This is a genomic window from Devosia crocina, assembly GCF_900116545.1.
In the GTDB taxonomy this organism is placed as follows: domain Bacteria; phylum Pseudomonadota; class Alphaproteobacteria; order Rhizobiales; family Devosiaceae; genus Devosia; species Devosia crocina.
In genome coordinates this window covers 740,391-798,061 of sequence record NZ_FPCK01000001.1, presented here as the reverse complement: position 1 = coordinate 798,061, position 57,671 = coordinate 740,391, and the positions used below count along the sequence as shown (strand labels likewise).

Genomic DNA, 57,671 nt, shown 5'->3' with positions numbered 1-57,671 from the left:
AGGATCCTGCCGAATGGCTGCTCCGCGAGGCCAGCCTTCCGGACAATGTGGATCCCGAAAATTCAAGGCTCGCCGATGCCGAAGAGCGCGCCCGCATGGCAAAGGTGTTCGAACGCGGCCTGACCAACCCCACCGGTTTCGTGCTGCCTATCCAGCGCTGGAACGCCAGAGCCGCGGATCGCCGCTGGATCACCGAGCACTGGCGCACTCGGCGGGGCAAGCTTTATCTTGTGCCCGGCGACAGCGCTGCCGGCTATCGCCTGCCACTCGGCAGCCTGCGCTATCTGCCCCCGACCGCTTACCCGCATGTGATCCCCGACGACCCTGCGGTGCCTCGCGCAACGCTGCCCGAACCCGCGGCCCTTCTGGCTGGCGCGCGCGCCCAGCCCACAACCGCCTTCACGTCCGCACCAGGTGGCCAGATCATCAACGAGCAGGTCGCTGACGAAATCGACGCTACAGTCCGCACCGCCCTGACCGTCGAGGTGCGCGAAGGCAGGCTTTGCGTGTTCCTGCCGCCGGTCTCGACACTGGAAGACTATCTCGAGCTGATTGCGGCCACCGAAGCTGCAGCCGGCCAGATCGGCAAGCCCGTTCACATAGAAGGCTACCCACCCCCGCACGATCCCCGCCTCAACGTCATCCGCGTTGCGCCGGACCCGGGCGTCATCGAGGTAAATATCCATCCCGCTTCGAGCTGGGACGATTGCGTTGCCACCACAACGGCAGTCTATGAAGAAGCCCGCCAGAGCCGCCTCGGCGCGGACAAGTTCATGATCGATGGCAAGCATGTCGGCACCGGCGGCGGCAATCACGTCGTTGTCGGTGGCGCCACACCCGATGACAGCCCTTTCCTGCGCCGTCCGGATCTATTGCGCTCGCTGATTCTTCATTGGCAGCGCCATCCATCGATGAGCTACCTCTTTTCCGGCCTCTTCATCGGCCCCACGAGCCAGGCCCCGCGGCTCGACGAGGCGCGCCACGACAGCCTTTACGAGCTTGAGATCGCCATGGCGCAGGTGCCGAACCCGGACGGGGGACCACCACCCCTGCCCTGGCTCGTCGATCGTCTGTTCCGGAATCTGTTGACCGATGTCACCGGCAACACACACCGTTCGGAAATCTGCATCGACAAGCTCTTTTCCCCCGATGGGCCCACCGGCCGCCTCGGTCTTGTCGAGTTCCGCGGCTTCGAAATGCCGCCCAATGCACGCATGAGCCTCGCCCAGCAATTGCTGATCCGCGCGCTTGTTGCCCACTACTGGGATAAGCCGCTTAACGGCGACCTTGTCCGCTGGGGCACGACGCTGCACGACCGGTTCATGTTGCCCCATTACGTCTGGCAGGATTTCCTGCAGATGCTGGAAAACCTGCGCCAGAGTGGCTTCGCGTTCGATCCTGGCTGGTTCCAGGCACAACTCGAATTCCGTTTTCCGTTTTGCGGCGAAGTGGAGGTCGACGGGGTCAAGCTCGAACTCCGCCAGGCTCTGGAGCCATGGCACGTTATGGGCGAACAGGGCGCCATCGGTGGCACGGTGCGTTATGTCGACAGCTCCGTCGAACGCCTGCAGGTCAAGCTGACCGCCGCCAATCCGTCCCGCTACGCTGTCCTTTGCAATCAGCGCCCCGTGCCGCTTACAGCAACGTCTGTTGCAGGAACTTCCGTCGCCGGCGTCCGCTTCAAGGCCTGGCAGCCTGCCTCGGGCATGCATCCGGTCATGCCGGTACACGCGCCACTTGTTTTCGATATCTACGACACATGGACAGCAAGGCCGGTGGGCGGCTGCACCTACCATGTCGCCCATCCAGGCGGGCGGAACTACGAAACCTTTCCGGTCAATGGCAATGAAGCCGAGGCGCGGCGCCTCGCCCGTTTCGTGCCGCATAACCATACCCCGGGTGGTTATGAGCTACGCCCCGAAAAGCCGTCGGACGAATTCCCGCTGACGCTTGACCTCCGCCGGCCGCCGCGCTTCACGTGAACTCATGACGAAGCGGAATCATGAAAGCCGCAGCCTGCCGCTAGATGGTGCGAGCATCATCTCGGAATATCGGCTGCTCGATGGCGTGCCAGACGAGATGATCGATCCCGCCGGAGCCCTGCGCCCCGGCTGGGACAGGCTGATGTCCGCCTTTGACGACTTGGGGTCGAGCGAACTTGCCGCCCGATTCGAGCGGGCAGATCAATACTTGCGCGATGCCGGGGTCTTCTACCGCAAATATGACGGTGCCGAAGGCAAGGAGCGCGCCTGGCCTCTCGCTCACATCCCTCTGCTGATCGCGGAAGACGAGTGGAACAGCATTTCGAGCGGCCTCAAGCAGCGTGCCGAGCTTCTCGAAATGATCGTGACCGATATCTACGGTGACAATCGTCTGGTGCAGGAAGGCCTCCTCCCTCCCGAGCTTGTGGCCCAGAACAACGAATTCTTGCGTCCACTGGTGGGAGTGCAGCCGGCTGGCGGCCATTTCCTTCACTTCTGCGCCTTCGAACTCGGGCGCGGCCCGGATGGGGCGTGGTGGGTGCTGGGTGATCGCGCCCAGGCGCCTTCGGGCGCCGGCTTCGCGCTCGAAAACCGCGTCGCCACCACGCGTGCCCTGTCCGACATCTATGCCGACATGAACATCCAGCGGCTCGCCGGCTTTTTCCGCGATTTCCGCGATCACCTGTTTGCTCACGCCAGGCGCGACGGGGGCCGAGTCGGCATTCTTACTCCTGGCCAGCTCAACGAGACCTATTTCGAGCATGCCTATATCGCCCGGTATCTTGGCCTGATGCTGCTTGAAGGCGAGGATCTGGTGGTCGAAGATGGCCAGGTCATGGTGCGCACGGTGGCCGGGCTCAAGCCAGTCAGCGTGCTCTGGCGGCGCATGGATGCAAGTTTCGTCGATCCGCTGGAATTGCGCTACGACAGCCGCATCGGCACGCCCGGCATGGTCGAGGCCGTGCGCTCGGGGTCGATCGCGATGATCAATGCTCTGGGTACCGGCATTCTCGAAACGCGCGCGCTTGCCGCCTTCCTGCCGCGGATCTGCAAGCACCTTCTCGGAACCGGCCTCGACCTGCCCGAGATCGCCACCTGGTGGTGCGGCCAGTCGGCCGAGCGCGATTATGTGCTCGACAATTTCGATACACTCATGATCGGTCCGGCTTTTGCCACCACCCTGCCCTTCGATGATCTGCGCGGCACGGTGCTGGGCGCCAGCATGACTCCGGCACAGAAAGCGCAGCTCAAGGCGCGGATCGAAAGCCATGGCAAGGACTATGTCGGTCAGGAGCCGGTGCGCCTGTCGACTGCTCCCGTCTATGTCGCTGGCCAGCTCGAACCCCGGCCCATCACCCTGCGCGTCTTTGCCTCGCGAACCGAAAACGGCTGGACCCTCATGCCCGGCGGCTTTGCCAGGGTCGGCTCCACGCCGGATACGACCGCGCTCGCCATGCAGCGCGGCGGACAGGCCGCCGATGTCTGGGTAGTTTCCTCGGCACCTGTCGAGCAGGTTTCCCTATTGCCTCAGGAAGGGGAGAGGCTGATCCGCAATGCTCCCGGCAGCTTGCCGAGCCGGGCAGCCGACAACCTCCTTTGGCTTGGCCGCTATGCTGAGCGCTGCGAAGCGACCTTGCGCATTCTGCGCGCTTACAATGCTCGCCTTGCCGAACTCTCCAAGCCCGATCTGCCGATCCTCACCCGCTGTTCCGAGTTTCTCGAAACCATCGATATCGATGCCACCGAGCCCATGCCGCAAGGTCTCTTGCGCTCGATCGACAGCGCCGTTCACAGTGCCAGCCAGATCCGCGACCGCTTCTCCCCGGATGGGTGGCTGGCGCTCAACGACATGCAGAAGACGGCTCAGCGCTTTGCCAGCCGCATTCGCATTGGTGACGATTCCACGCGCGCCATGACGGTGCTCCTGCGAAAGCTTGCCGGCTTCTCTGGCCTCGTGCACGAAAACATGTATCGGTTCGCCGGCTGGCGCTTTCTGGAGATGGGCCGCCGTATCGAGCGCGCCCTGCAGATCGCCCGCATCACTGGCTGGCTCACGCACGAGGATGCCCCGGATGGCTCTCTCGAAATGCTGCTCGAGATCGGCGACAGCGTCATGTCGCACCGACGCCGCTATTCGGTAACCGCAGGCACGCAGAGCGCGGTGGATCTGCTGATCCTAGATCCGCTCAATCCGCGATCGGCGCTTTTCCAGCTCTCTGAGTTGCGCACGCAGCTCGAAGCCCTGCCAGGTGGCGTGAGGGACGGTCAGCTATCCGCCGTTGCCAAGGCCGCGCTGCAACTTCAGACGCGCCTCAAGATCGCTGAACCCGAAGAGGTGACGCCGGATGTCCTTGATGATATCGCAGCCGAGACCGGGCTTCTCGCCAGCCTGATCGCAGCCCATTACTTCACCTGAGCGCTTCATGCTGTACGATATTCGCCTCACGCTCAGCTATGACTACGACGCGCCCGTGCATGGGGGCCGCCACCACATCAGGGTTGCCCCCTGCACTATTCCGGGGGTGCAAAGGGTGGTCGCCTCATCGCTATCCTTTTCTCCCGCACCGCACCGTGAGACTAGCTTTATCGATTTCTTCGGCAATGCGGTCAGCGACATCACTTTCGTGGAGCCGCATGCCAAGCTCGAAGTGCGCCTCGCGGCGCGGGTAGTGGTGGAAGAGACGGAGCGATCGGAGGCGCGCTCGGCCACACGGGAGCAGCTCGCCCTCGAAATAACGCGCTACTGGTCGGTCGAACCGGACAGCCCCCAGCATTTTCTTGCCGCCTCGCCACGCGTTCAGATCGTGCCGGAGATCACCGCTTATGGTGCAGATGCGACCAAAAGTTCCCTCTCGGTTTACGCGGCGGCCCTCGACCTCTGCCGCGCTATCCACCGCGATTTTGAATACGATCCGAGCGCTACCGATGTTGAAACCAAGCCTGCGGAGGCCTTCGCGCTGAGGCGGGGCGTATGCCAGGATTTTGCCCATGTGATGATCGCCGGGCTACGGGGTCTCGGCATTCCCGCGGGCTATGTCTCGGGATTTTTACGGACTCTGCCGCCAGCAGGTCAGCCGCGGCTCGAGGGTGCAGATGCCATGCATGCATGGGTGCGCGCCTGGTGCGGGGCACATTTGGGCTGGGTCGAGTTCGATCCCACCAATGCCATGGTCGCGGGGCCGGACCACATCGCCATCGGCCACGGACGCGACTATGCCGACATATCTCCGATCGTCGGCGTTCTGCGTACCTATGGTTCCCACGAAACCCGCCAATCGGTCGATGTGATCACCGTAGAGTGAGCCCCTAGCGCCCCTGGAACCAAATCCGGGGCACCTCCGTTCTCATGGCACTGCCCCTCGGGGCATTGACCATAGCCCTTTCAAGGGCGCTGGAGGCAAAAATGACTCAGGCTGAAATCAGGGCATTCGAGAACGCTGGCCGCACCACTGCAGTCTGGTCAGGCGAATCCTATGACGGCACGACCCATTATGCAGATGTGGCCAAGGCACTGATCCCCGCTTCCTTGATCCTTGCGATCGCGACGGGCCTGCTCATTGCACTGCTGTGACATGACCAATTGAAAGCGCGCGGCCAGGGTCGAAAGGTCGCGTAGCTGGGGTCTTAGGAGGGTTACATGACGCTTGGTACAATTCTTATCATCATTCTCATCCTGCTGCTGATCGGTGCATTGCCGAGCTGGGGTTATTCCCGCGGCTTCGGTTATGGCCCCTCCGGCATCCTGGGTGTGGTTCTGGTTATCGTGCTGATCCTTGTCCTTATGGGACGGATTTAGCCCGATCCGAGAAAGGCACACCGCGTCCCTGCGAAAGTGCCTGTCGCGAACCGACGGACGCCCCCCTTTCGGTTCGCCCTTTCGCCCCAATGCAGCTTGCTGCATTGGGGCTTTTGTTGATCGGGGCAAGGGAACTCAGCGGATCGTCGGGCGTTTTTGTCCTCAGCAAACCGGAGTATCACAATGGCGTCTACGACCGACATGGCACCCTCACGCTCGCGTAAATCCAGCACAAATCCTGGTCCAGAGGCCGAACTCGGCGCCAAAACGCGCGAGCAGGAGCTCGAGGCGCAGGTCGCCTTGCTTCAGGAAGACATCAAGGCCATCGGCGAAACCTTGCGCAAGCTGACTGGCGAAAAGGCTCATGAGGTGCGCGACATCGCCGAGGCTGAAGTTCGCCAACTCAAGCGCCGTGGCCAGCACATGATCGAAGAAGCGCAGGACCAGGCTGGTGAATATGAGCAGCAGCTCAAGGATACCATCCGCGAAAAGCCGCTGACCTCTGTCGCCACCGCACTTGGGGTCGGGTTCGTCCTCGCATTGTTGACGCGCTGATGCTCGGTCTGCTCATGCCGCTTGCCGGCTTGTTGGGCCTAGAGCTTGACGACCTGGGCAAGCGGGCCCGCGGATTGATCGCCGCCTATGTGATCATCGGCTTGTTCAGTGCGATCGGCATCGGTTTTTTGATCGCTGCTGGTTTCATCGCGCTCAGCAATGCCGTTGGCGCTCTGACGGCTGCAATGATCATGGCCGCTGCCTTTCTGGCAGTGGCACTGCTGGTTTACCTCGCCATGTCGATCGGCGAGAATGCGCGTCGTCGCCGCCTCGCCGAACGTAAGAAGTCGAGCGATGCCGGAGCTTTTCTCACCACCGCAGCCCTTACAGCGCTGCCGGTGCTGGCCAAAACCCCGACGCTTGTCAAACTTGGCATACCCGCTGCCGCCCTTGCAGCCCTTGCCTTGATGCGCGACCGGAGCCGCCCCGACGCCTAGATCTCTGCCGTCGGCGCGTCCAAGGTGGCTGGAACAATCACCTTTAGCGCCCGCGGCAGGATCTTCACCTCGACTTCCCGATCGAGCTTGATCAACTCTCCGTCGATCACGGCGTGAGAGTCGTGCTTGCGTTTGGGAAAGTGAAAGACAATGCGGTCGGTTTCGAGTTCGCTCACGCGAGGATTGGCCCGCCACTGGCCGGTCAGCACATCCACCACCAGGCTCAACAGTTCACCCGTCGTCACCGTATCGGCGAAATAGACGCCGAGCCTGCCCCCGTCGAGCGTCTCCGGTACCGGCACGGGCGTGTCGTCCAGCCGATTGTTCGATACGGCGATACCGGACACGACCAGCTGCTTCCGTTCGCCCGCCCCGTCATGAGTCACTTCGAACCGCGGTGGGTTCACGGCAGCAGCCGCAATCGCCCTCAAGCTTGCCAGCATCTTGCCCACACGGCTGCGATAAACCATGCCGTCGCGGATGCGCACGAGCCGCGGGTGGATCCCGACTCCGAACTGATGAACAAACGGCCTGCCATTGGCCATGGCCAGGTCCACTTGGCCAATTTCGCCCTCGGCAACGGCACGCAAGGCTTGGTGGATATCGAGCGGCACGCCCAAAGCCCGCGCGAAGAGATTCATGGTGCCAGCGGGAAGTATCCCGAGAACCTTGCCTGCCTCATACGCGATGCCTGCAGCTGAGGAGATCGTGCCGTCGCCACCAGCTGCAATGACAGCATCGTTGTCGGCGCTGTGCGCCGCATCCTTGATCGCAGCGAGAACGTCGCTGCCTCCCACGATCTGGCAGGTCAGTTCATGACCCTGGCTGGCGAAAACGTCCTCTGCTTCCCTGCAAAATGCCGCAAGATCCATCGTGCGCAGCGTCCCACTGTCACGGTTCAAAATCGCGGCGATGCGCATGGATCTACTCCAAAGCCGACCTTACCGTAGTCGGAGGACTTTTCGTGAGTTCAGGCAAGGCTACAACGACACTGACACCACCATCCGTTCCCCGCGAATAGAGGGGGGTTCCGCCGAACTGGCTGGAGAGCTGGCGGATGATGACGGTGCCGAGCCCCTCCCCTTGCACCTCGGACAATCCGACACCATCATCGCTCACCCTCAGGGTCGGTACGCCAGCCTCGTCGCGAAACAACTCCACCTGCACCCGCCCCGGGCGTCCTTCGGGATAGCCGTGCTTGAGCGCGTTGGTGACAAATTCTGCAACGAGGATACCCAAGGTGGTAGCGTCGCGCGCACTGACTTCGATGCTTTCGATTCGGCCTTCGATCTCGATGCGACCGGCTTCTGCCTGTGTCGTCGAGATATCTTCGAGCACGGCGCTCAAGAACTCGTCGGCGCTGGCGGTATCGAGATCATCCCCCAGCCGCAGACGGCGATGAGCCGAGGCAATGGCGTGAACGCGCATTCGCGCCGCTTCAAGCGCCGTACGCACCTCTTCCGAGCGCGTCCGCATCAGCTGCAATGCCAGCAGCGAGGAAACGGTGGCAAGCGAATTGCCGATCCGATGGCTGGAATCTTGCAACAGCGCCTCGACGCGCTGACGCTCGCGTTCGGCATGCGCCCGTGCTTCTTCGATCGCCCGGGTCCGCTCGGCGACCTCGGCCTCCAGTGCTTCGTTTTGATAGATCAGCCCCCGGTGCCGCTGGGTCATGGCGTTGACCTGCTTTTGCGTCCGCGCCATGAGTGCATAAGCAAGACACACTGCGGCCGCGAGGGCCGCGATGATCGTGCCAACCAGCCATATGCGCGACTGATTGATCGCCTGATTGCGCTGGGTCAGCTTCTCGTTTTCCTCGGCGATGAAGGTGTCGAGCGTCCGCCTCACCTCGCTCATCAGCCGCGCACCCATGCCCGTCTCTGTCAGGGTCTGCGCATCCTCTGTCCTGTTGGCCGTGACGAGATCTATGGTGTGCGCCATTTCCGACATCTTGCCGGCGATGTCGCTGGTGATGCTCTCCACCCGCGCCGCTTGCGCCGGATCATCCGCGGTCAAGCCAAGAAGCGAAGTGACTAGGCTATCCACCGACGCCGCGGCAGCATGGTAGGGCTCAAGAAACTGCGCATCGGCCGTGAGCATATAACCGCGCTGGCTGGCCTCTGCCTGGCTCAGGGCGTTGCCGAGTTCGCGCGCTGTGTCGCGCACGAAATAAGCCTGCGTGATATCACGTAGCTGGCCCGCCATGCCTTGTGTGAGATGAAGCGAAACGATAGCCGCAAGACAGACCAGAAACAGAGAAAACCATATCGCAATACGCCTCGCGGTTCTGCGCCCCAGTGCTGGCATGGGAAGGCCGGTCGCTCTCTGTGCCAATGCGTTGATCCACACCGCCTCTCATCTCTCCTCGTCGAAGCCGGACGGCAGCCTATGCTAGTCCCACCCGCTCCCATGCCGCAATGGCAGCATTGAGGCCAAACTCTATATCAGCGGGCGCTTGTGCTCCTTTGGTTGCTCCCATTCGGCAAGCTTCCGCAATCCGTCGGGATCCAGGATTACACAGCTCCGGTCGAGCCAATTGATCAATCCCTGCGAGGCCAGTTTACGCAGCGTCTTGTTGGTGTGGACGATAGAAAGGCCCAGCGTATCGGCCACATGCTGCTGGGTCAGCGGAATATGCAGCAGCTTGTCCCCGGCAAGCCCCACCCGTTCCGCCCGGCTATGGAGAAAAGCCAGGAGATAGGCGGCGCGCTCGAGTGCGGTGCGGCGTCCCAGGCTCAACAGATGCTCGTCGAGCATTCGCTCCTCGCGTGCCGAAAGCCATGTGATGTCGAAGGCAAGCCCGGGATAGCCCTTGAAAAGATCGTGGAGCCGGTTGCGTGGGAACACGCACAGAATCAAGGGGGTAAGCGCCTCAACCGAGTGTTCGATTTCTCCCTCGATCGATCCTTGCAACCCGATCAGGTCCCCCGGCAGCACATAGTTGAGAATCTGCCGCCGCCCGTCGAGCAATGTCTTGAAGCGAAATGCCCAGCCTGAAAGGAGGGTGTAAAGATGAGCGCTCTTCGTGCCCTCCGAGACCACGGTGGCCCCGGTTTCGGCCACCAGCTCGCCTCGCTTGAAGTCGGATACGAAACGCAGCTCTTCGGCCGAGAAATCCCGAAACGTGGGAAGCGCTCGGAGCGGACATTGCTCGCAGGGAACCCTGCGCCCCGAACTCGGAAGGACTAAACTCAAAGGCTACCCACTTCTGGAAAACTCATCATCTGCGAAAATCGGTCATGCATCGAGGGCATCGGACGCTATGACTTAGCATAGTTAAATGACACCGCGAGCACCATCCAGCGACAAGCTCAGGCTCAACAAAGAGGAGCCGGCATGCTGTCTGGACGAACGGTATTGGTCGTTGAGACACAGTACATTGTCGCACTCGACCTCGCACATAGTCTTGAAGCGCTCGGCGCGGGCAATGTGGTCATCGCACAAGATGCCCAAGAAGCTCAGGCCACGTCCGCCCAGTGGCTGGCTGCATCACTTTGCATCGTGGAACTCGAGCGCGAACGCGGCGATCAGATTGCACTCGTGGGAGACCTGATGCGCATGGGCCTTCCCGTTATCGGCCTCACGACGGATCGTGACCTGGAAACGAGCCTTGCCTGGCTCGCCCTCGCATCCATGGTCCATAAACCCGTGCAATCGGATCGACTGATCGAAGCAATTGCACGAGTAATGGTAGAGGCGAGCAGTCAGAACGAGTGATTGCTTGTCGTAACCTGAGTCGAAACGGCATCCGGGCCGTAATCGGATTCGCCGCTGACCTTGAGCATATCCTGAAGTCGCGAACGTGCCCGGCTGACACGGCTCTTCATCGTGCCCACAGCGCAGTCGCAGATTTCGGCGGCTTCCTCGTAAGAGAAACCTGACGCCCCAATCAGGATGATCGCTTCGCGCTGATCGTCGGGCAATTGCGACAGGGCCTTCTTGAAGTCTTCCATGTCCATTGACCCATACTGGCTGGGATGAACGGAAAGGCGCTCGGTAAAGGCACCATCGCTGTCCTGCACTTCGCGTCCGCGCTTGCGCATCTGGCTATAAAACTCATTGCGAAGAATGGTAAAGAGCCAGGCCTTGATATTGGTCCCCATCTCGAAGCTGGACTGTTTGGCCCAGGCCTTCATCACCGTGTCCTGAACCAGATCGTCGGCCTTGTCATGCTTGCCGGTCAAGGACACGGCAAAAGCACGAAGACTTGGCAATGTCGACAGCATCTCGCGCTTGAACGAGGTTGTCTCGGTCCCCATACGTTTATTCCCCACGCTGCTGTGACCGTTCGCTGTGCAGGCGCTCGGCATTGTCTAGCTTTTCAAGCAGATCAAGAAGCTGGTCGGGGACACCCTCTTCCTGTACGGCGCCATAAAGGGCGCGAAGGCGTGAACCGATGTCAGAGGTCGGGCCCAAGCCATCATCTGGCTGTGAGCGCATAGGTTGGTCGTTCAAATTGTTGTCCTTCATACCCGTCTCTGACGTCGCGTTTGGATTCTCACCCGTTTTCGGGACATAAATTCAAGTGGCCGAAAAAAGTTCCAGCAGCGCGGAACTTTTATACGCAGCATCCATTAAACCGTCTCGTGAACTCACGAACCAAGCGTCACTGGAGTTTTCATACATGTCACTGTCCACGCGGATTGCGCCGCATCTGCCCTACCTCCGGCGCTTTTCCCGAGCGGTCACCGGATCGCAGACGTCGGGCGACGCTTATGTCGCAGCTACCCTTGAAGCTCTGATCGCGGATATCTCGCTGTTTCCCGAGGCATCGAGCGACAGAATCGCGCTTTACAAGCTTTTCTCGGCTCTCTTCACGTCTTCTGCAGTGGACATTCCCGATCCGATCTCGACCTTCGCCTGGGAGCAGCGTGCGGCTAAGAATCTCGCCAATCTTGCACCCCGTCCGCGCCAGGCTTTCCTGCTCGTCTCGGTCGAAGGCTTTACCCACGCACAGGCGGCTGAAGTGCTCGACGTCAGTGAAGCTGAGTTCGCCAAGCTGCTCGACGAGGCTTCGCACGATATCTCGCGCCAGGTTGCGACCGAAATCATGATCATCGAGGACGAACCTCTGATCGCCATGGATATCGAGCAGATGGTGGAGAGCCTCGGCCATAAGGTCGTCAGCGTCGCGCGCACCCACAAGGAAGCGGTCAATCTTTTCAACCAGACCCAGCCGCGCATGATCCTTGCCGATATCCAGCTCGCCGATGGCAGCTCGGGCATCGATGCGGTCAACGATATCCTCAACACCCACTCTGTTCCCGTGATTTTCATCACTGCCTTTCCGGAACGACTGCTAACCGGCGAGCGCCCGGAGCCGACCTTCCTCGTCACCAAACCGTTCAATCCGGACATGGTGAAGGCACTGATCAGCCAGGCCCTTTTCTTTGATGACGGCTCGCGCGCAGCGGCCTGAACGCGGCTCTAGCAACATCTAAATCAAAAGCCGGCATCGCCGGCTTTTTTATTTGCCTCAAGGAACCGGAGAAGAAAGCAAGTCGTTGTTTTAGCAAGACAACGCATGGAGGCTATCATGCTTTACTACGCTCTCGTTTTTCTCGTCATCGCTCTTATCGCAGGCGTCCTTGGATTTGGTGGTATCGCCGGCGCATCGGCAGGTATTGCCCAGATCCTGTTCTTCCTGTTCTTGGCATTCCTGGTCATTTCCCTGGTCATCGGCCTCTTCCGCCGGACCTGACAAGACCATCTATAGTGATAAGAGGCGGCCATTAGGCCGCCTTTTTCATTTGGGGCCGGGCAACAACTCCGTTGTTCTGCCAGTGAGATTATAGGCGAGAAGACCGATCCACTCACGGACTGCCACCGTGCTGACATTGAGATTATGCACCGGATTGGCAAAATCGAAGCCAATGACCTGCGGTCCGGGAGAACGATAATCCGTCGGCCAGGGCGTCACTTCGATGCCCGCTTGCCGAAAGATCCCGACCGAACGAGGCATGTGAAAGGCCGAGGTGACGAGCAGGAGCCGGCCTGCCATATTGGGCTCCAAAAGGGTCTGCGTGTAGGCAACGTTCTCTTCGGTATTGCGGGAAGCATTCTCCAGCACCAGCCGATCCGCAGCAATGCCGTGATCGATAAAGAAGCGCTTCGCGGTCACGGCCTCGGGCTCGCCATCTTCAAACATGGAGCCGGCGCCGCCGCTAAGGAAAATCCGTGCCTCCGGATAGCGGTTCGCAAGCCAGAGGGTCGTCACCAGACGATCACCCGCGTCATTGAGTTCGGTGATCCCGCGTGCCGTGCTCGGGCGGGCCATGGTAGCGCCACCGAGCATGATAATAGCATCGACCGTTTCGGGCGCCGGCGTCGGCACGGCGAAGCGGTCCTCGAGCGGCTGGATGATAATGAAGCCGAGATTGGTGAAGGCCGTAAGTCCCTGGATCCCAACAGCGAGGATCAGCGCAGCAATGGACAGCCTCCGCCTCCGCACGATCGCCAGCAGCCCCGCCACGAGCATTAGGAGCATCACCAGACTCACCGGTTGCGCAAGGAGCCAGAAGAGCTTGGAGGCTGTGAAAAACATGCGTGTCCTTTCGGTGTAGGGCGGATTGGGTTGTGCATGGTTTGGCCACGCCCACAAGTGTGTTGAGCAACATTGGCTTTTCCACTTGCCATCGTTCCGACAAATGCTTTTCTAGGGAGCGGTCAAAATTGCCAGCCTCAAAAAAGGGCAATTGCCGGTCAGCAAGCGTCCCGAATGGGACACATGGAAAGCATGCAGCACGCCTCGCCCGCCCCCGCGGGATCATCCCCTGTTGTTGAGCTCCGCGGATTGCACAAATCCTTCGGCGCGCTCGAAGTGCTCAAGGGGATTTCCTTTGCTGCGCGCGAAGGGCAGGTCATATCGCTGATCGGTTCATCCGGATCAGGCAAATCCACCCTGTTGCGCTGCATCAACATGCTTGAAATCCCTGACCGGGGCGACGTGCTGATCGATGGCGAAGCAATCAAGCTGCGCGGAACGGGAGCTAGCCGTCAGATCGCCGACGAAGCGCAATTGCGCCGCATCCGGTCCGAACTCGGCATGGTCTTCCAGTCCTTCAATCTCTGGGCCCACATGACGGTGCTGCAAAACGTCATGGAAGTGCCGCTTGTTGTGCAGGGCCGCCAGCGCGACGAGGTCGAGATGGAAGCCCGCGCCATGCTCGACAAGGTCGGCATCGGCAGCAAGACCGATGCCTATCCGTCCCAACTGTCTGGCGGGCAACAGCAGCGCGCTGCCATTGCGCGCGCGCTCTGCATCAATCCGCGCGTCATGCTTTTCGACGAGCCCACATCGGCGCTCGACCCCGAACTCGAAGTCGAAGTGTTGCGCGTCATCAAGGTGCTCGCTGACGAAGGCCGCTCCATGGTGCTCGTTACGCATGACATGGAGTTTGCCCGTTCGGTGTCCGATTGGGTCATTTTCCTTCACCAAGGCCGGATCGAAGAAGAAGGCACGCCCGACGATGTGTTCGGCGCGACCAAATCTGCCCGCCTCAGGCAATTCTTGAATGCGGCCAATCACACCTAACTCCACCGAGCTCAGACCCGCCAAACCGGGCGCGACCAACGAAAACAAACGAAACGGAGAGAACGATGAAGAAGATCATGCTCGCAGCCGCAGCCACGCTGGCCCTAGGCAGCACGGCAATGGCTCAGGAAACCGTACGCATTGCCACTGAAGGTGCCTATGCGCCCTGGAACTTCCTTGACGACAGCGGCAACCCAGCCGGGTACGAAATCGAGCTCGGCAACGCGATCTGCGAAACTGCGGGCGTCACCTGCGAGTGGATCATCAATGACTGGGATTCCATCATCCCCAATCTGCTGGCCGGCAACTACGACCTGATCATGGCGGGCATGTCGATCACCGACGAGCGGCTTCAGACCATTGAATTCACTGAACCCTACTTTCCGCCCGATCCGTCCAAGTTTGCAGCCGCACCGGGAGCATCGATCGACTTCGCAGAACTTTCAGGTGTTCGCCTCGGCGTCCAAAGCGGGACGATCCAGGCCAGCTACGCCCAGGACAACTACGCGTCGGCAAACACGGTCGTGACCTTTGCGACGGCGGATCAGGCCATGGCTGATCTCGCTGCTGGCAATCTCGATCTTATCCTTGCTGATGGAGCCTACCTCGATCCGGTGGTCGCAGCCTCGGGTGGCGCTTTCGAATTTGTCGGCGAGGACATCCTGATCGGCAATGGTTACGGTGGAGGCCTGCGCAAGGAAGATACTGAACTCAAGGCTACGCTCGATGAAGCCCTGGCCGCTCTCAAGGCTGACGGTTCCGTCGACGCATTGATCGCCAAGTGGTTCGACGGTCGCGGTCCGTTCTTTGCTGAATAAGCAATCCCGAGCGAGGGACACTGGCCCCTCGCTCGCCCCTCGACTGGTATCCGGCACATGATTGAAGACATCGGCTTCTGGTTCAGCTACCTGACCAATGGCAAGCACCTGACCTGGTATGCCAGTTTTCAGTTCACAATCTTTGCCGCCCTGATGGGCGGCGCGCTGGCCGTGATCTTCGGCCTTGCCGGCGCGACCATGAAGAACTCGCGCTTCATGCCGCTGCGGCTGGTCGGCAGCATCTATTCGTCCATCGTGCGCGGCGTGCCCGATGTCCTGTTTTTCTTGTTTTTCCCGCTGGCCTTCGAGCAGGCGGTCGAATGGGTCGTTGCAACGCAGGTTTGTTCGCCCGAAGCCATCGCTGCCCAGACTGCAGCCTGGCCGCCATGCCGGGAAGCCAACTGGTTCCTGGGCACCACCGAATACCTGCTGCTGGCAAGCGTCTCGCTGGGTCTCGTTTATGGCGCCTTTGCAACCAATGTCATCCACGGCGCCCTCCGTTCCGTGCCGGCGGGACAGCTCGAGGCGGCGCGTGCTTATGGCATGTCGCACAGTCAGGTCCTCTGGCGCATTCATGTGCGGCAGATGTGGGTCTATGCCCTGCCAGGCCTCTCCAATGTCTGGATGCTGATCATCAAGGCGACCTCGCTTTTGTCGCTGTTGCAGATCGCCGATATCGTTCTGTGGGCCGATCGTCTGGGGGCACCCAATTTCCTGCCTGCCGTCGGGCTCGTGCATGAGGACTGGCGCTGGCGCTACTATCTCGTGCTCTTTGTGTTCTACATCCTCGTCACCTGGTTATCCGAAAAAGGCTTCGAAGCCATCATGCGCCGCGTGGGCAAAGGCATTCTGAGCGAGGCGCGCGCCTGATGCAGGGGTTTCTCGACGATCTCGCCATCATGGCCCCGGCGGTGATGTTCAACATCTACTTCGCCGCCGCATCGATCCCGATCGGTTTCGTGTTGGCCGTCTTTCTCGCTCTTGGCAAAGGCTCGAACAATCCGCTGATCAACCGTATGTCGCGCGGCTATATCTATGCCTTCCGGGGTTCGCCGCTCTTTATCCAGTTCTTCATGTTCTATTCGCTGGCCCTGTCTCTGAACATAAGCGTGTGGCGTCCCCTCGGGATATCCGGTTTCGTGCTGCACCCTCTCTTCATTGGGCCGATGGTGCTGATCCTCAACACTGCCGCTTATACGGCCGAGATCTTCTATGGCGCGCTCCGGGCGGTTCCGCGGGGCGAGCTCGAGGCGGCAAAGGCCTATGGTATGTCGCCGCGCCAGCAGTTCCGGCGCGTTGTCTGGCCCAATCTGATCCGCCTCGCCTGGCCCGCTTATACCAACGAGGTGGTGTTCCTCTTTCACGCGACCGCCATCGTTTATTTCGCGCTGCCGGTGGTCGGTGGCCAGGCAGATCTGATGATGACGGCGAAGTCGCTGTTCGAACGCGACTTCAATGCCTTTCTGCATTTTTCAGTCGCGGCCCTCTACTTCCTCCTCGTCTCGCTTGTCATCTTCTTCATTTTCGGCCTGATTTATCAGCGGCTGATGCGCCACCTTCCCGCTCAACCCGGCATCCGCTTCGTGCCCAAGTGGATGCGCTAAGGAGCTGCCAATGAAGATCATTGCCGATCTCTGTATCGTGCCCATGGGCGTGGGCCCCTCCGTTTCCGCCTATATCAGGGAAGTTCGCGATATCCTGGCCCAGACCGGCTTGACGCACGAGATGCACGCCAACGGCACCAATATCGAAGGCGAGATGAGCGCAGTCAGCGCTGCGGTGGAGGCATGCTGCGAGCGGCTTCATGCCATGGGTGTCGAACGCATCTTTTGCACCATGCATTTTTCCACCCGCACGGATAAGCCGCAGTCAATGGCCGACAAACTGGCCAGCCTGACCTGACGGGCAGCTACGAGAACCGAGGAACTTCCGCGGATCGACGGGACTGTCAGGCGCGTTGTCGCGCTTCGCTGGCGGCAAGTCGTCCTGCGACGTGGCTGAGAAGATAATTTGGCAATTCGGCTGGATCGAGCGGCTTGGCGAAATGGTAGCCCTGGAGTTGGTGGCAGGCGATCTCTGAGAGGAACGCTGCCTGCTCGGCCGTCTCCACACCTTCTGCCGTGATGGTCACGCGCAGCGAACGGCCCAGCGACGCAATAGCGCGCAGGATGTCTCGCGCCACCTCATCCCGCGTCGATGCCGCGACGAATGACTGGTCGATCTTGATCTTGTCGAAGGGAAATTTCAGCAGATAGCTAAGCGAGGAATAGCCCGTGCCGAAATCATCCATGGCAATGGTGACGCCAAGAGCGCGGATCTCCCGGAGCTTTTCGACGACGCTGTCGACCGCTTCGAGCAACAATCCTTCCGTGATCTCGATCTCGAGCCGGTGCGGCGCAAGACCGGATTGACCTAGCGCTTGACGAATGACAAGCCCGATATCGGCACTCAGGAAATGCTTGGCCGACAGGTTCACCGAAACCGTCAGATGCTCCGGCCAGAGCGAGGCAGTCATGCAGGCTTCTTCGATGGTCCAATTGCCGATATCGACGATCAGATCTGACTCTTCGGCAAAGCCGATGAACTCGCTCGGCAGCACCAGACCCCGCTCGGGATGGTTCCAGCGGATCAGGGCTTCAAAGCCCATCGCATCGCCGGTAGAAGCGGAAACGAGCGGCTGATAGTGCAAGACCAGCTCCTGCCGGATCAAAGCCTGACGCAACTGCGCATCGAGCGATGAACGCTGGCGCTCCTGGCGGTCCCCTGTGCTCTCGGCCATCCGGAACGCGCCACGACCTTCGGCTTTCACCCGCTGCAAGGCGAGCCCCGCATGGTGCAGGACCTGATCGGCATCACAACCGGCGGCGGGCGCCATGGCAACGCCAATCGATGCGCTGACCGCAACGTCCTTGCCGCTGATGGTAACCGGCATCTGCAGGTGCGCAATCAGCCGGGCCGCCACCGAGCGAACCGCCTCCTCACCATGCGCTGACGGCATGAGAACGGCAAATTCGTCCCCGCCGAGGCGCGCAACCATGTCGCCCTCGCGGATCGAGCTCTTCATCCTCCGCGCCAATTCGGTCAGCACCAGGTCCGCAGACCGGTGGCCCTGACTGTCATTGACGGCCTTAAAGCCATCGAGGTCGATCATCAGCACCGCAAACGGCGTGCCATAACGCGCCAGTCGCGTCACGCTGTGATCGAGCAGTTCGTTGAAGCGCGCACGGTTGAGCAGACCCGTCAAACTGTCATGGTGGGCAAGCGTGGTGATCCGCCGGTCGGCGAGACGGCGCTGGGAAATGTCTGATCCGATGCCGGCATATCCAAGATAGACGCCATCACGATCGTGAAGCGGCCCTCCGCTGAGGCTCCACCAGCATTCCTGCCCGCCTGCAACCACCTGCAGTTCCACGCCCTCGAAGGCTTCGCGTGCGGCAATGTCCCGCTCGAGCCGTTCCATCAATGGGTTGTCCGGCTCCGTCACGCAGCGCAGGAAATATACAAAGTCCCCGCCCAGAAGATCGGCTTCGCCGACACCCGTCGCCGCAGCAAACCCGGCCGAGAGGCGGTTGATCAGTCCCTCTTCATCCATGCCCCAGGTCCAGTCAGCCTTGCCATCCCTGACGCCATCGACTGACGCGCCCTCGACCGCCTGCCCCAACACCATGCCGCTCGCGAGCAGGCTCGCAGCCTGCTGCAGGCCAAGCACAACAATGACCACCGCGAGCCCAAGCAAAAGCAATCCGCTGATCGCCGCCTCAAGGCCAAGGCCTGTCCACGGCAACCGCGCCGCCGCTCCGAAAATAAGGGGCAGGCAATAGACGGCCAGAGCCTGAGGGTAATGAACCAGCGACAGGCTCGCTATTACCAGAACCCCGCCACAACCCAGCAGCACTGGACCCGCAAACGCCGTGCCTGCTGCCGGAAGGAGCCAGACCACGACGCCCCAAAGGCAGCCGCCAACGAACGAGAGGCTTACGGCGACAGCGGCAGCCCATTCCGCATCCCGTGCAGGGTCGAACGGCTGGCGCACCGCCAACAGGCTTGCTGCATGAAGCAGAACTATCAGCAGCGTAACGCCCAGTGCCGGTGCAAATGCCGCTTCGTGCCAGCTCGCGAGCCCGAGAACGGCAAAGATCATGATCGCTGCCGCCAGCATGGCGGGTGCCGTTCTATCGATCGAACCCAGTTGCCGCCGCAGCAGCCTTTCGCGAACGGCAGGCCGCAAGCCTTCGGCGCCGATGGCGCGATCGAAAAGCCGGTTGAGTGCTGACAAAGGGCCGCCGTATGGTGTCATGGTTTGGTCGTGTGGCGCCTCTGATTGGTTTCTTCGTCGACCTTCACTGCTTCTAGCTTAACGTGGGATATCCCACTTCCCTCGGGAAACTGTTTAACGAAAACTACTTAGATAGCGCATGCGGCTGGCGCCTTTGTGCGCGCTGTTCAGGTTCGCCATGGCGGCACGCAGCTTCGGCGCATCGAGCGGCTTCGGGATCACACCCATCGCGCCCGCTTCGAGCGCTCGCCCCCGCTCCCCCGGCATCGAGATCATCACCACCGGAATGGTGCAGGTCGAGGAGTCTGCTTTGAGAGCAGCCAGCACATCCCACCCGTCGAAACCGGGCATAAGAACATCGAGAAATATGGCCGATGGCTGCATCGATCTTGCGATCTGCAGCGCCGATTGCGGACTGCCGATCAGGATCGGTAGATAGCCTTCCGAGATAAACAGCGCCTCGGCAGCGTCGAGCACGTGCTGGTCATCGTCGACAACCAGCACGCGCTTGGGTCCTGCGTCCACAATCCGGTGTTCCGCATCAACATGCTTGGCTACAAGAGTGTTCATGGCGCGCTTCAATGTAGCCACCACACCCATGATGCACCCGCTGCGTTAGTCCGTCTTCCACTCTGGCAGCCGAACTTTCAGGACGCGTTAAGTCAAAGGTTACAATCCAACCTGTCCGTGTTCGAGCGCTGTCATCACACCGCGCAACTCGGCAAGTCCCTTCATGCGGCCGATAGTCGGGTAACCGGGCTGCGCCCGCCTGCCGAGATCATCCAGGATGTCCTGGCCGTGATCGGGCCGCATGGGAATGATCGCATCCTTGCGTCCCTCGGCCTTGCGCCGCCGTTCTTCGCGGATGATGGCCGCGATCAGCGCCACCATGTCCGTATCGCCCGCCAGATGCTCTGCCTCGAAGAACGAGCCGGCAATATCGTCCGTGTCCCGCTTCACGTTGCGCAGATGGAGAAAGTGCACCTTGGGGCCGAAACGCTCCATCATGCCGGGCAGATCGTTGTCCGGCCGCGCGCCGAGCGAGCCAGAACAAAGCGTCATGCCGTTGGCGGGGCTGTCCACAGCATCGAGGATGAACTTGTAGTCCGCCTCGGTCGACATGATGCGAGGCAGGCCCAGGAGCGCAAACGGCGGATCGTCCGGATGGCAGCAAAGCCGCAAGCCGAGTTTTTCCGCTTCCGGCACCACTTCTTCGAGAAAGGCGATGAAGTGCTGGCGCAACTGATCACGGCTAATGGCGCCATATTCGTCGAGATGGGCCTGGACGTCTTCGAGCGTCATCGACTCCGTCGAGCCCGGCAGGCCCATGGTCACATTCCGGCCGAGCTGCCTTTTCTCGTCTTCACTCATGTCTGCGAAGCGACGCCCGGCCTCGTCGGCAATGGCATTGGTAAAGTCGGTTGCAGCACCGGGGCGCTTGAGAATGTGAATGTCGAAGGCGGCGAAATCGTTGATGTCGAACCGCATGCACGAGCCACCATTGGACACGGTCCAGCGCAGGTCCGTACGGGTCCAGTCCAGCACCGGCATGAAGTTGTAGCAGATCACTTCCATCCCGCTCTCGGCGAGATTGCGCATGGAGGTCTTGTAGTTGGCGATGTGCTCGCGCCAATCGCCCTTCTGCTTCTTGATATCCTCGCTGACCGGCAGGCTCTCGACCACGTCCCAGGTGAGGCCGGACGGCATGCCGTCCTTGCGTGTCGCAATTTGACGATAGCGCTTGTCGATCTCTTCGCGCGTCCAGACCACACCATTGGGCACGTGATGCAGCGCGCTCACGACGCCGACAGCGCCGACCTGAGTGATATCGTCGATGCTGCAAAGGTCCTTGGGGCCGAACCACCGCCAGGTCTGTCGCACAGTTACAACTCCGTCTTCATTGTTGCGCCCCGCCCGTGGCGAGGTCGGATAGTTTGTTTAAGCGGCACGAGAGGCAAGCGGGACACTGCGGATCCGGCACCACCTTACTTGCGCATCTCCCGGTCGTAGACGAATTTGGGCATTTCCCATTTGAACACGATCGCAAGGACACGCAGCGTCAGCCCCACCGCGATGGCCACGATGACCATCAGGTCTGTGGGCAGCCCGCCCATCAGCCCGAGATAATAGATGACCCCCACGACCATCGAGACCGAAGCATAAAGCTCGCCCTGAAAGATCAGGGGGATGTCGTTGCAAAGAACGTCGCGCAAAATGCCACCCGCAGTTCCCGTGACCATGCCGGCCACGATGACGATGATCGGATGCACACCGGCCTCGATCCCGATATTGCAGCCCACGACTGTGAACACCACGAGCCCCAAGGCGTCGAGCAGAAGGAACGGCCATCGCAGCCGGTCGATCAGTTGCGCCAGCGGAATGGTGAGCAGGGCCGCCCCGCACACCAGCAGCAGCACATAGGGATTTGCGACCCAGAACAGCGGATAGTGGTCGAGAAAGACGTCGCGCATCGTGCCGCCGCCCAAAGCCGTTACGCAGGCGATCAGGCACACGCCGAACCAGTCCATCTTGCGCCGGCCGGCGGCAAGAGCCGCGGTCATCGCTTCGGCCGTGATGGCGATGTAAAATGCTATGGTCAGCATGGGTGGCTCGTCTCCGGGCGTCAGCACCGGATCGCGGCCCGGCTGCCAAGTGGCCAGCATGTGCCAATCCCGACGGGCCAAGGCAAGTCCCATGCGTCAACCAAGAATTGTGCGGCTGTCCCCGGGCCGCGGGGGCACCGTTCACCTGAGACGCATTCTCCCAGCCACCCACCGGAGTTGTCTCGGGTTTGACCCCCGGGTCAGTTGAGCAGGCACCCTGGATCGAGCGAGCCGACAGCGCCCTCGGGTCAGGTCCGAGGGCAGCACAGTGATTGTGGCTGGAAACACGCAAGGTCAACACTCCCCCGCAATGGCGAGGCCGGGCGTCCTACAGGAAATCCGCCCGATGCGGCGTGAACACATCGATCAGCCGGCCTTTTTCGAGCGCTACCACGCCATGAACCAGCCCGGACGGCACGATGAAGCTGCCGCCCTGCCCCACAACCTCTGTCACCCCGTCGATCGTCACCTCGAAACTGCCTTCGGCAACATAGCTGACCTGGATATGAGGATGGCTGTGGAGCGCCCCGACGGCGCCTTTGTCGAAGCCGAATTCGACCTGCATGAGGTCGGGCGTATGGATCAGCACGCGGCGGGTATTGCCCGGCGCCAGTTCGGTCCATTCCGTGGCGTCGGCCTGTGCGAAAAACGTCTGTTCAGTCATGAATCACCTTGCGAGCCAGCCGCCATCAACGGGGATGACGGCGCCATGCATATAGTTGGAAGCAGGAGCCAAAAGGAAAACCGCTGCATCGCCGATATCGGACGGCACGCCCCAGCGCCCTGCGGGAATGCGCCCGAGAATAGCCGCCGACCGGTCTGGATCGTTGCGCAGAGCTTCGGTATTGTTGGTTTCGATATAGCCGGGCGCAATGGCATTCACATTGATGCCCCTGGCGGCCCACTCATTGGCGAGGAGCCGCGTAATGCCGAGAACACCACTCTTCGACGCCGTGTAACTCGCTACGCGAATGCCGCCCTGAAAGCTCAGCATGGACGCGATATTGACGATCCGCGCCGGCCGGTTTTCCCCTAAGGCCTTGCGGGCCATCGATTGGGCCAGAAAGAACATGGACTTAAGGTTGATATCCATCACCTCGTCCCAATCGGCTTCGGTGAAATCAACCGCATCGACGCGCTTGATGATCCCGGCATTGTTGACCAGCCCATCGATCGGACCATGCCCGGCCCATGCGGCATCGAACATCGCTTGCGCTGCAGCGCTCGAACCGAGATCGGCCCGCACCTGCCCGAATTCGGCACCCTGCTGCGCCATGAGCGAAGCCGTCTCGTCCATGGCCGAACGGCCCACACCGATCACCTTGCCGCCGGCCCGGCCGACCGAGAGGGCGATACCCTGCCCGATCCCGGTATTGGCACCAGTGACCATGATGGTCCGGCCCGTCAGGCTAAAGGCGGTGAGATCGGTCACCGCAGATCCTCCATTTCGACCTTTTCGACATCGGTATAGTCGACATTATCGCCAGCCATGGCCCAGATGAAGGTGTAGGATCCCGTGCCAGCCCCGCAATGGATCGACCAGGGCGGAGAAATGATCGCCTGTTCGTTGCGCACGATCAGGTGGCGGCTTTCGTCCGGCTCGCCCATCAGGTGTACCACGAAGGCGTCGGGCTTGAGGTCGAAATAGAGATAGGCTTCCATGCGACGGTCATGGATATGCGCCGGCATCGTGTTCCAGAGTGAACCCGGTGCGAACTGGGTGAGGCCCACCACCAGCTGGCAGGTCTTTACGCTGTCGGCATTCACATATTGGAAGATCGAGCGCTCATTTGCTGTTTCCCGCGCCCCAAGGTCGAGCCGCTTGGCGCCCGATTGCTGCAGCAGCGTCGTGGGATGGCTCGCATGAGCCGGCGCACTCAGGAGATAGAACTTGGCGCGCTCACCGGCAAATCGCACATCCTTGGCGCCCATGCCGACATAGAGCATGTCGCGCGAGCCGACGGCATGCTCCGTGCCATCCACCTTGATCGTGCCCGCGTCACCGATATTGACCGCGATCAGCTCGCGGCGATCCAGAAAATTGGCAGTACCGGTCGGCTTGATGGTCTCGAGCGCCAGGTCGCCAGCGCCGGGCACGGCGCCCCCTACGGCCATGCGGTCATAATGGGTATAGGTCCAGTTCACCGCGCCTGTGCTGAACAGATCGTCGATCAGGAAATTCTCGCGCAGCTCTGCCGTCCCCATCCCGGCGGCTCCGGCCGGGTCGATGGCGAAACGGATATCAAATTCGGTGGTCATGTCTGCTCCAGTAGAGGTTGGATTTCAGTGCTCGCTGCCCTGTTCGGCTAGCCTCAGGCGATAGCGGTCCTGGCTGCGCGACAGGTGCTCGCGCATGGCTTCGCGCGCCCCTTCGGCATCACGGGCAACGACGGCCTGCATGATAATCTTGTGCTCCTCGTGCAGCCCCACCTGATAGTCGTAGCTAAGAACGCTTTCCGTTCCCCAGGGTGAGGCGACGTCGCACGGAATGGTGCGGCTCCCCAGCGCGTCGAGAACCTCGAGGTAGAATGGGTTGTTGGTCGCAGCCGCAAGAGTGCGATGAAAGGCGAAGTCGGTCCTTCCGGTGGGGCTGCCGGTCTTGAGGAGGCGCCCAAACTCGTTCCACGCCTCCTGAATAGCCGCAAGCTGGCTGGCGCTGGCACGCTGTGCTGCAAGCCCCGCCGATTCGATCTCGATGCCCATGCGCACTTCAAGCACGTTGAGCGCCACCGAGATCTTGTTCGAGGTTTCCCCACCGATGCTGGAAAAGGTGCTCGAAGCACTAGCCATGACATAGACACCCGCCCCTTGGCGCGGCTGCACCATGCCATCGGCGGCGAGTGCTGCGATCGCCTCCCGCACCACCGTGCGGCTGACCCCGAAATGCAGGGTCAGCTGACTTTCGGTCGGCAGTTTCTCGCCCGGGCCGAACTCTCCGGCGCCGATGCGCTTGCGCAGCGCCTCGACCACCATTTCGGCGAGTTTCGGCTTTCGGACCGGCGGGCTGGCTTCAAACAGTGACATGGGTTTACCGGAAGAGGCTCGGGAGCCACAGCGAAAGGGCCGGGATATAGGTCACGAGCCCCAGCACCACTATGCCGGCGAGATAGAATGGCCAGACGCTCCTCATGGCCGTCCAGATCGATATTTTGCCCACGGCCGCGGCGACGAATTGCACGGGACCGAGCGGAGGCGTGTTGAGGCCGATACCGAGATTGAGGATCATGATCACGCCGAAATGCACGGGATCGACGCCGAAGGCAGTGACCATGGGCAGGAAGATCGGGGTCGTGATGATGATCAGCGGACCCATATCCATGAAGGTGCCGAGCAGCAGCAGCAGCACGTTGATCAGCAAGAGCACCATCAGCGGATCAGACGTCAACTGCCCGACAAGTTCGGTCAGGATCGGCGCCACGCGCAGATAGGCCATGAGCCAGCCAAAGGACGCCGCCGCACCGATGATGAACAGCACCATGGCCGTCGTGCGCACCGCACCCATGACGCAGTGGACAAAGGTCGACCAGGTCATGGTGCGATAAACCAGCAGCGTCACGAGGAAGGCATAAAGGACCGCGATGCAGGAGCTTTCGGTCGCGGTAAAGATGCCGGAGCGGACGCCGCCGAAAATGATGGCGATCAGCAGCAGCCCCGGAATGGACACGAGGAAATACTGCATGGCGCGCGCAAAGCCAGGGAACGGCTCGGTAGGATAGCCGCGCTGCCGCGCCACCACATAGGCGGTGATCATCAGCGCTACGGCCAGCAACAGGCCCGGAATGACGCCGGCGGTAAAAAGATCCGCAATCGAAATACGTCCGCCGCCCGAGAGCGAATAGATGATCATGTTGTGGCTGGGCGGCAGCAGCAGGGCGATCAGCGCCGACATGGAGGTGACGTTGACCGCGTAATCGGCGCCGTAGCCGCGTGCCTTCATCTGCGGGATCATGATCCCGCCCACGGCAGCAGCCTCGGCGACGGCCGAACCGGAAATGCCTCCGAACAGCGTCGAGGCAACCACGTTGACCTGCCCTAGGCCGCCCCGGATATGGCCCACGATAGATCCGGCAAACTGGATGATCCGCGCAGCGATGCCGCCGCGCATCATCAGGTCACCGGCAAAAATGAAAAACGGAATGGCCAGCAGCGTGAATGGCGACACGCCGGAATTGAGCTGCTGGAAGACCACAACCGGCGGGCGGCCGATATAAAGGATCGTAGCAAAACTTGCGATGCCCAGACAGAAGGCGATGGGCGTACCCACCACCATCAACAGGCCGAAAACGCCGAAGAGAACCCAATATTCCATTGCGCTCAGGCCTCGCTCACATTTTGCTCGGTGGCATCGTCATCCACCGGTTCGCCGGCGAGCCGCAATGCCATGCGCTCGGCCACGAAAAGGCACATGAGAACACCCGAAAAGACAATGGGAAGATAGGTGAAGGTCTGAGGCAGCCCCAGAACCGGGATGCGCACGTTCAAGCCGCGGATGGCAAGCTCGAGTCCGTAAAACACCATGCCGGCTGCGAACGCGAAGATCGCGATATCGCTGATGCTGCGCAGCACGGACCGCGCCTTGGGCAAGGCATAAAGCAGCACGTCGAAACCCATGTGGAATTTCTCGCGCACACCCACGGCGGCACCAAGAAAGATGAACCAGCTCATGATCATGATGGCCGCGCCCTCGGTCCAGGGGGGCGAGGAATTGACCACGTAGCGCATATAGACCTGATAGGCGACCAGCAGCGTCATTGCGACGAGCCCGGTCCCGGCAACCCATAGGGCAGCAATCGATATCGCGCGCAGCACGCGACTGAGCGCCAGAAGCCCGTTTCTCATTGGTTCTCTCCTCGAAGCGATCCGGGCCGGCGCAGCGGCCGGCCCGAACATGTCGCCTGGGCTTCGATCAGCCCTCGGTCGCCTGAATGCGGGCAACCAGATCCTGCAGCTTGGGGTCGGTAACATACTTGTCGTAGACCGGCTTCATGGCCTCGATGAAGGGAGCCTTGTCCACTTCATTGATCTGAGCGCCCATGGCTTCCACTGCAGCCTTGGACTCCACTTCCTTCTCAGCCCACAACTCGCGCTGGTAAGCCACTGACTCCTGGGCAGCTTCACGCATGGCCGACTGTACTTCGGGGCTGAGACCATCCCATACGATCTTGGAGACCACGAGTACTTCAGGCACCATCAGGTGCTCGTCCAGCGAATAGTACTGGGCAACCTCGGCGTGACCGGCCGTGTCATAGCTGGGATAGTTGTTTTCCGCGCCGTCGATAACGCCGGTCTGGATGCTCGAGTAGACTTCGCCATAGGGCATGGGCGTTGCATTGCCGCCCAGTGCGCCAACCATATCGACGAAAATGTCCGAGCCCATGACGCGGAACTTCATGCCTTCCATGTCGGCAGGCGTGCTGATCGGCTTCTGGCTGTTGTAGAAGGAGCGGGCGCCGCCGTCGTAATAGGCGAGAGCAACGACATCCACGGCATCGAAGGCAGCCAGGATCTCTTCGCCGATCGGACCATCGAGCACATTGTGGAAGTGCTCGGCCGAGCGGAAGATGAAGGGCAGCTGGGTCACGGTTGCTTCCGGAACCTGGGTGCCGAAGGCGCCGATCGAGATGCGGTTGAGATCGATCACACCAAACTGGGTCTGTTCGATCGTGTCAGCTTCCTGGCCGAGCTGGGCCGAATGGAACACTTCCACCGAATACTGGCCGTCAGTCTTCTCGCTCAGCAGTTCGCCGAACTTCTTCACCGCCTCGACGGTGGGGTAACCATCGGGATGCGTGTCCGACGAGCGCAGAACGGTCTGGGCGCTGGTAGCCGACGCCATAAGCATAGAGGCGACAACGGCCACGGCCGTCATCTTAGGCAGATGAAACATTGATGTCCTCCCAAAATCCGGCAGGAACGCCCCTTCCTCGGACGCCCCGCCCAGCCGACGCATCGGCCTCAAGCTGCAAGCTCTTGCGCGATCCGGCAGCTGCTAGACTGGTATGGAAGAACAAGTCACAAGTCAACATACAATTGATTGTCAGTTGTATGATGAATTCTCGTGAGGCACGGGCTCCACAGCCACCACATGCCTCCTTCGCCGGCGCAGAAAAAAGCCAGCGCCCCTGCGGACACTGGCTTTCTCTGAATACCTTGCATGAACCCACCGGCGCCAACGCGCCACCGTGGAGATGCGCGGTCCGGTTCGCTTAGATGTGGATGGCCCCGTCGCCAAGGGCAAGTGCGGCTTCGCGCACTGCTTCCGACAGGGTCGGGTGGGCGTGCGTCGTGCGCGCGAGATCTTCGGCTGCGCCTGAAAACTCCATCAGCGTCACCAGCTCGTGGATCATCTCGCCGGCATTCTTGCCCACGATATGGCCGCCAAGCACACGGTCAGTTTCCACATCGGCAAGGATTTTGACAAAACCCTGCGTTGCCTGCATCGCCTTGGCGCGCCCGTTGGCTGTGAAGGGGAACTTGCCGATCTTGTAGTTGACGCCTTCGGCCTTGAGTTCATCCTCGGTCTTGCCCACCGAGGCGACTTCGGGATTGGTGTAGACCACTGCGGGAATGGCGGCATAGTTCACATGCCCCGCCTGCCCTGCGAGGATTTCGGCAATGGCGATCCCCTCGTCCTCAGCCTTGTGCGCCAGCATCGGACCGGCGATCACGTCGCCGATGGCATAGATGCCCTCGACCGAGGTCTTGAAGCCATGATCCACCTTGACGCGCCCACGCTCGTCGAGCGCCACCCCGGCAGCTTCAAGCCCGAGGCCTTCGGTATAGGGCTTGCGGCCAATGGCGACCAGCGCCACGTCGGCATCGAGCGCTTCGGCTTCCCCACCCTTGGAGGGTTCGACGCGCACCTGCAGCGCCCCATTGGCCTGCTTGTCGACACCGGCCACCTTGCTCGAAAGCTTGAATTCCATGCCCTGCTTTTGCAGCATGCGCTGGAACTGGCGAGCCACTTCGCTGTCCATACCGGGCAGGATGCGATCGAGATATTCGACCACGGTCACCTTGGCGCCAAGGCGCAGCCAGACCGAACCGAGCTCGAGCCCGATCACGCCAGCGCCGATGACGAGCAGATGACCCGGCACCTTTTCAAGTGTCAGTGCACCAGTCGAGGTCACGACGGTTTTCTCGTCGATCTCGATTCCCGGCAGGTTGGCCGAGACCGATCCGGTGGCAATGACGATATTCTTCGCCTGCACTTCGGTCGGAGCACCCGATTGCGGGGTGACGAGCACCCGGCCGGCCGCCGGGATCGAGCCGGTGCCGCGCAGCACGGTGATCTTGTTTTTCTTGAACAGATAATCAACGCCGCCGACATTGGAGGCAACCACTTCGGCCTTGTGATTCATCATCTGCGGCAGGTTGAGCACCGGCGCGGGAATGTCGATGCCCAGCGACTTGAAGCCGTGGCCGGCCTCTTCGAACAGCTCGGAAGCATGGAGCAGCGCCTTGGATGGAATACACCCGATATTGAGGCACGTGCCGCCCAGGCTAGGCCACTTCTCGACCACGGCAACCTTCATCCCCAGCTGCGCAGCGCGGATCGCGCCCACATACCCGCCGGGGCCGGAGCCGATTACTACGAGGTCGAATTGGTCTGCCATGTTTCTCTATGCCTCAGAAAGTTAGCGCTGCTGTGCCAGCGCGACGCGAACGGCCAACGCCAGAAATGTAATGCCGGTGACCCGATTAAACCACCGGCCGACTCGGAAAAAGCCCTGCCGCACCGAAGGGGTCGTAAAGAAAACCGACACCAATGCGAACCAGGCAAAAAGCATAAGGCTCATGCTGCCCACATAGATCACCTTCACCGCCCCCGGGGTCTGGATCGACACGAGCGAGGTGAAAAGCGCGAGGAAAAACAGAACCGCCTTGGGATTAAGCAGATTGGTCAGGAATCCCAGGGCAAACGCTGCCATGTCGCCGCGCCGTGTCTGGGTCGCGTCCAGTTCACTCGGCGGCTGCGGCGGCGGACTGCGCAAGGCCGATATGGCGAGCCACACCAGATAGGCGGCACCAAGCCACTTGAGAATGTTGAACAAGAGCAGCGACTGCCCGACCAGCACCCCGACACCGAGCAGCGTGTAGCTGCCATGGACCAGGATCGATGTGGCGATCCCGGCGGAGGTAAAGATCGCGGCGCGCCTGTCATGCGCCACGGCTTGGCGCAGCACCATGGCGAAATCGGCGCCGGGGATGACGGCATTGATGCCGAAGGCCAGCATCAGGCCGGCGAATTCAAACCAGGGAAAGCTCATGGGTGCACCGCAGATATTGCGGGCAAACCGTTACACCACTGGCTGCCGGGCGGCAATGGATCGCCCGGCAAGGCCCCTGCCCTAAAAGGCAACACCCACAAACAGAAGCACGAGGCCGAGAAGGGAAATGGACCAGATTGCCGAGCGCAGGAACGGCACGTCGATGAAATAGGCCGGGATATAGATCCAGCGCGCCCAGAACCACATCTGCGCGCCCCACTGCGTCAGACCATTGGAGCGCCCGGCAAGTTCACAGGCAACGGCAAGCGCAATGAAAATCCCATAGGTTTCAAGAAAGTTGCGCAGGGCACGATTGCCGCGCGCCGTCCACTTGTTGGGCTGGCGTTCCCCGTCACGCTGCGAACCGGCATGGGCAATGCCATAGTCGAGCCGGTAGACGGTCGATTGCACCACGACATAGGCGCCCGCCAAGGCCGCGCTCCAGATCAGCAGGGTCAGTTCCAGGCTCATGCGCTACTCCGCGTCGTAAAAGGGATCGAGCCAGAAATCCCCCAGACGCCATCGGGTTGCACGCCCGCGCACGATCTCAGGAGGCAGCGATATCCTGCGCGCGTTTGAGCGGATCGGAAAGCTGGTTGTCGATATCGAGCGCGCCTGATTCCACTTGTTCAAGAAAGGCGCGACAGAACGTATCCTTGTTTTCGGCCTGATTATAGGCCGTCATGATCTGGGTTCCGCCATAGGTCTCGGCAGCACGCTGCTGGCCCTCGCTGCCGCCCCCGAGCCGCTCGACTACGCGATCGGCGAGGTCAAGAAAGCCGATATTGCGCAAATACCAGTTCTCCGCTGCGGTCTTGTAGACGCTGTTGAGCCCGGTGGTTTCATAGCAATGGGTCGTCATGACTTCCACGATCGCCTGTGAGCCGTGAAACGCCATCAATTCGCCGACCAATCTGGTATCGGCTGCAGGATCGTCCTGCGCCGCAGCGGGGAGAACCATGCTCAGGCACGAAAAAGCCAGGGCAAGATACAAACGCAAACCAGAACTCCGTGGCGTGACAGTTTCAAGACAGAATATGCATAGCGGGCTGATCTGCTAACAGTGAGTTAACGCGCGCAATCGGCTGAACACTCTCGCGTGAACCATGCAAAAAGGCCCGCCGGAGCGGGCCTCTTACACAATGTTTGAATAGGCTACAGGTTGCCTTAGAGATCGAGAACCAGACGCTCCGGCGCCTCAAGGCTTTCCTTGACGCGCACGAGGAAGGTCACGGCTTCCTTGCCGTCGACGATCCGGTGATCGTAGCTGAGGGCGAGATACATCATCGGGCGGACAACGATCTGGCCGCCGACGACGACTGGACGCTCCTGGATCTTGTGCATGCCGAGGATACCGGACTGCGGCGCATTCAGGATCGGCGTCGACATCAGCGAGCCATAGACACCACCATTGGAAATGGTGAAGGTGCCGCCCTGCATGTCGGCCATCGAAAGCTGACCGTCCCGCGCCTTCTTGCCGAGATTGCCGATTTCCTTTTCGATTTCGGCGATGCTCATCTGGTCGGCATTGCGCACGACCGGAACCACGAGGCCCTTGTCGGTGCCGACGGCCACGCCGATATGGGCGTACTGCTTGTAGATCAGGTCATCGCCGTCGATCTCGGCATTGACCGCCGGGATTTCCTTGAGCGCGTGCACCACGGCCTTGGTGAAAAAGCCCATGAAGCCGAGCTTAACGCCGTGCTTCTTCTCGAAAAGCTCCTTGTAGGAGTTGCGCAGATCCATGACCGGCTTCATGTCCACCTCGTTGAAGGTGGTGAGCATGGCAGCGGTGTTCTGCGCGTCCTTGAGGCGACGGGCGATGGTCTGGCGCAGACGGGTCATCTTGACGCGCTCTTCGCGCTCCGCATCGCCGGCCGGGCTTGGCCCGCGCGGTGCAGCCGGTGCCTTGGCTTCGGCAGCCTTGGGCGCTGCAGCGGCCGGAGCCGGATCGCGCAGCGAAGCGAGTACGTCTTCCTTGAGCACCTGGCCCGACTTGCCCGAGCCAGCGATATTGCCCGCGTCGAGGCCATTTTCGTTGATCAGCTTCTGGGCCGAAGGCGCTGGAGCGCGGTCGGTTGCGCCGGCCGGAGCCTGGGCCTGCTGCGGAGCGGGCGCCGGTGCTGCGGCAGCCGGAGCCGAGGCCGAGGCAGCCGTACCAGCGGCGATTGCGCCAAGCAGCGCCCCAACGTCAACGGTATCGCCCGGATTGGCGGCGATCGCTTCCAGCACACCCGAAGAGGGCGCGGGAACTTCTACCGTCACCTTGTCGGTTTCTAACTCGACCAGAGGCTCGTCGGCATTGACGGTATCCCCGACCTTCTTGAACCACTGGCCGATGGTTGCTTCGGTGACGCTTTCGCCCAGCGTCGGAACTCGGATTTCTGTCGACATTGATTGATCCTTTTTCTTCGGCCTAGTTGGCGAATGCTTCGTCGAGGAATGCCTGGAGCTGAGCCAGGTGCGTGCGCATCAGGCCGGTCGCAGGCGAGGCGGCAGCCGGACGGCCGACATAACGGACGCGCTGATATTCGCGGCCCATCTGGTCGAACACCCACTCAACATAGGGCTGGATAAAGGCCCAGGCACCCATGTTTTTGGGCTCTTCCTGGCACCAGATCACTTCCGCATTGGGGAAGCGGTTCAGTTCATCGAGCAGTGCCTTGGCCGGGAACGGGTAAAGCTGTTCGACGCGCAGTAGATAAACATCGTCGATGCCCTTCTTTTCGCGATCCTCGAGCAGGTCGTAATAGACCTTGCCCGTGCACAGCACGACGCGACGGATCTTCTCGTCCGAGGCGAGCTTGACCGTGGTCTTGGGCAGGCCCGGCGCTTCGGCATCGTCCCAGAGGAGGCGATGGAAGACGCTGTCCGGCCCCATCTCGACCAGACCCGAAACCGCACGCTTGTGACGCAAGAGGCTCTTGGGGGTCATCAGGATCAGCGGCTTGCGGAAGTCGCGCTTGAGCTGACGGCGCAGGATGTGGAAATAGTTGGCCGGCGTCGTGCAGTTGGCGACCTGCATGTTGTCTTCGGCGCAGAGCTGGAGGAAGCGCTCGGGACGCGCGGAGGAGTGCTCCGGCCCCTGCCCTTCATAGCCGTGCGGCAGAAGCATCACGAGGCCCGACATGCGGAACCACTTGCGCTCGCCCGAGGAGATGAACTGGTCGATCACGACCTGCGCACCGTTCACGAAGTCGCCGAACTGGGCTTCCCAGAGGGTCAGCGCGCGCGGCTCGGCCAGCGAGTAGCCATATTCGAACCCGAGCACGGCTTCTTCCGAAAGCATCGAATTGATGACTTCGTAGCGCGCCTGGTTTTCCGGATCGAGATTGTTGAGCGGGGTATAGGTCTTGTTTTCTACCTGCTGATCATTGAGCACCGAATGGCGCTGGCTGAACGTGCCGCGTTCGCAATCCTGACCGGACAGACGCACGGGATGCCCTTCGGTCACGAGCGTACCGAAAGCAAGGGCCTCGGCAGTTGCCCAATCGATCCCCTGGCCCGATTCGATCGCGCCCAGACGATTGTCGAGGAAGCGCTTGACCGTGCGGTGCACATTAAGCTCCGCCGGTACCTTGGTCAGCTTGGTACCGATCTCGACGAGCTTTTCAAGCTCGACACCGGTTTCACCACGGCGTGCGCCATCGTCCTGGGCGGGCTTGAAGTTCTTCCAGGCGCCGTCGAGCCAGTCGGCCTTGTTCGGACGGTAGTCCTGGCCGGCCTCGAACTCGCGTTCGAGCTTGCTGCGCCAATCGGCCTTGAGCTTGTCCACCTCTTCGGCGCTCAGCACGCCATCTGCGACCAGCTTCTCCGAGTAAAGTTCCAGCGTGGTCTTGTGGCTCCGGATCTTGGAGTACATGAGCGGCTGGGTGAAGCTGGGCTCGTCGCCTTCGTTGTGGCCGAAACGGCGGTAGCAGAACATGTCGATCACGACAGGCTTGCCGAACTTCTGGCGATATTCGACAGCCACCTTGGCCGCGAACACGACGGCTTCCGGATCGTCCCCGTTCACGTGCAGAACCGGCGCCTCGATCATCTTGGCGACGTCGGTCGGATAGGGTGAGGAACGTGAATACATCGGCGAAGTGGTAAAGCCGATCTGGTTGTTGATCACCAGATGGATCGACCCGCCCGTGCGGTGCCCCTTGAGACCCGAGAGCCCAAGACACTCGGCAATGACACCCTGGCCGGCAAAGGCTGCATCGCCATGGATCAGCAGCGGCAACACCATGGAGCGGTCCGGCTTGCCCTCTGTGGCGATGTCGACCAGCTTGCCTTCAGGCGCGATATGCTGGTCCTGCTTGGCACGCGACTTGCCGAGCACGACGGGATCGACGATTTCGAGATGCGAGGGGTTGGCGGTCAGCGACAGGTGGACGCGGTTGCCGTCGAATTCGCGGTCAGACGAGGCACCGAGATGGTACTTCACGTCGCCCGAACCCTCGACATCGTCTGGATAGAAGGCGCCGCCCTTGAATTCATGGAACAGGGCGCGATGGGGCTTGGCCAGAACCTGGGTCAGCACATTGAGGCGGCCGCGATGGGCCATGCCGAGCACGATATCCTTGATCCCGAGCGCGCCACCGCGTTTGATGATCTGCTCGAGAGCCGGAATCGCCGCCTCGCTGCCATCAAGGCCAAAGCGCTTGGTGCCGGTATACTTGACATCGAGAAATTTCTCGAAGCCTTCGGCCTCGATCAGCTTGGACAGAATGGCTTTCTTACCCTCAGGAGTGAAGGTGATTTCCTTGTCCGGTCCCTCGACACGTTCCTGGATCCACTGCTTGGCTTCAGGATCGGAGATGTGCATGAACTCGATGCCCAGCGTACCGCAATAGGTGCGCTGAAGGATCGCCATCATCTCGGGAAGGGTCGCGTATTCGACACCCAGATAGTTGTCGATAAAGATCTTGCGACTGAAATCGGCCTCGGTAAAGCCATAGCTGCGCGGATCGAGTTCGGGCGCGGATTCTTCGGACTTGAGCTTGAGCGGGTCGAGATCGGCATGCAGATGCCCGCGCATGCGATAGGCGCGGATCATCATGATGGCACGGATGGAATCGCGCGTTGCCTGCAGCACATCGGCTGCGCCCGGCGCCGGCTTGCCTTCGGCAGCAGCCTTCTTGGCCGTCGCCTTTTCGGTCTTTACCGCCAGCTCACCCCAATTGCCATCGAGCGCCGCTACCAGTTCGCCGCCGGCGGCCTGCGGCCAGTCCTTGCGGCCCCAGCTGGCTCCTGCAGCGTTCTTTTCCGCCTGCCCATCCGCATCGTCGAGCCGTGAGAAAAAGCTCGACCAGGTCGAATCGACACTGGAGGGATCGGTCTTGTAGCGTGAATAGAGTTGTTCGATGTAGTCGGCGTTCCCCCCATAGAGGAACGAGGTCAGCAAGAACGCGTCGTTCTTTTCCTGTCGTGTCATCGCTTTTTGCGCAGGACCTTGCGTCCTGTCATCCTTCTCAACAAACCGGCGGAGAGCCGGTTCTCAATTGCGGCCACCCAAAGTGGGGGAATATTGACCGCTTTTCCTTTGTATCTTGTTAAGACTTGCGGCGCCCGTGGGAGGCGCCGCGGCTTGGAACATATGTATCAGACCAAACCATTTCGCGCTTAGCACCAAACCGTGACCGAAGCGCGACCGAGTTGGTCGAAATTGATAGCCACGCCTCGCGGTTCGAGAGTCGCTACGCTCCCACCTCACCGTGAGGACTACTTTTGCTTCAGTGCCGGTAGCCCTCATGGTGAGGTGCGAGCAATTCGCGAGCCTCGAACCACGAGGGCGTGGCAGATCAGCCCTTGAGCACTTCCACAAGCGTGGTGCCCAGTCGCGCCGGAGAAGGCGAAACGCGGATTCCCGCAGCTTCCATCGCTGCGATTTTGGATTCGGCATCGCCCTTGCCGCCCGACACCACGGCGCCGGCATGGCCCATGGTGCGGCCCTTGGGCGCAGTGCGGCCGGCGATGAAGCCTGCCATCGGCTTCTTGCGGCCCTTCTTGGCTTCATCGATCAGGAACTGGGCCGCGTCTTCTTCGGCCGAGCCGCCGATTTCGCCGATCATGATGATCGACTCGGTCGCGTCGTCCGCAAGGAACATCTCGAGCACATCAATGAACTCGGTGCCCTTCACCGGGTCCCCACCGATACCGACAGCCGTCGTCTGCCCGAGGCCTGCGTTCGAAGTCTGGAACACCGCTTCATAGGTCAGTGTGCCGGAACGCGAAACGATACCGACCGAGCCCTTGCGGAAGATCGAGCCCGGCATGATGCCGATCTTGCACTCTTCCGGGGTCAGGATGCCCGGGCAGTTGGGCCCGAGAAGCCGGGAATTGGAACGGTCGAGACGAGCCTTGACGCGCACCATGTCCATCACCGGGATACCTTCGGTGATGCAGGTGATGAACGGGATTTCAGCATCGATCGCTTCGATGATGGCATCGGCAGCGCCCGCGGGGGGAACGTAGATGACCGAGGCGTCGGCGCCGGTGCGTTCCTTGGCTTCGGCGACCGAAGCAAAGATCGGCAGGGTTTCCCCGCCAGCGCCGGTCCAGGTTTCGCCACCCTTCTTGGGGTGGATACCACCGACCATCTGCGTGCCGTAATAGGCCAGAGCCTGTTCGGTGTGGAAGGTACCGGTCTTGCCGGTCAGGCCCTGCACAAGGACCTTGGTGTTCTTGTTGACGAGAATAGACATCAGGGTAGGTCCTCTAAATTAGCCGTTGATCGCCGCGACGATCTTCTTGGCGGCGTCGTCGAGATCATCGGCCGCCGTGATTGCCAGACCCGACTCGTTGAGGATCTTCTTGCCCAGTTCGACATTGGTGCCTTCAAGGCGCACGACGAGCGGCACCTGCAGACCCACTTCTTTGACGGCCGCGATCACGCCTTCGGCGATCACGTCGCACTTCATGATGCCGCCGAAGATGTTGACCAGGATCCCCTCGACCTTGGGATCGGCCGTGATGATCTTGAAAGCTGCAGCCACCTTCTCCTTGCCAGCGCCACCGCCGACGTCACAGAAGTTCGCCGGCTCCTTGCCGTAGAGCTTGATGATGTCCATGGTCGCCATGGCAAGGCCCGCGCCGTTGACCATGCAGCCGATATTGCCGTCGAGCGCGACATAGGCGAGGTCCCACTTGGAGGCCTCGATTTCCTTGCTGTCTTCTTCGGTTTCGTCGCGCAGCGCCTTGACGTTGTCGTGGCGGAACAGGGCATTGCCGTCGAACGACACCTTGGCGTCGAGGACGCGCAGGTGGCCGTCTTCCATCACGATCAGCGGATTGACCTCGAGCAGCGCCATGTCGGTTTCGCTGAAGGCCTTGTAGAGGATCGGGAAGAGGCTCTTGGCGTCTTCGGCGGCAGCGCCGTCGAGCTTGAGCGCCGAAACGATGCGGGCGATGTCGGCATCGGTCACGCCGGCTTCGGGATTGATCGCGATGGTCTCGATCTTTTCCGGCGTGTCATGGGCCACCGCTTCGATGTCCATGCCGCCTTCGGTCGAAACGACAAAAGCCACCTGCCCCACGGAGCGATCGACCAGCAGCGAGCAGTAGAGCTCGCGCGCGATATCGGCGCCGTCTTCGATGTAGAGGCGGTTGACCTGCTTGCCCGCGTCTCCGGTCTGAGCGGTCACCAGCGTATTGCCGAGCATCTCCTTGGCATGGGCGACCACTTCTTCCACGGACTTAGCCAGACGCACGCCACCCTTGGCCTCGCTGCCCAGTTCCTTGAACTTGCCCTTGCCGCGGCCGCCGGCATGGATCTGGCTCTTGACCACATAGAGTGGGCCCGGCAGCGACTTGGCCGCAGCTTCAGCTTCGTCGACCGAGAAAATGGCGACGCCGGCAGCTACGGGCGCCCCGTATTCCTTGAGAAGCGCCTTGGCCTGGTGTTCGTGGATATTCATCTGGTTCCCCTTGGATGGGCAGCATTGATCCGGCCGTTTCTGGAGACCGGAAAGGAGAAGCCGCCGGACTGGCCAGCGGCTTTCAAAAACTTACGCCAGTTTCGGCGCGATTTTCTTGCAGGCCGCAACAAGACCTTCGACGGCTTCGACGGACTTGTCGAATGCCTTTTGCTCGGCCGAGTTGAGCGCGATCTCGACGACCTTCTCGGCGCCACCGGCACCGATCACAATTGGCACGCCGACATAGGCATCCTTGACGCCATATTCACCGGACAGGAACGCGGCGGCAGGCAGCACGCGCTTCTTGTCCTTGAGATAGCTCTCGGCCATGGCAATGGCAGAAGCGGCCGGTGCGTAAAAGGCCGAGCCGGTCTTCAGGAGCCCCACGATCTCGGCGCCGCCATCACGGGTGCGCTGCACGATTTCGTCGAGCTTTTCCTTGCTCATCCAGCCCATCTTGACGATGTCGGTCAGCGGAATGCCGGCAACGGTCGAATAGCGGGTCAGCGGCACCATGGTGTCGCCATGGCCGCCCAGCACGAAAGCGGAGACGTCTTCCACCGACACGTTGAGCTCTTCGGCGATGAAGTGCACAAAGCGCGAGCTATCAAGAACGCCGGCCATGCCGACTACCTTGTTCGCGGGAAGGCCCGAGAACTTCTGCAGCGCCCAGACCATGGCGTCGAGTGGATTGGTGATGCAGATGACAAAGGCATCAGGCGCGTACTTGGCGATGCCCGCACCCACCTGCTCCATCACCTTGAGGTTAATTTCGAGAAGATCGTCGCGGCTCATGCCCGGCTTGCGCGGCACGCCGGCGGTGACGATCACGACGTCAGCGCCTTCGATGTCCTTGTATTCGGACGTGCCCTTCATGACGGCATCGAAACCCTGGGCCGGAGCCGACTGGGCGATATCGAGAGCCTTGCCCTGGGGAACGCCGTCAACCACGTCGAACAGGACGACATCGCCCAGTTCTTTCTGGGCGGTCAGCAGAGCCAAGGTTCCGCCAATCTGTCCCGCACCGATAAGGGCAATCTTCTTGCGCGCCATAAGTTCTCATCCCCGGACTGCGTTGAATTGGCGCACGTCTTAACCCTGTCGGGCAAGACGGGCAAGTGACCCCTTCGTCGTAGGCGGCAAATCTGCCTTGCCGATGAGCGAAGGGGGCATGCCGGTTTGGCAGCGAGATCGCTCAGGAGGCGGTTTCGGCCACAGGCGCCGCATCGCGCAGCCCCTTGGCCAGATATTCTTCGGACTGCATTTCGGTGAGCCGGGACACGGTGCGCTGGAATTCAAATGCGGTCCTGTCGTCAGCGCCCAGTTGGTCGAGCGGCACGGCAAAGCCTGCCACCAGCTTCACGCCCCGGTCGTAAAGCGAGTCGATCAGAAGAATGAACCTTTTGGCCGCATCAGAGCGCGTCCGATCCATTTTCGGCACATCTTCGAGCATGATCGAGTCGAACGAATGGGCAATCCGCACGAAGTCGCGGGTTCCAAGCGGCCTCTCGCAGAGATCGGAAAACGCGAACCGCGCCGCGCCCAAGGCTTGACGCGGCACCGCAATCTGCCGGCCGATGCTCTCGACGACACCGGGCTCGCCCTCTTCGCCACCCGTAATCCGCAGCCAGAGCCGGTCCATGGTCGCGCCAACCTCGGCCCTGCTGCCAAATGCATAAACCTGCTGACCCGCAAATTTAAGCCGTCGGTAATCCTGCTCGGAATGGAGTTCCACCACCTCAGTTTCCCTCTTCAGCCTTGCAATGAAGGGGAGGAAAAGCTGGCGGTTGAGCCCGTCCTTGTAGAGTTGATCGGGCACCACATTGGACGTCGCAATCAGCGTCACGCCACCGGTGAACAGCTTTTCGAACAGCCGGTCGAGCAGCATGGCATTGGTGATGTCGTGGACATGGAATTCGTCAAGGCACAGCACCCGCAGGCCCGATTTCAGGATCGGCCTCGTCACCGCCTCGACCGGGTCGGCATCCTCGTTTCGCCCTCGCGCAGACTTGCGGAAGGCCGATATCCCCGCATGCACCTCGTCCATGAACTCGTGGAAATGCACCCGGCGCTTCTGCTTGATTGGAAGCGCTGCGTAAAAGAGATCCATCAGCATGGTCTTGCCACGCCCAACCTCTCCAACGAGATAAAGTCCGCGCACCGGCTTGGGCTTGTCGAAAAAGCCGAACAAACCCTTGGGCTGGCTCGCCGTCAGCTCCGTCAGGATCCGGTCGAAATGCCGCGTCCCCTCGATCTGCGCCGGGTCTGAACTCAGCGCGCCACGCTGGACGAGCTCGAGATAGGCGTCGCGGATGGTGGGTTGGGAAGAAGACAAAGAATCGGCCGCACGTTTGCACCGCGGCATTCCCACTCCGATCACCCCTGGCCCTTAAGGAAGAGGGTTGGGGGAGAGGGGTGGAAGACCCCTCGGCAGGTCCCGCAGTCGTGAACCCCTTATCCCCACCGGAACCGCTCACGCGGTTTCGGCGGGTTCTCGCGGACCACCTTCTCCCCTCAGGGGAGAAGGGAAGAAGGCTGCATCAATGGGGTCGCGCTCAGCGGGCCATCGAAATGGCCTGGCCGCCACCCATCGTGCCGATGTAACGGCCGCCCGAGGGTGCAAGGAATGCGGCGATATTGCCGTTATCATCATAAAGCTGAAGCTGGCTGCCAACCTGTTGCCAACCTGTGACGGAGGCAATCTGAGTGACCGAGCAGCCAGGGGCCGAAGCGCGGTAGTAATTGGTGCCGGTCTTGGCGGTCATCGGCAGGTTCAGCTGGCAGTTCGCAGCGCCTGCTGTCACCGTCCAGACGCCTTCCGGCCCGCTCGAAACACTTGTGGTCGGCTGTCCAACTGTCACGATGGAGCTATTGGTGCCCATCGGCGCCGAGGCGACGGTTGTGGGTGCAGGCGCTCCGCCCAGAACCGGCTGGCCCGAAAGCCCCGGAGCGGGCGTGCCGCTCGCCCCGATGGCAGGAAGCGTATTCTGCTGCACGGTCGAATTCTGCACCGGCGCCAGCTGCTGCGGCGCGCGCACGACGTTGAGATCGGCGGTGTTGGAGCGAGCTGTCGACGTACATCCGGCCAAGGCCAGAGCGACAAGGCCCAATCCAACCACGGAACCTGCTCCGCGCATCCAAACCTTCATTGGTAACTCCTGCCCAAAGGCTTAAGGTCGGTTAACTCTTTAGCCGGCTTATTAGCTCAAGCGTCCCGGCTGTTCAACGTCTGCCGTTGCCTGAGCCTCGCCAACTTTCGTGGCCGATTTAAGTGTCGGCCTTTCCCATATCCTTCAACAGCTCTTGCACCAGAACCGTTGCATCGCGCGCCTCATCTTCCGGCACGTCGATGCCGACCCCACCTGAGCCGAAAAGGCTGGGAACGCCCGGCAATCCGCCTTCGCGCGGCTCGAGCGGATGAAAGCCGTGCGCTCGCAGCGCCACGATGACGATCCGCGCAGCGCCAGCATCCCGGACTTGAGCGATGGTGACGAATTCCATTTTCTCTCCTGATGTTTCAACCGAATGTGACCTGCAAGTGCACCACAGGCAATGCCGATCACGCTCAAGCGAACGAACGGGCACTCATGCGTGGTTGCCAAACCGCCCCGCAGATGCTGCATTGCTGTTCAAGGCCCTGAGTGTGCAACTGATTTGCGCCAGCGGAAAGGCCAGAGTGGGGAGCATCAGCAGCCGCAATGGGCGCCTATATTATCCGCCGGCTCTTGCTGATGATCCCGACGATTTTCGGCATCATGGCCGTGTCCTTTCTGATCACGCAATTTGCGCCGGGCGGGCCGGTCGAGCAGGCCCTCGCCAATCTCTCGGGTCAAAATGTGGCTTTGGCCGAACGTGTGACCGGCGGCGGTCAGGAAACCCTTTCCCAGGCTGGCCCGCACGACCAGGCCGGCACTTATCGCGGCCGGCAGGGTCTGTCGCCTGAACTCGTCGAGCGCATCGAAAAGCAATTTGGCTTCGACAAGCCCCCGCTCGAACGCTTTCTTTCCATGATCTGGAACTATGTCCGCTTTGATTTCGGGCAGAGTTACTACCGCGACATATCGGTGATCGACCTCATAATCGAAAAGATGCCGGTCTCCATCTCGCTGGGGCTTTGGATGACATTGATCGCCTATGGCGTGTCCATCCCCCTCGGCATCGCCAAGGCGCGCCGGGACGGTTCGCGCTTCGATGTCTGGACGTCGACTGTTATCATCGTCGGCTATGCCGTGCCGGGCTTTCTCGTCGCCATCGCGCTGATCGTGCTTTTTGCCGGCGGCAGCTTCTGGTCGATCTTTCCCTTGCGCGGACTGCACTCGCCCGGCGCGGCCAGTTTCCCGTTCTGGCGCTGGGTGCTCGATTACATCTGGCATCTGGTTCTGCCTATCACCGCCATGGGCCTCGGTGCCTTTGCCACAGCAACTCTTCTCACCAAGAATTCGTTTCTCGACGAGATTTCAAAGCAATATGTGGTGACGGCGCGCGCCAAGGGGCTGACGGAGCGCCGCGTGCTCTACGGCCATGTCTTCCGCAATGCGATGATGCTGATCATCGCGAGCTTTCCCGGCGCCTTTATCGGTGCCTTTTTCGGCGGCTCGCTCTTGATTGAAACCATCTTCTCCCTCGACGGCCTTGGATTTCTCGGCTTTGAGGCCATTAGCACGCGTGATTATCCCGTGGTCTTTGCGACCCTTTATATTTTCTCGATCCTCGGGCTTCTGATCGGGCTCATTTCCGATCTCGCTTACATGTGGGTCGATCCGCGTCTTGATTTCGAAAGCCGGCAGACATGAGCTTACTGTCTCCGCTCAACCGGCGCCGCCTCGCTAACTTCCGGGCCAATCGCCGCGGCTGGTGGGCCTTCTGGCTGTTCCTTGCTCTTTTCATCCTCACGCTGGGCGCCGAATTCATCACCAATGACCGGCCCATCCTTGTCTCCTACAAGGGCGAATTGCTGTTTCCGGCCTTCGTCACCTATCCGGAGGCCACGTTCGGCGGCTTCCTCGCCACCACCGATTATCGCCAACCCTTTATCGCCGACGAGATCGAAAACAATGGCTGGGCACTCTGGCCACCGGTCCGCTTCAATCATGCGACGGTGGATGGCTATCTGCCCACCTCCGGCACCAATCCACCGAGCTGGATGCTAAGCTGGGACCAGTTCTGCTCGCGCTATCCCGGCGGCACCGCCGATCCCAATTGCCACATCGGCAACTACCATTGGCTTGGCACCGATGATCGCGGCCGCGATGTCCTCGCGCGGCTCATCTACGGCTTTCGCATCTCGATCCTCTTCGGCCTTACTCTTACCCTCTTCTCTTCCGTCATCGGGGTCGCCGCCGGCGCAGTGCAGGGCTATTTCGGCGGCTGGATCGATCTGATTTCCCAGCGGCTGATCGAAATCTGGACCTCCGTTCCCTCGCTTTATCTGCTGCTGATCATTTCCAGCGTCATTGCGCCCAGCTTCTGGGTGCTTCTTGGCATTCTCCTTCTCTTCTCCTGGGTGGCGCTGGTGGGCATTGTCCGCGCCGAGTTCCTGCGGGCCCGCAATTTCGAATATGTCAACGCCGCCCGCGCTTTGGGCGTTTCCAACACGGTGATCATGTGGCGGCACCTGCTGCCCAATGCCATGGTGGCAACGCTCACCTTCATGCCCTTCATTCTTTCGGGTTCGGTGACAACGCTGACCGCTCTCGATTTCCTCGGCTTCGGCCTGCCCATCGGCTCGCCCTCCCTCGGCGAACTCCTGGCCCAGGGCAAACGCAACCTTCAGGCACCCTGGCTGGGCCTCACCGGCTTTTTCACCATCGCCCTGATGATGACCCTTCTCGTCTTCATCGGCGAAGCCGTCCGCGACGCCTTTGATCCGCGCAAGACATTCAAATGAGCCAGCCCCTCCTCTCCGTCTGCAATCTCACCATCCGCTTCGGACGCTTCGAGGCCGTCAATGGTATCGATTTCGACATCGCTCCTGGCGAAACACTGGCGCTTGTGGGCGAGAGCGGCTCCGGCAAGTCGGTCACCGCGCTTTCGGTTCTGCGTCTTCTGCCCGAGAGCGCCACCATTGCCGGCGCCATAGCGCTCGGCGCCGAGAACCTTGCGACAGCGAGCCCCGAACACCTGCGCGCGGTGCGCGGCAACCAGGTGGGCATGATCTTCCAGGAGCCGATGAGTTCGCTCAATCCGGTGCACACCGTGGGCAAGCAGATCGGCGAAGTGCTCGCCCAGCACCAGGGAATGCGCAAGGCCGCCGCCCGCGCCCGCACGCTCGAACTGCTCGCTGAGGTCGGCATAACCGAGCCGCAAACCCGCATCGACGACTATCCGCACCAATTGTCCGGCGGCCAGCGCCAGCGCGTCATGATCGCCATGGCCCTCGCCAACGAGCCGAAACTGCTGATCGCGGACGAACCCACAACCGCCCTCGACGTCACCGTTCAGGCGCAGATCCTGACGCTACTCAAGCGCCTCCAGCGCCAGCACGGCATGGCCATGCTGTTCATCACCCATGATCTTACCATCGTACGCAAGATCGCCGACCGGGTGGCTGTGATGACCGACGGCCGCATCGTTGAAACCGGGCCGGTCGAGCCCATCTTCGCCAATCCCCAGCACGCCTATACCAGGAAGCTGCTGGCCGCCGCCCCGCGCGGCGCACCCAACCTGCCTCACCGGGACGCCCCCGTGCTCGTCGAGGCCCAGGACCTCAGGGTCTGGTTTCCCATCAAGCGCGGCCTGATGCGAAGGACGGTTGGACACATCAAGGCCGTCGACGGCATCGACCTGGCCATCCGAAAGGGCGAAACCTTGGGTGTCGTCGGAGAAAGCGGATCCGGCAAATCAACCTTGGGCTACGCGCTTCTCCGCCTCCTCCCCTCGCGCGGCCGCATCGTGGTGCTGGGCGAAAATATCGAGGGCCGTTCTGCCCGCGCCCTCCGTCCCCTGCGCCGGCACATGCAGATTGTCTTTCAGGATCCCTATGGTTCGCTCAGCCCGCGTATGTCCGTGGCCGAGATTGTCGAAGAAGGCCTGCGCGTCCACACGCCGTCCCTCAAGGCTCCCGAGCGGCAAAGCAAGGTCGAAGCCGCACTGCGCGAGGTTGGCCTTGATCCCGATCTTGCCGCTCGCTATCCACACGAATTTTCCGGCGGTCAGCGCCAGCGCATCGCCATCGCCCGCGCCCTGGTGCTCGAACCCGATTTTCTGGTGCTCGACGAGCCGACCTCGGCCCTCGATATCTCGATCCAGGCTCAGGTGATCGATCTCTTGCGCGATGTACAGCGCCGGCGCGACCTTACCTATCTTTTCATCAGCCATGACCTGCGCGTCGTCAAAGCGCTCGCCCATTCGCTGATCGTCATGCGTCATGGCCGGATCGTGGAAAAAGGCGCTGCCGCAGCCATCTTTGCCCGTCCGAACGATTCCTATACGCGCCAGCTCATGGCCGCTGCCTTCGATATCGAAACTGCCCCCGACGGTCTGTCACAGGACCCTCAAAGTGGCTAATCTTACACCCTGTCTCAAGCGGAGCCCGACCATGATGCTCTCGAAAACCCTGCTCGCTGGCCTTGCGGCCCTGGCTTTCTGCGCGCCCATTGCCGCGCAGACACCCACGGGAGTGTGGGTCAATGCCGACAGCCTCACCGATGCCCCCAAATACGCTGAAGGTTTCACCCATTTCGACTATGTGAACCCCGATGCACCCAAGGGCGGTACGGTGCGCCTCGGCACGCGCGGCGGCTTCGATACCTTCAACCCCATCCTTCCCAAGGGCGAAGTCGCCAGTGGGCTCGGCCTCGTGTTCGAGACGCTGATGACCTCCTCGCTCGATGAGGTGAACACCTCCTATGGGCTCCTGGCCGAAGCCATGAAGGTGGCCGACGATTATGGCTCGGTGACCTTCCGCATGGACGCTGATGCCCGTTGGCACGATGGCGAACCCGTCACCGCCGAAGATGTCGTCTGGTCCTTCGAAAAGGTCATCGAACTCAGCCCCACCTACACCCAATACTATGCCAACGTCACAAGCGCCGAAGTCACAGCGCCCGGCGAGGTCACTTTCACCTTCGACATGACCGGCAATCGCGAACTGCCCCACATTTTGAGTCAGCTGATGGTCTTGCCCCAGCACTGGTGGGAAGGCACCGACGCCCAGGGCCGCCAGCGCAACATCGCTCAATCAACGCTCGAGCCTCCGCTCGGCTCCGGCCCCTATGCCCTGACCGGCTTGGAAGCGGGCCGTACCCTCACCTACAGGCTGGTTGAGGATTATTGGGGCAAGGATCATCCGACCCAGATCGGCACCAACAATTTCAACGAAATCCGCTACGAGAGTTTTCTCGATGAAGCGGTCTGGTTTGAGGCGTTCAAGGGCGACCAGTTCGACTGGTGGAGCGAATACACGGCGCGCCGCTGGGCAACCGGCTTCGAGTTTCCCGCCGTTGCCGATGGCCGGGTGATCAAGGAAGAGTTTCCCCAGGACTACAATGGCCGCGGCGAAATGGTGGGCTTCATCCCCAATCTGCGCCGCGAAAAATTCGCCGATCAGCGGGTGCGCGAAGCGCTCAACTACGCCTTCGATTTTGAAGAACTGAACAACACCATCTTCTACAATCAATATGCGCGCGTTGATTCCTACTTCTTCGGCCTGCCCTTCGCCGCCAAGGGCGCGCCGGAGGGACAGGTGCTCGACATTCTCGAGAGCGTGCGCGATCTCGTGCCCGCCGAAGCCTTCGACGCCCCAAAGCCCAATCCCGTGAGCGGCGATCCCACAAAGCTTAGGGAAAACCTGCGCACTGCCCTCGGACTCCTCACCGAGGCCGGCTACACGCTCAACGGCACCCAGCTTGTCGACAGCACCGGCCGCCAGCTCAGCTTCGAAATCCTCATGCACCAGCCGACTCTGGAAGCCATCGCGGCCAACCTCCAGCGCAACCTCGGCCAGATCGGCATCGATGTGCAGATCCGGATCGTGGACACTCCGCAATATATCAACCGCCTGCGCAGCTTCGACTATGACATGATCTACACAAGCTGGCCCCAGTCCTTCTCACCGGGCAATGAGCAGCGCTATTTCTTTGGATCCTCGAGCGTGAACGAACAGGGCTCCCGCAACTATGCCGGCATCGCCGATCCCGGCATCGATGCCCTGATCGATCAGCTCGTAGCCGCCAGCGATCGCGACACCCAGCTCGCTATCACCGAAGCGCTCGATCGCGTTCTGCTGTCCCATCATTTCGTCGTGCCCGGCTACGTGCTCCAATATTCGCGCACTGCACGGTGGGATCGCTTCAGCCGACCCGAAACCCTGCCCGAATTCTCGAATGGCTTTCCCACCATCTGGTGGTGGGACGAGGCCAAGGCCGCCAAAACCGGCGGCGCTGCGCAATAGCGCCGAGCCCGGTCCCCGCCCGCGCGGGGACCGTCGGCCTTTGCAAGCGCCCGCCCTCCCGTCACATGGCTGTCGTGACGGCCATGCAGTTATCCGCCGCCCCTCCTGGCACTCTCTTGGGAATCTCTGCATGACGATAAACATCACCCGCCGCCTCGCTCTGCAACTGCTCGGCACCGCCGCCGCCCTTCCGTTTTTTGCTTCGGTCGCCCCGGCCATGGCGCAGGATGTTGCCGGCCGCGTCATCGTCCTGTCGGATCTGCACTCGGCCTATGAGCGCACGGCTCAGCTCCTGGCCGCGCTTCAGGGCGAAATCGCGGACAACCCTGCGCCGCATCTCATTCTCATCAATGGCGATGTGTTCGAGCTCGGCAATGTGGTCGCTGTTCGCTCAGGCGGCGTGATCGATTGGGCGTTTCTTGAAGCGCTCGCAGCCCTCGCCCCCACCGTCATCAATATCGGCAATCATGAGCCCGACCTCGACACCGACCTTGCCAACTTCGTGGCGCGCGCCGGCGAGATCGGCATCACCGTTGTCAGCAACATCACCGACACGCGCAGCAACACGCTCTATGCGCCCGCTGCTGCCGACTTGAGCCTTGGCGATCTGCCGGTGCGGATCGTCGGCATCGCAACCGACAAGATCAACACCTATCCCGCCGACACGCGCGAGGCGCTCGCCATTCCAGCGCCAGCCCAATGGTCGGAGGAAAACCTCGCCGGTCTACTTGAAGGCGAGGCCATGCCTATAGTCCTCAGCCATGCCGGCATCGTGGCCGATCGCGCCATCCTGCCGCTCCTTACCGACGGCACGCTGCTGGTCGGTGGGCACGACCACCTCACCTTCACCCATGACGAAGGCCGGACGCGCTACGTCCACACCGGCTCCTGGAGCGCCACCTATACGCTTGTCACCGTGGCGGCCGACCGCACCATGAGCGTTGAACAGGTGCGCCTTGCTCCAGACGCCGCAACCGACGAGATGCTTGCCGCGCTGATCGCGCAAACCCTCGAGGCCCATCTCACCGCTGAAGAACTGACCACTATCGGCGCCAGTCCCGCCGCGATGACCCTTGGCGAGACCGGACGCTTCGTTGCGCAAAGCATGGCAGCTGCCGGGGGCGGCGATATCGGCTTTATCGGCCATACCACTCTCGGCAACGGCCTGCCGCAGGGAGAGGTCAGCAAATACGCCTTCGACTCCGTTGTGCGCTTCGATGGCAAGCTCATGATCGCCGAAGTCGACAGGGCAACGCTCGATGAGATCATGAGCCGCGTCAATCAGGACGAGGCTCAGAACCTCGACCAGCGCACGGGCGACTTCCTTTATGCCGCGCCCACGGACATGGCGGCAAAGGACACTTATCGCCTCGTCACCAATGATTGGTCAGCCACCAACCAGAAGAGCTATTTCGGCCGTGAAGACCTGGTGTTCACACCCGGCCCGGACATCGGCCTCAAGGCGCTGGTGATCGACGCCCTGCGCTAAGCGCGTACCCAGGCTGCCCTCCGGCCCGACCGGGGGGCAGAGCAGGCCCTACCCTCAATAGTCCTGTTCGAAGAACACGCCGAGGCTGGTGTTACCATCCTGTCCGGCGCTGCCGCGGACCACAAGATCGTCGGTCACATCGAGATTGATCGAAACGCTCGATTGCCCATTCGCGCCCGCCGTGACGCCCAGATAGACATTGTCCTGCAGATAGGTGCCTGCCTGCACCCCGACATTGCCCTCGGCATCGGTAACGACATCGAGATCGGCAAGCCCGGCCGCCCCGCGCAGGCCATCGACGAGACCCCCGCCGCCGCCACCGCCCACGAGCTCGGCCGCTGCCGCGGCAAGCTGCGCCAGCTGCAGGGGCGAAAGCTCGCCCATGGAACGCCCAAAGATCAGACGGCTCAAAACCTCGTCCTGCGGCAGGTTGGGATTGGAGCTGAACGTCACATCCGGCGCCGAGACACGGCCCGCAATCGTCACGAACACGGTGATGCCATCGCCCTCGGTTCGCGCAACGAAAAACAGCTGCGGATCGAGATCGCCGACCAGCGTCACCGTGCCGGTCTCGAAGTCGAGCCTCTGGCCCAGAACGGTCAGCCGCCCACGGTTGAGCGAGAACGCCCCCACCGGCTGAATATTGTTGAGCGGCCCGGCAAGGCGCACCGATCCACCCACTTCCGCGTCAAGCCCGCGCCCGCGAATGAAGATCTGGTTGGGTGCATTAACCGTCACATCGAGCAAGAGACCAGCCGAACGCGTCTGGGGCACGGGCGCGCCGCTGGCATCGATGCGGGCGCGCTGCAACGTCTGCGCCACCTGGGGCGGAGCGTTGACATGCCGCACATCGATCAGCGGCGCGCCCCCGCCAAACCCTTCCGGCACAGTGATATTGGCGTTTTCGACCTCGAGCGCACCGGACAGAAGCGGCGTGCCCAGGAGATTTCCGGTCAGCGTCAACCCGCCCGACACCGTCGCGGCGAAGACTTCGCCGTCGCTATAGCGCGCCGAATTGATGCGGACGCTGAGATCTGCGGGGAACTGCCCCGAAAGTCCGACGGTCCCTGACGCCGCCACGCTGCCGCCCGAGGCAAGATCGGCCGACAGGCTCTCGATCCGCGTCGATGTGCCGGCAAGGCTGGCGCGGCCATTGATATTGGCAAGGCGCAGGTTGAGTTCGGGATCGACATAGCCTGCGCCCGCCACCGAAACAGACCCGCCATATTGCGGCGCATCGAGGCTGCCGGAAAGTTCGGCGTTGAAATTGGCCGTGCCCGAAAGCTGCCCGCCGCGATCGGCAACAAATTGATTGGCGAGCGCCAGCGGCGCCGATCCACTCAACTGCACCGAAAGGCCATTGCCCGCCAGCGGAATGCGCCCGGACCCCGTGACCTGCAACCCGCCTGAACCACTAGCGGAAAGCGTATCGAGCGACACGGTGCCACCGGCGAAACTGCCAGAAGCGGCAGCGGTCAGCGGTGCTATGCCATAGGGCTGGATCGCGGCGGCGTTGACCCCGGCTGCGCGCGCATCGAAGCGCACCTGCGGATCGGAGGCCGATCCGCTGATCACCGCGCGCCCATCGAGCGTTCCGGCCAAACCGAGGCTCGGCACGATCGTATTGGCGATCGAAAGCGGCAGCGCCGCAATATCCACCGTCAGATCAAGCGCAGAGCCCGCCGTGCCCGAGGCGCTGATGCTGCCCGAGCCGACCTGAAAACGCAGCGCATCGAGGCGCACGGTCTCCCCCTGCACCAGCAGGGTTGCCGGATTGGCCAGCCGCGCGGCAATGCTGCCCTGCGCCAGGTTGGCGCGTTCGAGCGACAGGCGATAGCCGCCTTCGACCGGCGCCAGCGCACCGGCAAGATCGATATTGGTGCCGGTGTTGAGCGCTGCCTGCGCGTCAAAACTGGTTGTATCCCCGCTCTGGCTGGCGCGGGCCGAAAGCGTATCGACCCGCGTACCGCCAGCAGCGATATCGCTTCCCTCGACCGTTCCGTTGATGGCGGGCACCCCGAAGAGATCCGCAATCGTGGCACGAACTGCAGCCTGGCCCACCGAAATGTCGTTGATCCGCAGCGACGAGACATCGGCGGTCAGCCCCACGCGCTGGGTGCCGTTTTCCGTCAGCAGCTCGAGGGCGGCATTAACGCCGCCAGAAGCTTCGGTCAGCAGCAGCGCGGCGGCAAGCCCCACATCGGGAGCGACCACATCGAGCCGGCCGGTCAGCAATTCCGTATCCGCCGCGCGGCCCACCGACCCGAAGATGCGGGTTCCCGCGATTTCGAACGTGAGATCGTTGAGCGCCTGTTGCACCTGGTCGACAATGACCTGCGAAGCAAGCGTAGCGCGGTGCCCATCGAGCATGGCTTCGCCATCGACCCCGCCCGTCAGGCGACCTTCGAAAAGATCGAGATCGAGCCCGACCCGTGCCTCGCGCAGGTCGCGTCCTGCAAGCACGCCAACGGGCACAGATGCATCGAGCACCAGTTCGACGGGCGCCTCTGCACTCGTCGAGCGGGCCGTGCCGCGAACCGCCAGAGCCCCCGAGGCTTGCGGCGTCAGCAAGCCAAGATCGGAGAGATCGAGCGCCATCGCGAAATCGGCAACCGCCGTGCCATAGACACCGTCAGCGCTGAACTGCACTTGCGGATTGCTGATGGTGAAGTCGTCGGCGACGATTCCCGCCTCGGTGCGTGCCAGCCGTCCGGAAAGATCCACGGTCCCTGCAAGCAGCGCATCGGCTGTCTCGTCGTCAATGGTGAGGTCGCGGCCGGTGCCGGCGAATGTGAGGTCGAACCCGCCCCCGACAAACTCCACGCTGCCCTCGGCATCGAGCGAGAGCCCGCCCGTCAGCTCTCGCCCGGCAAGACCCGAAAACGGCGCGATATTGCCCGTTTCCACCCCGATCCTGCCACGGAATGCGGCGCCATCGATGACACCCGACAAGCTCGCCGTCAGCGCCTGGCCGACGATGCGCAATTGCGCCAGCTCGACCGGCTGGCCGGCATTCCAGAGACCGGCAAGGCCCAGCCCAACAGAATCGCCAAGCGCCGCTTCCACCGCCTCGTCGGCCGAAATCCCGGAAATCTGGCCATCGCCGTTGAAGGTGACCATGCGCGTTGCAGGATCCGAGAGATTACTCGCAACCCCGTTGATCGCCAGCGCCACGCGCTCGGCAGCAAAATCGCCCGTTTGCAGCCCGTCGATCCCCAGATCTGCGCGCCAGTCTTCCGATCCATCGGCGCCAAAATCGATCGTCAGCTGCGCGGCCTGGATCTGCGGATTGCCACCCGCCGGCAGCGTCACGGCGCCCCCTGCCGGATCGGCGATCGAGGCGGTGAGATCAAGCCGGGAAAGGAAATTGTCCGGCGTCGTCGCAGCGCTGGCATTGAGCGCCAGCTGCCCCCCGCTCACTGTCAGGTCGTTGAGTTCAAATCCACCTGCGCTGCGCACCAGGGCATTGAGCGAAAGGCGGGTGTCGGCACCGAAAAACGGCCGATAGGTTTCTGCCACCAGTGTCGAAAGCGGACCGCCAAGATCGGCATCGATGGTGAAACCGTCCCCGTTTTGCGCAATTGTGGCAGTGCCCGCCAGCGCCGTCTGCTCGTTGGCCAGCAGCGACAGCTCGGCCACCGGCCCCTGCCCGGCCAGCGTCAGCTGCACCGCCGGGCGGCCTTCGATGTTGAGCAGATTGGCAAGAACGCCGTTTTCCGGCTCGTTCAGCGTCAGCCCCAGGTCGATCTCGTTGCTTTCCTGAGCATAGGACAAGTCTAGATCAAGCGTTCCCCCCGGCCCATCGAGACGCACGATATCGAGCGTGGTGTCGAGATTGCCCCCTTCGAGTCGCAACGCACCCTCAAGCGAAATCTCCGAGCCTAGGCCGAAGACACCTTCGCCAAAGCTGACCCGCGGCACCGAAAGCGCGCCAAGATCGATCGCCACGGGGAATTCGGGAACCTGGAAACTGCCAGCCTCAGGCGGCGGCAGATCCACCCCTTCGGCGGGAATGGCATTGCGGATGTATTCGATGGAATCCGCGCTCAGCGAGCGCACTTCGAGCCGCCCCAGAAACAGCGCTGCCTGGTTCCAGTTGAGGCTGGCATTGTTGACCCGCAGCCATACACCCTCCTGGTCCGAAATCGTGATTTCGCGGATCGAGACGTTCGAGCCGAGAATGCCGTCGATATTCGATAGGCTGATCTGCCGCTCCGGCGTCGAAAGCCGGTCCTGGACGAAATTGGTCAGCCAGCTCTTCTGCTCCTCGTCGGGCAGGGACATGACATCCTGTGCCGGCACCGCATGCGGCACCACGATCGCGGGGACGAGGAGAAGCGCCGCAAAGCCAAGGCGGCGATATCGAGGGGAAAGAGTAGCCATCAGAATGCCTGTCCGATACCGGCATAGATGGCATAATCGGGATCGCCATCGCGCTTGTTGAGCGGCACTGCAACATCGAGGCGCAGCGGCCCGAACCCGGTATAGTAGCGCACGCCCACGCCGGCTCCGAGGCGCAGGTCCTCGAGCCCGGGGAACGTATCCGCCGCCACATAGCCGCCATCGAGGAAACCGACCACGCCGATATCCTGCGTCACCTTGGCCCGCGCTTCGAGCGAGGCTTCCAGCAGATAGCGCCCGCCCGTCACCTGCCCTTCGGCATTCTCGACCCCGATGGATTTGAATGCATAGCCGCGCACCGAGCCGCCGCCACCGGCAAAGAACAGCTTGTCGGGCGAGATCTCGCTCAGGTCTGGCCCGAGAAGCGCCCCGGCCTTGACCCTGCCGGCGAGCACGAACATGTCGTCATCGCCAAAGCCGAAATAGGTCCGCGCCTCCGCCGTCAGCCGCGCGCCGGTGTTGTCGAAGCCGAAATCGTAATAGGGCTCGACCATCCCCGCGAGATAAAAGCCCTCGGTGGCATCGACCGTGCTGTCGCGACCGTCATACGTTGCGCCGGCAAAAAGCCCTACGGTCGAAAAGTCGCGCGTTCCGAACGCATCGTCGAACCGGGCGCGCTCATAACTCACCCCGCCGCTCACGGTCAGTTCGTCCGAAAAATAATGCGTCAGACCCAGCCGCGCTTCCGCCGAAGTTTCGGTATAGCGCGGATAAAGCGTGCGCTCGGCCGAGATGGTTGCAACCAGATCCGTGTCCGGCGTCAAAAATCCTGGCTTGGTGAAAGTGCCGCCAAAGAAGTAGTCGAACTGTTCGGTATCGAGCGGATAGGCGATGCTGGCGATGCGCGCATCGAGCCTCAGGCGCTCCGCCTGTCCGAAAAGATTGCGCCAGAGGTGGAAACCCTCGAGACCCAGTCCATCGACGGTTGAATAGGATGCACCCACGCCAAACCGGCGCCCCGGCAATTCCTCGACGATCAAATTGTAGGGTAAAAGCCCATCCGCCCCGATATCCTGCGCCGCTTCGAACCGTGCCGAGCGGAACACTTCCAGTCGGTCGAGCCGCTTTTGCGCCCGTTCGATGTCGTCGGGATCATATTCCTCCCCGACCACGAGTCCCGTCTGCTGTGCAACGAATTCCGGGTTCATCGCGGCCGCACCGGTCACCGTCACTGGCCCGAAGGCCGCCCGGGCGCCGGGGTCGACGGCGATGGTCACATCCACAGTGCGCGAGGCGTGGTTGGCGATGACGTCGCGCCCCACCACCTGCGCCTTGGCATGTCCCTGCTGCTGCCAGGCCTGTACGGCCAGCTGCTCGGCAGCCAGGATCACCGAGGATCGCGCCACCTGTCCCGCGCCATAGCCGCGCAGCACCGGCAGATCCACCTGATCGTCCGGATCGCTCGTGGGCGGCGCCTGGTTGGCGATGGCAACATTGCCGAAGGTGAATTCCGGCCCAACCGTGACTGCGATGGTCACATCCACCGGGTCGGGCAGGCGAACGTCCGGCGCCAGGGTGGAAGCTTCGACCCCGGCGATTCGGATACTGACCGCAGCCCCGTAGCGCCCTTCATTATAGAGCGCGGCAACGATGCGGCGATAATCGCCCCGCGCCTTGGCGAGGAGGCCTGCGGCACCCGATGCCGGATCAGCCTCATCGGCAAGAAGCGAGGACGCATTGCGCGCCGCATTTTCCACCGCGCCCGCTTCGCTTGTCGAAAAGGTGACGAAATAGCGTTGCGGATCGACGATGACCTCGTCTTCGGCATCGTCCTCGAAAAACTTCATGCCGAAGAGCTCAAAGGCATGCACGGGAAGGCTCACCAGGGCCGTGCCAGCCATGGCAATCACCAGTGCGCCAATACTCGAAACCAAACGCGCGCTTTGCAGAAGACTAATTCCCGACCGTTACGCATCAACCAGATACGGCTGCTGCAGTGTCACCCCGTGGAGGAAAACAATGAGTTAACCCCTCCCCGCCGCCTGCCAAAAAGGCGTTCTTATCGTGTTCAGTTTAGGGCGCCGAAGATGATGACGGCAAGCGTAGATCGGTAAAATGCCGAGTTTGGCCTCCCGGACGTGACCGATGTGCAACGCCATGCCCAGCGCTTCTCTGCCCGTTGACGCGGCGCGGTGTCCGGTACACCTTGCGCCCTCACCACGTCTGTTGTTCAGGAACTGCCATGTATTCGCTGCTCGACCCCAGCCGCTTCGTCGTCTTCATCACCGGCGCCACCTCCGGCTTCGGCGAGGCAGCCGCACGGCGCTATGTGGCAGCGGGCGCTAAGGTCATCGCTACCGGCCGGCGCAAGGATCGCCTCGAAAAGCTGCAGGCTGAGCTTGGTGCCGGCAACTGCCACATCATCGAACTCGACGTGCGCGACCGCGCTGGGCTCGAAAAAGCCATTGCCGCGCTGCCAGCCCCCTTCGATGCCGTCAATATCGTCTTGGCCAATGCCGGGCTCGCGCTTGGTCTTCAGCCCGCCGCCGAAGCCAGCCTCGATGATTGGCAGACCATGATCGATACCAACATCTCGGGCCTCGTCTATACCGTACGCCTGCTGCTGCCCGGCCTCATTGCTCGCGGCGGCGGTCATGTGGTCACCCTTGGCTCGGTCGCCGGCGAATATGCCTATCCCGGTGGCTCGGTCTATGGCGCCAGCAAGGCCTTCGTGAAGCAATTCGCGCTCAACCTGCGCTCGGACCTGCAGGGCAAAAAAGTGCGCGTCACCAATATCGAGCCGGGCCTGACCGAAACCGAGTTTTCGCTCGTCCGTTTCAAGGGCGACGAAGGCAAGGCATCCGCCCCCTATTCCGGCACCAAGGCCATGACTGCTGAAGACATCGCCGAAAGCATCTTCTGGGCCACCTCCCTGCCCGAACATGTCAACATCAACAAGATCGAACTCATGGCGACCACCCAGGCCATCGGCCCCTTCGATATCTACCGGGAAGATTGACGCCCAGCGCCCTGATGCCCGGGAGACCTCTTGGTGCGGTGTGGCGCTCCGCACCTGGGGATGAGGAACTTCTGGTTGCAGCCGTCAAAGTCCCAAAAACCGCACCGTATCCGGATCGAGCGGGATTCCCTCGGTCTGGCGCGTCTCCATCACCGCCCATTCCCGATCCCCCGGCGCCATGACGCTCCCGCCTTCGCGCACCCGCGACCCGCGTAGGCTCTCAAGATAGCGCCCGATGGCCTGAAGAAACATTTCCCGCCCGGCAAACTTGTCCGGATCGATGACCAGAACGAAATGCCCCATATTGCGTGGTGTCGAAATGTCGCCGCCGCCATACATCGGTATGAAATCGGGATCGAGCGTGGTGCCGGTCAACAGTGCGGAAAACAGCGTTGCGACCCCTGCCAGTGCCGCGCCCTTATAGCCATAGTCCACCCCGCCGAGCGGCAACAGCATATCGGCCTCGTGCGGATCCGAGGTCGGCACCCCATCCGCCGTCGCCGCCACACCCTGGGGCAATGGTAGATCGAGCGAGCGGTGCAGCAGCACCCGGTTGAGCGGAATGGAGGAAGTCGCCATATCGAGCAGCCACGGCCGCCCTTCTGGTACAGGCGCTGCAAAGGCAAGCGGATTGGTGCCGTGAAATTTCTGTGCCCCGTCGAACAGCGCAACCATGGAATCGGTGTTGGTAGTGGCAAAGGTCACAAAGCCCTTTTCCGCGCCGGCCAAGGCATAAGCTCCCGCCGCTCCCAGATGCGAGGAATGCTTGATGCCGACCGCCCCGACACCCGCCTCCTGCGCCAGTTCGATCCCCACGTCCACCGCTCGATAAGCCGCGTAATGGCCAAGCCCATGATCGCCATCGACCATGGCGCTGCCTGCTCCACGCTTTTCCACACCCAATTGCGGCGTCTTGTTCAGCCGCCCACCCCCGAGCATGCGGCAATAATGCTCCGTCAGCCTTACCCCGTGACTATCTACCCCAACCAGCGAAGCATGGATCATCGCCCTTATGGCGGCAGTCCGCGAGGCCTCACTGGCCCCGGCCTCCGTCAATCGGGCCTCCACCTGCTCGCGGATCAGGAATTCGGGGAATGTCCGTGCGTTCTCGATAGCCATAGTAGTCTCCTCCAGGCCCGTTTTATCGAGCACAGGAGTAGGGAGGAAGGGTCTAACTCACGCCAGCAACATAGAGCCCCCTCTTATTCCTCTCCCTTCCGGGGAGAGGTGGCTCGGGCAAAGCCCGGATCGGTCAG

General features: G+C 61.7%; 53 protein-coding genes (1 of these 53 only partly in view). 21 read left to right on the top strand and 32 right to left on the bottom strand.

The features are described 5' to 3' along the window. From BM364_RS03655 to BM364_RS03630, 7 genes are all read left to right on the top strand, one after another. Positions 1–1,982, top strand: partial view of a transglutaminase family protein gene (locus BM364_RS03655; protein WP_092421050.1) — the 3' portion only. It extends 1,345 nt beyond the left edge of the window; 1,982 of the gene's 3,327 nt are visible here — the last part of the coding sequence; its start codon lies beyond the left edge, outside the window; its stop codon occupies positions 1,980–1,982. Between the two features lie 4 nt (positions 1,983–1,986). After that, complete coding sequence (locus BM364_RS03650) at positions 1,987–4,398, top strand: circularly permuted type 2 ATP-grasp protein (RefSeq protein ID WP_092423837.1); 2,412 nt, start codon at positions 1,987–1,989, stop codon at positions 4,396–4,398. Between the two features lie 7 nt (positions 4,399–4,405). Continuing rightward, the gene (locus BM364_RS03645) at positions 4,406–5,284 is read left to right on the top strand and encodes a transglutaminase family protein (RefSeq protein ID WP_092421047.1); all 879 of its coding nucleotides are present in this window, start codon (positions 4,406–4,408) and stop codon (positions 5,282–5,284) included. A gap of 101 nt (positions 5,285–5,385) precedes the next feature. After that, a complete protein-coding gene (locus BM364_RS18315; protein ID WP_175528445.1) occupies positions 5,386–5,553 on the top strand; it encodes a hypothetical protein in 168 nt (55 codons plus the stop codon). 66 nt (positions 5,554–5,619) lie between these two features. Next, positions 5,620–5,778 (top strand): DUF3309 family protein, encoded by a 159-nt coding sequence (locus tag BM364_RS03640; protein WP_092421044.1) that lies wholly within the window; start codon positions 5,620–5,622, stop codon positions 5,776–5,778. Positions 5,779–5,961: 183 nt separating this feature from the next. Beyond that, positions 5,962–6,333 (top strand): ElaB/YgaM/YqjD family protein, encoded by a 372-nt coding sequence (locus BM364_RS03635; RefSeq protein ID WP_092421041.1) that lies wholly within the window; start codon positions 5,962–5,964, stop codon positions 6,331–6,333. Next, a complete protein-coding gene (locus tag BM364_RS03630; protein ID WP_092421038.1) occupies positions 6,333–6,770 on the top strand; it encodes a hypothetical protein in 438 nt (145 codons plus the stop codon). The genes BM364_RS03635 and BM364_RS03630 overlap by 1 nt, the downstream gene beginning before the upstream one ends. On the opposite strand, the gene BM364_RS03625 is transcribed toward BM364_RS03630, so the two are convergent. From BM364_RS03625 to BM364_RS03615, 3 genes are all read right to left on the bottom strand, one after another. Continuing rightward, positions 6,767–7,690, bottom strand: coding sequence for a diacylglycerol/lipid kinase family protein (locus BM364_RS03625; RefSeq protein ID WP_092421035.1), 924 nt, complete (start codon positions 7,688–7,690; stop codon positions 6,767–6,769). The genes BM364_RS03630 and BM364_RS03625 overlap by 4 nt on opposite strands. A gap of 4 nt (positions 7,691–7,694) precedes the next feature. After that, entirely contained in the window at positions 7,695–8,975 is a 1,281-nt protein-coding gene (locus BM364_RS03620) for a sensor histidine kinase (RefSeq protein WP_280140616.1), read from the bottom strand. Positions 8,976–9,209: 234 nt separating this feature from the next. Then, positions 9,210–9,965 carry a Crp/Fnr family transcriptional regulator gene (locus tag BM364_RS03615; RefSeq protein ID WP_092421029.1) on the bottom strand — a complete coding sequence of 252 codons (756 nt, stop codon included), beginning with the start codon at positions 9,963–9,965 and terminating at the stop codon, positions 9,210–9,212. Between the two features lie 141 nt (positions 9,966–10,106). Between BM364_RS03615 and BM364_RS03610 the strand changes: the two genes are divergently transcribed. Continuing rightward, the gene (locus BM364_RS03610) at positions 10,107–10,487 is read left to right on the top strand and encodes a DNA-binding transcriptional response regulator (RefSeq protein ID WP_092421026.1); all 381 of its coding nucleotides are present in this window, start codon (positions 10,107–10,109) and stop codon (positions 10,485–10,487) included. Here the strand turns inward: BM364_RS03610 and BM364_RS03605 are convergent. Together BM364_RS03605 and BM364_RS03600 are read right to left on the bottom strand one after the other, a co-directional pair. Next, complete coding sequence (locus BM364_RS03605) at positions 10,475–11,029, bottom strand: RNA polymerase sigma factor (protein WP_092421023.1); 555 nt, start codon at positions 11,027–11,029, stop codon at positions 10,475–10,477. The two genes, BM364_RS03610 and BM364_RS03605, sit on opposite strands and share 13 nt — an antisense overlap. 4 nt (positions 11,030–11,033) lie before the next feature. After that, a complete protein-coding gene (locus tag BM364_RS03600) occupies positions 11,034–11,225 on the bottom strand; it encodes a NepR family anti-sigma factor (RefSeq protein ID WP_425284868.1) in 192 nt (63 codons plus the stop codon). 169 nt (positions 11,226–11,394) lie between these two features. On the opposite strand from BM364_RS03600, the gene BM364_RS03595 reads away from it, so the two are divergent. Continuing rightward, positions 11,395–12,189, top strand: a complete 795-nt coding sequence (locus tag BM364_RS03595) for a response regulator (protein ID WP_092421017.1) — start codon at positions 11,395–11,397, stop codon at positions 12,187–12,189. A gap of 117 nt (positions 12,190–12,306) precedes the next feature. Continuing rightward, positions 12,307–12,471 carry a DUF1328 domain-containing protein gene (locus BM364_RS03590; protein WP_046142315.1) on the top strand — a complete coding sequence of 55 codons (165 nt, stop codon included), beginning with the start codon at positions 12,307–12,309 and terminating at the stop codon, positions 12,469–12,471. A gap of 45 nt (positions 12,472–12,516) precedes the next feature. On the opposite strand, the gene BM364_RS03585 is transcribed toward BM364_RS03590, so the two are convergent. Next, positions 12,517–13,314, bottom strand: coding sequence for a YdcF family protein (locus tag BM364_RS03585; protein ID WP_092421014.1), 798 nt, complete (start codon positions 13,312–13,314; stop codon positions 12,517–12,519). A 192-nt stretch (positions 13,315–13,506) separates the two neighbouring features. Here BM364_RS03585 and BM364_RS03580 point away from each other — a divergent pair, with 192 nt between their 5' ends. From BM364_RS03580 to BM364_RS03560, 5 genes are all read left to right on the top strand, one after another. After that, the gene (locus tag BM364_RS03580; RefSeq protein WP_092423835.1) at positions 13,507–14,304 is read left to right on the top strand and encodes an ABC transporter ATP-binding protein; all 798 of its coding nucleotides are present in this window, start codon (positions 13,507–13,509) and stop codon (positions 14,302–14,304) included. 65 nt (positions 14,305–14,369) lie between these two features. After that, positions 14,370–15,122 (top strand): transporter substrate-binding domain-containing protein, encoded by a 753-nt coding sequence (locus tag BM364_RS03575; protein WP_092421011.1) that lies wholly within the window; start codon positions 14,370–14,372, stop codon positions 15,120–15,122. Between the two features lie 57 nt (positions 15,123–15,179). Beyond that, positions 15,180–15,992: an ABC transporter permease subunit gene (locus BM364_RS03570; protein ID WP_092421008.1), complete on the top strand. Its 813-nt coding sequence runs from the start codon at positions 15,180–15,182 to the stop codon at positions 15,990–15,992. Further along, entirely contained in the window at positions 15,992–16,726 is a 735-nt protein-coding gene (locus BM364_RS03565; protein WP_092421005.1) for an ABC transporter permease subunit, read from the top strand. Before BM364_RS03570 ends, BM364_RS03565 begins: the two co-directional genes overlap by 1 nt. Before the next feature lie 10 nt (positions 16,727–16,736). Continuing rightward, positions 16,737–17,024, top strand: a complete 288-nt coding sequence (locus tag BM364_RS03560; protein ID WP_092421003.1) for an MTH1187 family thiamine-binding protein — start codon at positions 16,737–16,739, stop codon at positions 17,022–17,024. 46 nt (positions 17,025–17,070) lie between these two features. On the opposite strand, the gene BM364_RS03555 is transcribed toward BM364_RS03560, so the two are convergent. The 23 genes from BM364_RS03555 to BM364_RS03445 form a co-directional block, all read right to left on the bottom strand. Beyond that, positions 17,071–19,419 (bottom strand): putative bifunctional diguanylate cyclase/phosphodiesterase, encoded by a 2,349-nt coding sequence (locus BM364_RS03555; protein WP_092421000.1) that lies wholly within the window; start codon positions 19,417–19,419, stop codon positions 17,071–17,073. 93 nt (positions 19,420–19,512) lie between these two features. After that, the gene (locus BM364_RS03550) at positions 19,513–19,968 is read right to left on the bottom strand and encodes a response regulator (protein ID WP_210186383.1); all 456 of its coding nucleotides are present in this window, start codon (positions 19,966–19,968) and stop codon (positions 19,513–19,515) included. A gap of 99 nt (positions 19,969–20,067) precedes the next feature. Then, positions 20,068–21,279 carry a mannonate dehydratase gene (gene uxuA / locus BM364_RS03545; protein ID WP_092420994.1) on the bottom strand — a complete coding sequence of 404 codons (1,212 nt, stop codon included), beginning with the start codon at positions 21,277–21,279 and terminating at the stop codon, positions 20,068–20,070. A 104-nt stretch (positions 21,280–21,383) separates the two neighbouring features. Continuing rightward, entirely contained in the window at positions 21,384–22,061 is a 678-nt protein-coding gene (locus BM364_RS03540) for a trimeric intracellular cation channel family protein (RefSeq protein WP_425284867.1), read from the bottom strand. A gap of 268 nt (positions 22,062–22,329) precedes the next feature. Next, the gene (locus tag BM364_RS03535; RefSeq protein WP_092420991.1) at positions 22,330–22,665 is read right to left on the bottom strand and encodes a cupin domain-containing protein; all 336 of its coding nucleotides are present in this window, start codon (positions 22,663–22,665) and stop codon (positions 22,330–22,332) included. Positions 22,666–22,668: 3 nt separating this feature from the next. Further along, on the bottom strand, positions 22,669–23,433 hold the full coding sequence (kduD, locus tag BM364_RS03530; RefSeq protein WP_092420988.1) for a 2-dehydro-3-deoxy-D-gluconate 5-dehydrogenase KduD: 765 nt from the start codon (positions 23,431–23,433) through the stop codon (positions 22,669–22,671). Then, the gene (gene kduI, locus BM364_RS03525) at positions 23,430–24,260 is read right to left on the bottom strand and encodes a 5-dehydro-4-deoxy-D-glucuronate isomerase (protein WP_092420986.1); all 831 of its coding nucleotides are present in this window, start codon (positions 24,258–24,260) and stop codon (positions 23,430–23,432) included. Before kduI ends, kduD begins: the two co-directional genes overlap by 4 nt. A 24-nt stretch (positions 24,261–24,284) precedes the next feature. Then, positions 24,285–25,025 (bottom strand): FadR/GntR family transcriptional regulator, encoded by a 741-nt coding sequence (locus tag BM364_RS03520; RefSeq protein ID WP_092420983.1) that lies wholly within the window; start codon positions 25,023–25,025, stop codon positions 24,285–24,287. 4 nt (positions 25,026–25,029) lie between these two features. Continuing rightward, complete coding sequence (locus BM364_RS03515; RefSeq protein ID WP_092420980.1) at positions 25,030–26,310, bottom strand: TRAP transporter large permease; 1,281 nt, start codon at positions 26,308–26,310, stop codon at positions 25,030–25,032. 5 nt (positions 26,311–26,315) lie between these two features. Continuing rightward, entirely contained in the window at positions 26,316–26,840 is a 525-nt protein-coding gene (locus BM364_RS03510) for a TRAP transporter small permease (protein WP_092420978.1), read from the bottom strand. A 67-nt stretch (positions 26,841–26,907) separates the two neighbouring features. Next, the gene (locus BM364_RS03505) at positions 26,908–27,888 is read right to left on the bottom strand and encodes a TRAP transporter substrate-binding protein (RefSeq protein WP_092420975.1); all 981 of its coding nucleotides are present in this window, start codon (positions 27,886–27,888) and stop codon (positions 26,908–26,910) included. A gap of 319 nt (positions 27,889–28,207) precedes the next feature. Then, on the bottom strand, positions 28,208–29,617 hold the full coding sequence (gene lpdA, locus BM364_RS03500) for a dihydrolipoyl dehydrogenase (protein ID WP_092420972.1): 1,410 nt from the start codon (positions 29,615–29,617) through the stop codon (positions 28,208–28,210). Positions 29,618–29,638: 21 nt separating this feature from the next. After that, entirely contained in the window at positions 29,639–30,271 is a 633-nt protein-coding gene (locus tag BM364_RS03495) for a LysE family translocator (RefSeq protein WP_092420969.1), read from the bottom strand. Positions 30,272–30,352: 81 nt separating this feature from the next. Then, positions 30,353–30,742: an MAPEG family protein gene (locus tag BM364_RS03490; protein WP_092420966.1), complete on the bottom strand. Its 390-nt coding sequence runs from the start codon at positions 30,740–30,742 to the stop codon at positions 30,353–30,355. A gap of 76 nt (positions 30,743–30,818) precedes the next feature. After that, a complete protein-coding gene (locus BM364_RS03485; protein ID WP_139232466.1) occupies positions 30,819–31,271 on the bottom strand; it encodes a hypothetical protein in 453 nt (150 codons plus the stop codon). A gap of 167 nt (positions 31,272–31,438) precedes the next feature. Continuing rightward, positions 31,439–32,665 carry a 2-oxoglutarate dehydrogenase complex dihydrolipoyllysine-residue succinyltransferase gene (odhB, locus tag BM364_RS03480; protein ID WP_092420960.1) on the bottom strand — a complete coding sequence of 409 codons (1,227 nt, stop codon included), beginning with the start codon at positions 32,663–32,665 and terminating at the stop codon, positions 31,439–31,441. Positions 32,666–32,687: 22 nt separating this feature from the next. Next, positions 32,688–35,693 carry a 2-oxoglutarate dehydrogenase E1 component gene (locus tag BM364_RS03475; protein ID WP_092420958.1) on the bottom strand — a complete coding sequence of 1,002 codons (3,006 nt, stop codon included), beginning with the start codon at positions 35,691–35,693 and terminating at the stop codon, positions 32,688–32,690. Between the two features lie 367 nt (positions 35,694–36,060). Continuing rightward, entirely contained in the window at positions 36,061–36,963 is a 903-nt protein-coding gene (gene sucD, locus BM364_RS03470) for a succinate--CoA ligase subunit alpha (RefSeq protein WP_092420955.1), read from the bottom strand. 18 nt (positions 36,964–36,981) lie between these two features. After that, positions 36,982–38,175, bottom strand: a complete 1,194-nt coding sequence (gene sucC / locus BM364_RS03465; protein WP_092420952.1) for an ADP-forming succinate--CoA ligase subunit beta — start codon at positions 38,173–38,175, stop codon at positions 36,982–36,984. Between the two features lie 90 nt (positions 38,176–38,265). Beyond that, positions 38,266–39,228 (bottom strand): malate dehydrogenase, encoded by a 963-nt coding sequence (gene mdh, locus BM364_RS03460; RefSeq protein WP_092420949.1) that lies wholly within the window; start codon positions 39,226–39,228, stop codon positions 38,266–38,268. Positions 39,229–39,370: 142 nt separating this feature from the next. Further along, a complete protein-coding gene (gene zapE, locus BM364_RS03455) occupies positions 39,371–40,510 on the bottom strand; it encodes a cell division protein ZapE (RefSeq protein WP_175528443.1) in 1,140 nt (379 codons plus the stop codon). Between the two features lie 220 nt (positions 40,511–40,730). Next, on the bottom strand, positions 40,731–41,324 hold the full coding sequence (locus BM364_RS03450) for an AprI/Inh family metalloprotease inhibitor (protein ID WP_092420943.1): 594 nt from the start codon (positions 41,322–41,324) through the stop codon (positions 40,731–40,733). Positions 41,325–41,442: 118 nt separating this feature from the next. After that, on the bottom strand, positions 41,443–41,676 hold the full coding sequence (locus tag BM364_RS03445) for a hypothetical protein (RefSeq protein ID WP_092420940.1): 234 nt from the start codon (positions 41,674–41,676) through the stop codon (positions 41,443–41,445). A gap of 197 nt (positions 41,677–41,873) precedes the next feature. On the opposite strand from BM364_RS03445, the gene BM364_RS03440 reads away from it, so the two are divergent. The 5 genes from BM364_RS03440 (at position 41,874) to BM364_RS03420 (ending at position 49,055) form a co-directional block, all read left to right on the top strand. Then, positions 41,874–42,968, top strand: a complete 1,095-nt coding sequence (locus tag BM364_RS03440) for a microcin C ABC transporter permease YejB (RefSeq protein ID WP_092420937.1) — start codon at positions 41,874–41,876, stop codon at positions 42,966–42,968. After that, a complete protein-coding gene (locus tag BM364_RS03435; protein WP_092420933.1) occupies positions 42,965–44,062 on the top strand; it encodes an ABC transporter permease in 1,098 nt (365 codons plus the stop codon). Before BM364_RS03440 ends, BM364_RS03435 begins: the two co-directional genes overlap by 4 nt. Next, entirely contained in the window at positions 44,059–45,681 is a 1,623-nt protein-coding gene (locus BM364_RS03430) for an ABC transporter ATP-binding protein (protein ID WP_092420930.1), read from the top strand. The genes BM364_RS03435 and BM364_RS03430 overlap by 4 nt, the downstream gene beginning before the upstream one ends. A gap of 34 nt (positions 45,682–45,715) precedes the next feature. Further along, positions 45,716–47,566, top strand: a complete 1,851-nt coding sequence (locus tag BM364_RS03425; RefSeq protein WP_092423831.1) for an extracellular solute-binding protein — start codon at positions 45,716–45,718, stop codon at positions 47,564–47,566. A 130-nt stretch (positions 47,567–47,696) separates the two neighbouring features. Beyond that, positions 47,697–49,055 carry a metallophosphoesterase gene (locus tag BM364_RS03420; protein ID WP_092420927.1) on the top strand — a complete coding sequence of 453 codons (1,359 nt, stop codon included), beginning with the start codon at positions 47,697–47,699 and terminating at the stop codon, positions 49,053–49,055. A 54-nt stretch (positions 49,056–49,109) separates the two neighbouring features. Here BM364_RS03420 and BM364_RS03415 read toward each other — a convergent pair whose 3' ends face one another. Together BM364_RS03415 and BM364_RS03410 are read right to left on the bottom strand one after the other, a co-directional pair. Then, complete coding sequence (locus tag BM364_RS03415; protein ID WP_092420924.1) at positions 49,110–53,438, bottom strand: translocation/assembly module TamB domain-containing protein; 4,329 nt, start codon at positions 53,436–53,438, stop codon at positions 49,110–49,112. Then, positions 53,438–55,297, bottom strand: a complete 1,860-nt coding sequence (locus BM364_RS03410) for an autotransporter assembly complex protein TamA (RefSeq protein WP_092420921.1) — start codon at positions 55,295–55,297, stop codon at positions 53,438–53,440. Before BM364_RS03410 ends, BM364_RS03415 begins: the two co-directional genes overlap by 1 nt. A gap of 341 nt (positions 55,298–55,638) precedes the next feature. Here BM364_RS03410 and BM364_RS03405 point away from each other — a divergent pair, with 341 nt between their 5' ends. Then, positions 55,639–56,415 (top strand): SDR family NAD(P)-dependent oxidoreductase, encoded by a 777-nt coding sequence (locus BM364_RS03405; protein ID WP_092420918.1) that lies wholly within the window; start codon positions 55,639–55,641, stop codon positions 56,413–56,415. Positions 56,416–56,499: 84 nt separating this feature from the next. Here BM364_RS03405 and BM364_RS03400 read toward each other — a convergent pair whose 3' ends face one another. Further along, positions 56,500–57,534 carry an Ldh family oxidoreductase gene (locus tag BM364_RS03400; RefSeq protein WP_092420915.1) on the bottom strand — a complete coding sequence of 345 codons (1,035 nt, stop codon included), beginning with the start codon at positions 57,532–57,534 and terminating at the stop codon, positions 56,500–56,502. Positions 57,535–57,671 lie beyond the last annotated feature (137 nt).

Bases quoted from the DNA above. Each gene is read 5' to 3' on its own strand.
- BM364_RS03610 (WP_092421026.1), top strand. From the start codon at position 10,107: ATGCTGTCTGGACGAACGGTATTGGTCGTTGAGACACAGTACATTGTC.
- BM364_RS03415 (WP_092420924.1), bottom strand. From the start codon at position 53,438: ATGGCTACTCTTTCCCCTCGATATCGCCGCCTTGGCTTTGCGGCGCTT.
- BM364_RS03430 (WP_092420930.1), top strand. From the start codon at position 44,059: ATGAGCCAGCCCCTCCTCTCCGTCTGCAATCTCACCATCCGCTTCGGA.
- mdh (WP_092420949.1), bottom strand. From the start codon at position 39,228: ATGGCGCGCAAGAAGATTGCCCTTATCGGTGCGGGACAGATTGGCGGA.
- BM364_RS03625 (WP_092421035.1), bottom strand. From the start codon at position 7,690: ATGCGCATCGCCGCGATTTTGAACCGTGACAGTGGGACGCTGCGCACG.
- BM364_RS03490 (WP_092420966.1), bottom strand. From the start codon at position 30,742: ATGAGCCTGGAACTGACCCTGCTGATCTGGAGCGCGGCCTTGGCGGGC.
- BM364_RS03550 (WP_210186383.1), bottom strand. From the start codon at position 19,968: ATGAACACTCTTGTAGCCAAGCATGTTGATGCGGAACACCGGATTGTG.
- BM364_RS03520 (WP_092420983.1), bottom strand. From the start codon at position 25,025: ATGTCACTGTTTGAAGCCAGCCCGCCGGTCCGAAAGCCGAAACTCGCC.
- sucC (WP_092420952.1), bottom strand. From the start codon at position 38,175: ATGAATATCCACGAACACCAGGCCAAGGCGCTTCTCAAGGAATACGGG.
- BM364_RS03505 (WP_092420975.1), bottom strand. From the start codon at position 27,888: ATGTTTCATCTGCCTAAGATGACGGCCGTGGCCGTTGTCGCCTCTATG.
- BM364_RS03560 (WP_092421003.1), top strand. From the start codon at position 16,737: ATGAAGATCATTGCCGATCTCTGTATCGTGCCCATGGGCGTGGGCCCC.
- odhB (WP_092420960.1), bottom strand. From the start codon at position 32,665: ATGTCGACAGAAATCCGAGTTCCGACGCTGGGCGAAAGCGTCACCGAA.
- BM364_RS03515 (WP_092420980.1), bottom strand. From the start codon at position 26,310: ATGGAATATTGGGTTCTCTTCGGCGTTTTCGGCCTGTTGATGGTGGTG.
- BM364_RS03640 (WP_092421044.1), top strand. From the start codon at position 5,620: ATGACGCTTGGTACAATTCTTATCATCATTCTCATCCTGCTGCTGATC.
- BM364_RS03605 (WP_092421023.1), bottom strand. From the start codon at position 11,029: ATGGGGACCGAGACAACCTCGTTCAAGCGCGAGATGCTGTCGACATTG.
- BM364_RS03595 (WP_092421017.1), top strand. From the start codon at position 11,395: ATGTCACTGTCCACGCGGATTGCGCCGCATCTGCCCTACCTCCGGCGC.
- sucD (WP_092420955.1), bottom strand. From the start codon at position 36,963: ATGTCTATTCTCGTCAACAAGAACACCAAGGTCCTTGTGCAGGGCCTG.
- BM364_RS03535 (WP_092420991.1), bottom strand. From the start codon at position 22,665: ATGACTGAACAGACGTTTTTCGCACAGGCCGACGCCACGGAATGGACC.
- BM364_RS03590 (WP_046142315.1), top strand. From the start codon at position 12,307: ATGCTTTACTACGCTCTCGTTTTTCTCGTCATCGCTCTTATCGCAGGC.
- BM364_RS03630 (WP_092421038.1), top strand. From the start codon at position 6,333: ATGCTCGGTCTGCTCATGCCGCTTGCCGGCTTGTTGGGCCTAGAGCTT.
- BM364_RS03635 (WP_092421041.1), top strand. From the start codon at position 5,962: ATGGCGTCTACGACCGACATGGCACCCTCACGCTCGCGTAAATCCAGC.
- BM364_RS03540 (WP_425284867.1), bottom strand. From the start codon at position 22,061: ATGCTGGCCACTTGGCAGCCGGGCCGCGATCCGGTGCTGACGCCCGGA.
- BM364_RS03435 (WP_092420933.1), top strand. From the start codon at position 42,965: ATGAGCTTACTGTCTCCGCTCAACCGGCGCCGCCTCGCTAACTTCCGG.
- BM364_RS03575 (WP_092421011.1), top strand. From the start codon at position 14,370: ATGAAGAAGATCATGCTCGCAGCCGCAGCCACGCTGGCCCTAGGCAGC.
- BM364_RS03440 (WP_092420937.1), top strand. From the start codon at position 41,874: ATGGGCGCCTATATTATCCGCCGGCTCTTGCTGATGATCCCGACGATT.
- BM364_RS03425 (WP_092423831.1), top strand. From the start codon at position 45,716: ATGCTCTCGAAAACCCTGCTCGCTGGCCTTGCGGCCCTGGCTTTCTGC.
- BM364_RS03400 (WP_092420915.1), bottom strand. From the start codon at position 57,534: ATGGCTATCGAGAACGCACGGACATTCCCCGAATTCCTGATCCGCGAG.
- BM364_RS03555 (WP_092421000.1), bottom strand. From the start codon at position 19,419: ATGACACCATACGGCGGCCCTTTGTCAGCACTCAACCGGCTTTTCGAT.
- BM364_RS03445 (WP_092420940.1), bottom strand. From the start codon at position 41,676: ATGGAATTCGTCACCATCGCTCAAGTCCGGGATGCTGGCGCTGCGCGG.
- BM364_RS03410 (WP_092420921.1), bottom strand. From the start codon at position 55,297: ATGGCTGGCACGGCCCTGGTGAGCCTTCCCGTGCATGCCTTTGAGCTC.
- BM364_RS18315 (WP_175528445.1), top strand. From the start codon at position 5,386: ATGACTCAGGCTGAAATCAGGGCATTCGAGAACGCTGGCCGCACCACT.
- BM364_RS03420 (WP_092420927.1), top strand. From the start codon at position 47,697: ATGACGATAAACATCACCCGCCGCCTCGCTCTGCAACTGCTCGGCACC.
- BM364_RS03585 (WP_092421014.1), bottom strand. From the start codon at position 13,314: ATGTTTTTCACAGCCTCCAAGCTCTTCTGGCTCCTTGCGCAACCGGTG.
- BM364_RS03580 (WP_092423835.1), top strand. From the start codon at position 13,507: ATGCAGCACGCCTCGCCCGCCCCCGCGGGATCATCCCCTGTTGTTGAG.
- BM364_RS03450 (WP_092420943.1), bottom strand. From the start codon at position 41,324: ATGAAGGTTTGGATGCGCGGAGCAGGTTCCGTGGTTGGATTGGGCCTT.
- BM364_RS03570 (WP_092421008.1), top strand. From the start codon at position 15,180: ATGATTGAAGACATCGGCTTCTGGTTCAGCTACCTGACCAATGGCAAG.
- BM364_RS03650 (WP_092423837.1), top strand. From the start codon at position 1,987: ATGACGAAGCGGAATCATGAAAGCCGCAGCCTGCCGCTAGATGGTGCG.
- BM364_RS03405 (WP_092420918.1), top strand. From the start codon at position 55,639: ATGTATTCGCTGCTCGACCCCAGCCGCTTCGTCGTCTTCATCACCGGC.
- lpdA (WP_092420972.1), bottom strand. From the start codon at position 29,617: ATGGCAGACCAATTCGACCTCGTAGTAATCGGCTCCGGCCCCGGCGGG.
- kduI (WP_092420986.1), bottom strand. From the start codon at position 24,260: ATGACCACCGAATTTGATATCCGTTTCGCCATCGACCCGGCCGGAGCC.
- BM364_RS03565 (WP_092421005.1), top strand. From the start codon at position 15,992: ATGCAGGGGTTTCTCGACGATCTCGCCATCATGGCCCCGGCGGTGATG.
- BM364_RS03620 (WP_280140616.1), bottom strand. From the start codon at position 8,975: ATGGCGGGCCAGCTACGTGATATCACGCAGGCTTATTTCGTGCGCGAC.
- BM364_RS03475 (WP_092420958.1), bottom strand. From the start codon at position 35,693: ATGACACGACAGGAAAAGAACGACGCGTTCTTGCTGACCTCGTTCCTC.
- BM364_RS03645 (WP_092421047.1), top strand. From the start codon at position 4,406: ATGCTGTACGATATTCGCCTCACGCTCAGCTATGACTACGACGCGCCC.
- BM364_RS03495 (WP_092420969.1), bottom strand. From the start codon at position 30,271: ATGAGCTTTCCCTGGTTTGAATTCGCCGGCCTGATGCTGGCCTTCGGC.
- BM364_RS03510 (WP_092420978.1), bottom strand. From the start codon at position 26,840: ATGAGAAACGGGCTTCTGGCGCTCAGTCGCGTGCTGCGCGCGATATCG.